Annotated in this window: 51 protein-coding genes and 2 pseudogenes (1 of these 53 running past the window's edge); 33 read left to right on the forward strand and 20 right to left on the reverse strand. The window is 71.1% G+C overall.

Translation table 11 applies throughout. From position 1 onward, the window contains the following. From ACIP98_RS22080 to ACIP98_RS22090, 3 genes are all read left to right on the forward strand, one after another. On the forward strand, positions 1-507 hold a 507-nt coding region (locus ACIP98_RS22080), incomplete at its 5' end, for an XRE family transcriptional regulator (RefSeq protein WP_401977576.1). A 54-nt stretch (positions 508-561) separates the two neighbouring features. Further along, entirely contained in the window at positions 562-972 is a 411-nt protein-coding gene (locus ACIP98_RS22085; RefSeq protein ID WP_401977578.1) for a DUF6924 domain-containing protein, read from the forward strand. Positions 973-1,055: 83 nt separating this feature from the next. Then, the gene (locus tag ACIP98_RS22090) at positions 1,056-1,526 is read left to right on the forward strand and encodes an NUDIX hydrolase (protein WP_401977579.1); all 471 of its coding nucleotides are present in this window, start codon (positions 1,056-1,058) and stop codon (positions 1,524-1,526) included. On the opposite strand, the gene ACIP98_RS22095 is transcribed toward ACIP98_RS22090, so the two are convergent. Beyond that, a complete protein-coding gene (locus ACIP98_RS22095; RefSeq protein WP_401977580.1) occupies positions 1,514-2,074 on the reverse strand; it encodes an HD domain-containing protein in 561 nt (186 codons plus the stop codon). The two genes, ACIP98_RS22090 and ACIP98_RS22095, sit on opposite strands and share 13 nt — an antisense overlap. Before the next feature lie 107 nt (positions 2,075-2,181). Here ACIP98_RS22095 and ACIP98_RS22100 point away from each other — a divergent pair, with 107 nt between their 5' ends. Next, positions 2,182-2,568 (forward strand): barstar family protein, encoded by a 387-nt coding sequence (locus ACIP98_RS22100; RefSeq protein WP_401977582.1) that lies wholly within the window; start codon positions 2,182-2,184, stop codon positions 2,566-2,568. A gap of 598 nt (positions 2,569-3,166) precedes the next feature. After that, a complete protein-coding gene (locus tag ACIP98_RS22105) occupies positions 3,167-4,393 on the forward strand; it encodes a PIN-like domain-containing protein (protein WP_401977583.1) in 1,227 nt (408 codons plus the stop codon). Between the two features lie 131 nt (positions 4,394-4,524). Here the strand turns inward: ACIP98_RS22105 and ACIP98_RS22110 are convergent, their stop codons facing one another. Beyond that, on the reverse strand, positions 4,525-6,249 hold the full coding sequence (locus ACIP98_RS22110; protein WP_401977584.1) for an AIPR family protein: 1,725 nt from the start codon (positions 6,247-6,249) through the stop codon (positions 4,525-4,527). A gap of 639 nt (positions 6,250-6,888) precedes the next feature. Here ACIP98_RS22110 and ACIP98_RS22115 point away from each other — a divergent pair. Continuing rightward, complete coding sequence (locus ACIP98_RS22115) at positions 6,889-7,377, forward strand: GIY-YIG nuclease family protein (protein ID WP_401977695.1); 489 nt, start codon at positions 6,889-6,891, stop codon at positions 7,375-7,377. A 90-nt stretch (positions 7,378-7,467) separates the two neighbouring features. Here ACIP98_RS22115 and ACIP98_RS22120 read toward each other — a convergent pair whose 3' ends face one another. Beyond that, positions 7,468-7,833: a hypothetical protein gene (locus tag ACIP98_RS22120; protein ID WP_401977585.1), complete on the reverse strand. Its 366-nt coding sequence runs from the start codon at positions 7,831-7,833 to the stop codon at positions 7,468-7,470. A gap of 677 nt (positions 7,834-8,510) precedes the next feature. Between ACIP98_RS22120 and ACIP98_RS22125 the strand changes: the two genes are divergently transcribed. The 8 genes from ACIP98_RS22125 to ACIP98_RS22160 all read left to right on the forward strand — a co-directional run bounded on the left by ACIP98_RS22125 (position 8,511) and on the right by ACIP98_RS22160 (position 16,102). Continuing rightward, positions 8,511-9,218 carry a Type 1 glutamine amidotransferase-like domain-containing protein gene (locus ACIP98_RS22125; RefSeq protein WP_319661477.1) on the forward strand — a complete coding sequence of 236 codons (708 nt, stop codon included), beginning with the start codon at positions 8,511-8,513 and terminating at the stop codon, positions 9,216-9,218. Positions 9,219-9,903: 685 nt separating this feature from the next. Next, positions 9,904-10,344, forward strand: a complete 441-nt coding sequence (locus ACIP98_RS22130; protein WP_401977586.1) for a hypothetical protein — start codon at positions 9,904-9,906, stop codon at positions 10,342-10,344. 562 nt (positions 10,345-10,906) lie between these two features. Continuing rightward, positions 10,907-11,440 carry a phytoene desaturase family protein gene (locus ACIP98_RS22135; RefSeq protein WP_401977588.1) on the forward strand — a complete coding sequence of 178 codons (534 nt, stop codon included), beginning with the start codon at positions 10,907-10,909 and terminating at the stop codon, positions 11,438-11,440. Beyond that, positions 11,440-11,754, forward strand: coding sequence for an FAD-dependent oxidoreductase (locus ACIP98_RS22140; protein WP_401977590.1), 315 nt, complete (start codon positions 11,440-11,442; stop codon positions 11,752-11,754). The genes ACIP98_RS22135 and ACIP98_RS22140 overlap by 1 nt, the downstream gene beginning before the upstream one ends. A 14-nt stretch (positions 11,755-11,768) precedes the next feature. After that, a complete protein-coding gene (locus tag ACIP98_RS22145) occupies positions 11,769-11,978 on the forward strand; it encodes a hypothetical protein (RefSeq protein ID WP_401977592.1) in 210 nt (69 codons plus the stop codon). After that, entirely contained in the window at positions 11,959-12,537 is a 579-nt protein-coding gene (locus ACIP98_RS22150; RefSeq protein ID WP_401977594.1) for a phytoene desaturase family protein, read from the forward strand. Before ACIP98_RS22145 ends, ACIP98_RS22150 begins: the two co-directional genes overlap by 20 nt. A 361-nt stretch (positions 12,538-12,898) precedes the next feature. Continuing rightward, positions 12,899-15,337, forward strand: a complete 2,439-nt coding sequence (locus tag ACIP98_RS22155) for a SpoIIE family protein phosphatase (RefSeq protein WP_401977595.1) — start codon at positions 12,899-12,901, stop codon at positions 15,335-15,337. Between the two features lie 87 nt (positions 15,338-15,424). After that, positions 15,425-16,102: a hypothetical protein gene (locus ACIP98_RS22160; protein ID WP_401977596.1), complete on the forward strand. Its 678-nt coding sequence runs from the start codon at positions 15,425-15,427 to the stop codon at positions 16,100-16,102. A 34-nt stretch (positions 16,103-16,136) separates the two neighbouring features. Here the strand turns inward: ACIP98_RS22160 and ACIP98_RS22165 are convergent, their stop codons facing one another. The 3 genes from ACIP98_RS22165 to ACIP98_RS22175 all read right to left on the reverse strand — a co-directional run bounded on the left by ACIP98_RS22165 (position 16,137) and on the right by ACIP98_RS22175 (position 18,106). Continuing rightward, entirely contained in the window at positions 16,137-16,706 is a 570-nt protein-coding gene (locus tag ACIP98_RS22165) for a flavoprotein (protein WP_401977598.1), read from the reverse strand. Positions 16,707-16,715: 9 nt separating this feature from the next. Further along, entirely contained in the window at positions 16,716-17,066 is a 351-nt protein-coding gene (locus ACIP98_RS22170; protein ID WP_401977599.1) for a hypothetical protein, read from the reverse strand. 521 nt (positions 17,067-17,587) lie between these two features. Next, positions 17,588-18,106: an FxLYD domain-containing protein gene (locus ACIP98_RS22175; protein ID WP_319661485.1), complete on the reverse strand. Its 519-nt coding sequence runs from the start codon at positions 18,104-18,106 to the stop codon at positions 17,588-17,590. Between the two features lie 197 nt (positions 18,107-18,303). On the opposite strand from ACIP98_RS22175, the gene ACIP98_RS22180 reads away from it, so the two are divergent. Continuing rightward, entirely contained in the window at positions 18,304-18,732 is a 429-nt protein-coding gene (locus tag ACIP98_RS22180; protein WP_401977600.1) for a hypothetical protein, read from the forward strand. Between the two features lie 72 nt (positions 18,733-18,804). Here ACIP98_RS22180 and ACIP98_RS22185 read toward each other — a convergent pair whose 3' ends face one another. Further along, complete coding sequence (locus tag ACIP98_RS22185) at positions 18,805-19,932, reverse strand: cation diffusion facilitator family transporter (protein ID WP_401977602.1); 1,128 nt, start codon at positions 19,930-19,932, stop codon at positions 18,805-18,807. Positions 19,933-19,941: 9 nt separating this feature from the next. Here ACIP98_RS22185 and ACIP98_RS22190 point away from each other — a divergent pair, with 9 nt between their 5' ends. Next, on the forward strand, positions 19,942-20,301 hold the full coding sequence (locus tag ACIP98_RS22190) for a metalloregulator ArsR/SmtB family transcription factor (RefSeq protein ID WP_319661487.1): 360 nt from the start codon (positions 19,942-19,944) through the stop codon (positions 20,299-20,301). A 33-nt stretch (positions 20,302-20,334) separates the two neighbouring features. Here the strand turns inward: ACIP98_RS22190 and ACIP98_RS22195 are convergent, their stop codons facing one another. Further along, on the reverse strand, positions 20,335-22,356 hold the full coding sequence (locus tag ACIP98_RS22195; protein WP_401977603.1) for a M3 family metallopeptidase: 2,022 nt from the start codon (positions 22,354-22,356) through the stop codon (positions 20,335-20,337). Between the two features lie 59 nt (positions 22,357-22,415). Here ACIP98_RS22195 and ACIP98_RS22200 point away from each other — a divergent pair, with 59 nt between their 5' ends. Beyond that, positions 22,416-23,069 carry a TetR/AcrR family transcriptional regulator gene (locus ACIP98_RS22200; protein ID WP_401977605.1) on the forward strand — a complete coding sequence of 218 codons (654 nt, stop codon included), beginning with the start codon at positions 22,416-22,418 and terminating at the stop codon, positions 23,067-23,069. Positions 23,070-23,258: 189 nt separating this feature from the next. Continuing rightward, positions 23,259-23,462 (forward strand): MarR family transcriptional regulator, encoded by a 204-nt coding sequence (locus tag ACIP98_RS22205; protein WP_319661490.1) that lies wholly within the window; start codon positions 23,259-23,261, stop codon positions 23,460-23,462. Between the two features lie 3 nt (positions 23,463-23,465). On the opposite strand, the gene ACIP98_RS22210 is transcribed toward ACIP98_RS22205, so the two are convergent. Next, positions 23,466-25,730, reverse strand: a complete 2,265-nt coding sequence (locus ACIP98_RS22210) for an MMPL family transporter (protein ID WP_401977606.1) — start codon at positions 25,728-25,730, stop codon at positions 23,466-23,468. Between the two features lie 170 nt (positions 25,731-25,900). Between ACIP98_RS22210 and ACIP98_RS22215 the strand changes: the two genes are divergently transcribed. Next, a complete protein-coding gene (locus ACIP98_RS22215) occupies positions 25,901-26,560 on the forward strand; it encodes a TetR/AcrR family transcriptional regulator (protein ID WP_319661492.1) in 660 nt (219 codons plus the stop codon). Positions 26,561-26,609: 49 nt separating this feature from the next. Here the strand turns inward: ACIP98_RS22215 and ACIP98_RS22220 are convergent, their stop codons facing one another. The 4 genes from ACIP98_RS22220 to ACIP98_RS22235 form a co-directional block, all read right to left on the reverse strand. After that, positions 26,610-27,365 carry a VTT domain-containing protein gene (locus ACIP98_RS22220; RefSeq protein ID WP_319661493.1) on the reverse strand — a complete coding sequence of 252 codons (756 nt, stop codon included), beginning with the start codon at positions 27,363-27,365 and terminating at the stop codon, positions 26,610-26,612. Between the two features lie 215 nt (positions 27,366-27,580). Beyond that, positions 27,581-28,327: an SDR family oxidoreductase gene (locus tag ACIP98_RS22225; RefSeq protein WP_319661494.1), complete on the reverse strand. Its 747-nt coding sequence runs from the start codon at positions 28,325-28,327 to the stop codon at positions 27,581-27,583. Between the two features lie 460 nt (positions 28,328-28,787). Beyond that, a complete protein-coding gene (locus ACIP98_RS22230; RefSeq protein ID WP_319661495.1) occupies positions 28,788-30,077 on the reverse strand; it encodes a citrate synthase in 1,290 nt (429 codons plus the stop codon). A 132-nt stretch (positions 30,078-30,209) separates the two neighbouring features. After that, the gene (locus ACIP98_RS22235) at positions 30,210-32,441 is read right to left on the reverse strand and encodes an ATP-dependent RecD-like DNA helicase (RefSeq protein WP_401977607.1); all 2,232 of its coding nucleotides are present in this window, start codon (positions 32,439-32,441) and stop codon (positions 30,210-30,212) included. Positions 32,442-32,739: 298 nt separating this feature from the next. Between ACIP98_RS22235 and ACIP98_RS22240 the strand changes: the two genes are divergently transcribed. The 7 genes and pseudogenes from ACIP98_RS22240 (at position 32,740) to ACIP98_RS22270 (ending at position 39,103) form a co-directional block, all read left to right on the forward strand. Continuing rightward, positions 32,740-33,753, forward strand: coding sequence for a LacI family DNA-binding transcriptional regulator (locus ACIP98_RS22240; RefSeq protein WP_319661497.1), 1,014 nt, complete (start codon positions 32,740-32,742; stop codon positions 33,751-33,753). A gap of 26 nt (positions 33,754-33,779) precedes the next feature. Beyond that, complete coding sequence (locus tag ACIP98_RS22245; protein ID WP_319661588.1) at positions 33,780-35,309, forward strand: sugar ABC transporter ATP-binding protein; 1,530 nt, start codon at positions 33,780-33,782, stop codon at positions 35,307-35,309. Beyond that, a pseudogene (locus tag ACIP98_RS22250) lies at positions 35,299-36,272 on the forward strand (ABC transporter permease); the annotation flags it as partial. The gene ACIP98_RS22245 and the pseudogene ACIP98_RS22250, both read left to right, overlap by 11 nt. A gap of 140 nt (positions 36,273-36,412) precedes the next feature. Next, a pseudogene (locus tag ACIP98_RS22255) lies at positions 36,413-37,261 on the forward strand (D-ribose ABC transporter substrate-binding protein); the annotation flags it as partial. A 43-nt stretch (positions 37,262-37,304) separates the two neighbouring features. Continuing rightward, a complete protein-coding gene (rbsK, locus tag ACIP98_RS22260) occupies positions 37,305-38,207 on the forward strand; it encodes a ribokinase (RefSeq protein ID WP_401977608.1) in 903 nt (300 codons plus the stop codon). Then, positions 38,204-38,593, forward strand: a complete 390-nt coding sequence (rbsD, locus tag ACIP98_RS22265; protein WP_401977609.1) for a D-ribose pyranase — start codon at positions 38,204-38,206, stop codon at positions 38,591-38,593. The genes rbsK and rbsD overlap by 4 nt, the downstream gene beginning before the upstream one ends. A gap of 66 nt (positions 38,594-38,659) precedes the next feature. After that, positions 38,660-39,103 carry a DUF937 domain-containing protein gene (locus tag ACIP98_RS22270; protein ID WP_319661500.1) on the forward strand — a complete coding sequence of 148 codons (444 nt, stop codon included), beginning with the start codon at positions 38,660-38,662 and terminating at the stop codon, positions 39,101-39,103. 276 nt (positions 39,104-39,379) lie between these two features. Here the strand turns inward: ACIP98_RS22270 and ACIP98_RS22275 are convergent, their stop codons facing one another. From ACIP98_RS22275 to ACIP98_RS22285, 3 genes are read right to left on the reverse strand one after another with little or no spacing between them, the layout of a single operon-like run. Then, positions 39,380-40,231: a sugar phosphate isomerase/epimerase family protein gene (locus ACIP98_RS22275; protein WP_401977610.1), complete on the reverse strand. Its 852-nt coding sequence runs from the start codon at positions 40,229-40,231 to the stop codon at positions 39,380-39,382. Between the two features lie 2 nt (positions 40,232-40,233). After that, complete coding sequence (locus tag ACIP98_RS22280) at positions 40,234-41,409, reverse strand: dihydrodipicolinate synthase family protein (RefSeq protein WP_401977612.1); 1,176 nt, start codon at positions 41,407-41,409, stop codon at positions 40,234-40,236. Further along, the gene (locus tag ACIP98_RS22285) at positions 41,406-41,573 is read right to left on the reverse strand and encodes a hypothetical protein (protein ID WP_319661597.1); all 168 of its coding nucleotides are present in this window, start codon (positions 41,571-41,573) and stop codon (positions 41,406-41,408) included. The genes ACIP98_RS22280 and ACIP98_RS22285 overlap by 4 nt, the downstream gene beginning before the upstream one ends. A gap of 158 nt (positions 41,574-41,731) precedes the next feature. On the opposite strand from ACIP98_RS22285, the gene ACIP98_RS22290 reads away from it, so the two are divergent. The 7 genes from ACIP98_RS22290 (at position 41,732) to ACIP98_RS22320 (ending at position 49,388) form a co-directional block, all read left to right on the forward strand. Continuing rightward, the gene (locus ACIP98_RS22290; protein WP_401977614.1) at positions 41,732-42,838 is read left to right on the forward strand and encodes a LacI family DNA-binding transcriptional regulator; all 1,107 of its coding nucleotides are present in this window, start codon (positions 41,732-41,734) and stop codon (positions 42,836-42,838) included. A gap of 106 nt (positions 42,839-42,944) precedes the next feature. Beyond that, positions 42,945-43,853, forward strand: coding sequence for a GNAT family N-acetyltransferase (locus tag ACIP98_RS22295; protein WP_401977615.1), 909 nt, complete (start codon positions 42,945-42,947; stop codon positions 43,851-43,853). Positions 43,854-43,863: 10 nt separating this feature from the next. Next, a complete protein-coding gene (locus ACIP98_RS22300; protein ID WP_319661505.1) occupies positions 43,864-44,664 on the forward strand; it encodes a sugar phosphate isomerase/epimerase in 801 nt (266 codons plus the stop codon). A gap of 157 nt (positions 44,665-44,821) precedes the next feature. Beyond that, a complete protein-coding gene (locus ACIP98_RS22305) occupies positions 44,822-45,733 on the forward strand; it encodes a LysR family transcriptional regulator (RefSeq protein ID WP_319661506.1) in 912 nt (303 codons plus the stop codon). Positions 45,734-45,737: 4 nt separating this feature from the next. After that, positions 45,738-46,775: a hypothetical protein gene (locus ACIP98_RS22310; RefSeq protein WP_401977617.1), complete on the forward strand. Its 1,038-nt coding sequence runs from the start codon at positions 45,738-45,740 to the stop codon at positions 46,773-46,775. Between the two features lie 92 nt (positions 46,776-46,867). Then, positions 46,868-48,664 (forward strand): glycoside hydrolase family 3 protein, encoded by a 1,797-nt coding sequence (locus ACIP98_RS22315; RefSeq protein ID WP_401977618.1) that lies wholly within the window; start codon positions 46,868-46,870, stop codon positions 48,662-48,664. Between the two features lie 97 nt (positions 48,665-48,761). Further along, the gene (locus tag ACIP98_RS22320) at positions 48,762-49,388 is read left to right on the forward strand and encodes a hypothetical protein (RefSeq protein WP_319661510.1); all 627 of its coding nucleotides are present in this window, start codon (positions 48,762-48,764) and stop codon (positions 49,386-49,388) included. A gap of 12 nt (positions 49,389-49,400) precedes the next feature. On the opposite strand, the gene ACIP98_RS22325 is transcribed toward ACIP98_RS22320, so the two are convergent. From ACIP98_RS22325 to speB, 4 genes are all read right to left on the reverse strand, one after another. Further along, on the reverse strand, positions 49,401-50,822 hold the full coding sequence (locus ACIP98_RS22325) for a S28 family serine protease (RefSeq protein ID WP_401977620.1): 1,422 nt from the start codon (positions 50,820-50,822) through the stop codon (positions 49,401-49,403). A gap of 165 nt (positions 50,823-50,987) precedes the next feature. Beyond that, entirely contained in the window at positions 50,988-54,851 is a 3,864-nt protein-coding gene (locus ACIP98_RS22330) for an ABC transporter ATP-binding protein (protein ID WP_319661589.1), read from the reverse strand. A gap of 211 nt (positions 54,852-55,062) precedes the next feature. Beyond that, positions 55,063-56,667, reverse strand: a complete 1,605-nt coding sequence (locus ACIP98_RS22335) for a thiamine pyrophosphate-binding protein (protein WP_401977622.1) — start codon at positions 56,665-56,667, stop codon at positions 55,063-55,065. Then, positions 56,664-57,206 carry the 3' portion of an agmatinase gene (gene speB, locus ACIP98_RS22340; protein ID WP_401977623.1) on the reverse strand. Its footprint extends 420 nt past the window's final position, so 543 of the gene's 963 nt are visible here — the last part of the coding sequence; its start codon lies off the right edge, out of view; it ends in the stop codon at positions 56,664-56,666. Before speB ends, ACIP98_RS22335 begins: the two co-directional genes overlap by 4 nt.

Raw genomic sequence — 57,206 nt, forward strand, 5'->3', positions numbered from 1 at the left:
TTGATCACGTACTACCCGCACCGCGGAGCGGTCCCCGCAGCGTTGTGGTCATCGCTGATCGAGCAGGCCACCAGCCACGTCGAGATCCTGGTCTATGCCGGGTTGTTCCTCTTCGACAGTCACCCCGACCTGCCCGACCTGCTCGCGCAGAAGGCTGCCGCCGGCGCACAGGTGCGGATACTCCTGGGGGACCCGGACTCAGACGCGGTCCGCCAGCGCGGAGACGAGGAGGGGATCGGCGAGGGCCTCGCGGCGCGAGCCCGGATCACGCGCCGCTACCTCGAACCGACCATGGCCACGCCGGGTGTGGAGGTCAGGTCGCACGACACGATCCTCTACAACTCTATCTACCGCTTCGATGATGACGTCCTCGTCAACCCGCACGTCCTCGGAGCTCCCGCCGGCCAGAACCCGGTCCTGCACTTCCGCTACCTGCCCGGCGCCCGCACCTTCCGGCACTACATGCGCAGCTTCGATTACGCATGGGAGCGCGGCCGGCCGGCGTAGGCAGTTCGTCCACCTGACGCAATGACGACCAATCGCAGGTGAGACCATGACCGCATGCCTCTGCCTTACCCCGACGATCTGGCATCTGTGGTCCTGCGCACTGACTTCAGCAACGACTCAGCCTGGGACGACCTGCGAGAGGCGATCGACGCCGCGGAGGAGGGAGTCGCGACATACGTCGACGACCCGCGCTTCGCTGACGTGAGCATCCAGGCCCTGGTCGATGAGGATGCCGCAGCCGAGGAAGACGACAAGATCACCTATGTCTTCCTCGCGGATGCCGTAACCATGACCGATACGACACAGCCCCTCCTGGCCGTCGACCTTTACGACGAACCAGGCCGGACTTTCCGTGTACCGGTCGAGTGGTACGCCGAAATCTCCGCCAACCTGAGCATCGCCAACATGGACTTCGCCGACTTCGCTGACTCCACGGACGCCACTGACACGTTCCGCGGCTGGTGACAGCGACACCTTGGAACAGCCCAAGCACGCTGGCGGGCGAAAGCGGTAGCAGCACGAGACGACCACCATGCGAGGCTGGAGTCATGGCTCGCATCGACTACTTCAACGACCCGAACGCCCCTAAGGCAAACAGCATCGTTCCCTCAGTCACGGCCGTCGCCCTCAACGAGGTCGGGGAGATCCTGCTCATCCACAAGACCGACAACAACCTGTGGGCACTGCCAGGCGGAGGCATCGACGTCGGGGAATCCGCGCCAGCGGCCGCGGTTCGGGAGACGCAGGAAGAGACCGGGTTCGATATCGAGGTGACCGGCCTGATCGGCATCTACACCAACCCGGCCCACGTCATGGCCTACGACGACGGCGAGGTGCGCCAGCAGTTCTCCATCTGCTTCCACGCCCGCATCACCGGCGGCGAACTTCGTACCAGCAGCGAGAGCAAGGAAGTGGCATTCATCCACCCGAGCAAGCTGGACAAGCTCAACATCCACCCGTCCATGCGGATGCGGATCGACCACGGACTGGCCAGCCGCGCCGAACCCTACATCGGCTGATCTGCGAGACGAGCCTGTGTTCTTTCGACGGCTGCCCGCAGGTACGGGCGCGCGTTGGTGATCGCGGTGTGCACTTCACTGCCCGGCAGGTACCGGACCAGGATCTCGTCCATGCGCTGTTCGAAGCCGAAGGCCTGGCCGGCGGGCCCCGTCGTCATGTCAGCGCAGATGAGTGCATCGAGCAACGGAGAGTCCTCCCGCCCATACACGGCCAGCTCCGCCGACAGTCCCCGTTGCTCCGCTTCGTAAACGGCCCCGGAGTGATGGGCGACCAGACGCACGAGCCGATCGGGTGCGCCCAGAACTTCAAGGTGCCGTGCGCCGTCGATCGGGTGGAAGCCTGTGTCCCGCAGCTGTGGGGCGTAGCCAATGTCGTGCAGCCACGCGGCAGCCACGAGGAGATCACGTTCATCCGCTGGCACAGCCGCGGAGACCTCGCGAGCCCGCGCTGCAACAGCCTGCGTGTGCAGCCATCGGTTCCCAAGCGGCGGCAACAACGACTCGGCCAGTTCGGCCGCTCCCTGGGGCGTATCCAGCGCAGAAGACATGGACCGCACGGTAGCCGAGCACCGCAGGGAGTCGACAGTCTCTCAGCCCCACAAGGATCAAGGTAATGAGTCGACGCCCCGGCGGCGCCGGACCTATCGTGCGCACCATGGCAACGATCTATGTGCTGGACGGAACCCAGATCACGACTCTGGAAGACTTCTGGCGCGTCGTGGGCGAGGCCGTCAACGGCCCCGGAGGCTACTTCGGGCGCAACCTCGATGCTCTCAACGACTGCCTCCGCGGGGGCTTCGGCACACCCGACGACGATGACTTCGAGTTCCACTGGCACGACCATGCAGCCTCGCGGGAGCGCTTGGGCTACACCGAAACGGTCCGGCAGCTCGAGTTCCGACTCGCGCGATGCCACCCCACGAACCGACCCCACGTCGCCCAGGAGCTGGCGGCTGCACGCAACGGCCAGGGCCCGACGGTGTTCGAATGGCTCGTCAAGATCTTCGAGTGCCAAGCCCCAGGCTCCCTGGAACTGCTGTAGCTGCGGCTGTAGCTTCCGCACGAGCTGGACAACCCAAGCGCGGTAAGACTTTCTCTACTTCATCAAGGCGCTCCCGCCGCGCAGAGCGCGGCGGCGCGCGGCCCGGCGCCTCGGGCCGACGCTCCAGTCTTCGCCCCGCTCCGGCCCGGCCGCCGGCCGCCCGCCAGACAGCGAAGGGCTGCTGAGGGAGAAACCCGCTGTGGCTGGGGCGGCCGACTCCACGGCTTTACCCACCTCCCCGGTCCGGGTCCCGCGCCGAGCAAGACCAGGGGGCCACTCGGACACATTGCGGGCAGGGGACAAGCCTGCCCGAGTTTGCCAACCAGCGTACGGCCCCCCGATCATGCCCGGCCCCAGCCCAGGCAGGCCACCGGCCAAAGCCGCTCCGTCAACCTAGGCGGGATCCGGCTCTCATAAGGTTTTGCACCACACGGGGAAGCCCACCCGCCTAGGCTGACACCATCTGCACTGTGATAGGGGGAGCATGACTGAGAACGCCACTGAGTCCAACGCGCCGGGGAGTCTTCGGCATTGGTTCCCGGGACACTATGCCCCCACCCCTGACGAGTTGGCCACTGCTCTACGGGAAGCGACAGTCGTGCTTGACGCAAACGTCTTGCTCGACCTTTATCGCGTCCTACCGGATATTCGATCCGAACAGCTTGACGCTTTCAGAAAGGTAGGAAATCGCCTATGGATTCCACATCGAGTGGGACAAGAATTTCACGAACGCAGATTCAACGCAATTCGGGACCAAGCAACCCTCTTCAAAAACGCACTTGACGACCTTGAGGATCTGCGCAAGCAGGGGAAGTCTTCACTAGAACGACTACGCGACGCTTGCGGAGCACCGAATGATGAATTTTCTGAGACAATAAAGGCTCTCGATCAAACCATCACCGACATCTCTACGAAAGTTCGGAGCCTGCGCGACTCCTCAGACATAAGTGTTGCGAGCGCCCTTCGCGACGACCATATTCTTCGCGCCGTCGATGACATACTAGACGGAAAGGTTGGCCCTCCCCTACACGAACATGGCATGGCGCAGCTCACAAAGGACGCCGAGGTCCGATTCACCGAAAAGATCCCTCCCGGCTACTGCGACGCCCAAAAAGACCCGTCCCGCGCAATTGGCGATCTCGTACTGTGGGAGCAAATCCTCAAGCAGGCAGAGTCGAACCCCCGAACGATAATTTTCATCTCCCGGGAAAACAAGGAAGATTGGGTTAGGCGGGATCGCGAATTCAGGCTGGGCCCCAGGCCTGAACTGGTAGCAGAGATGAGAAAACGCGCAGGAGTAGACTTCTATCTCCTCAGACCGAACGAGTTCCTTTCACTCGCCCAAGAACACCTGGGGGCAAAGGTCAGCAAAGAGACCCTAGAAGCTGTCGCTCAAAGCGCCGGCTCAACCCCTAATTCTGCGTCACATTCTCCTGGCAAGAAGGTCTCCATCGCGCGCGCCAAGTCGCTTGACGAACTACTGGCAAAGGTGCGAAGTGACGACACTGATTCGTCTCACATTTTCGCCGAGGCAAAGGATCTCATCCTGCTTCGCGAAGAGTGCAGGCGTGAAGTGGCGGCAATCGGTCACGAAATTCAGTTCATCAAGAGTAAGCAGAAACAGCTACGCGAGCTGTCGAAGAAGTCTCATCTCGCCGAACAGGCTCGTGGCGAGTTGAGCGAACTTTCGGCAAGCCTTGCTGTGGCACAGGCTAGAGCACGGGAAGAACACAATCGGCTTCATTCGGTAGATACCGATATCGAATACTTCCGCCAAGGCTTGGAAATTCATCTGAATAGTGCGGCCAATCCGTCAAGATCTTGAAGCGTATCGCCGTTAGGCGCAACTTCGAGCTCGCACGGCCAGGACAGCGCCGGCCAGCATCGACAACCAGTGAGGGTACCAACGCTGGTCAGCGGGCGATTCTTGTCCTGAGCCCCAGTTCAGCGAAGTGGTTACACAGTAGACCGGCTGAGTTTCTCTTCTTCAGATTCCTGAGGCCAGTCTTCACGGACCTTCTGGACAATCTCCCGACACTTCGTGATGTTCTTAAAAAGGCTCGTCACATAGCTGCTGGGATGCATGTCGTCGACATGTTTCACGAGAGAGGACAGCGCCTTTTCCGTTAGGGCGGGGACCCTTCTCAGCTCTCCCGACCAGTCATACTCGGAATCTTCGATCCGCTGCAAGTCGAGTTCTCGGAAAACCAAGTGGAGTACGAGGCGATTACCCTGGAGGCAGACCGACCGCGGCCGACCCTCCAGTTTCCTTTTCAGGTCCGACAAGGTGAGATCCACGGAGCGCATTACCTCAACGCATCTCCACAAGCGGTATGGCCCCACAGTCGGATTAAAAAGCGTTCGGTACGGGGTCTTTTCCGTAGACTCCCAAAGACTCCCGACCTTACTTTTCGCAAGGACTGCCAAACTAGGTTCACGATTAGCGCACGCCAGAGCTACGGTGGCATCCACCACGGTACAGCCATTCTCGGGGCTAGGCACTGGCTCCCCCCGTTTGATCGCATAGGTCTTCTTTAGCGAAAGAACCAACTCAGTGCGCAAGCGATCCTGCTGGGGATCCAGAGCCACGAAATCTCGCGTTTCTACGCTATTCTGCGTATTTGTAGCTCGCGTCACTGCCGTTGCAAAGCCATCCGGACAGGCTTCGAGATTAATGAAACGGACCCAGACCAATGCGCCGTCGAGTGAACTCCCACTCCTTTGCCACGCCTTATGAATGCTGGCTACGGTCTGCGCGCCATTGACGACACTAACTCCCGTCAGGGAAAAATCACCAGAGGTCCGCGTTGCCGCGCCACGCGGAGTCTTCTTGATGCTTTCACATAGAGCCGTCACGCCATTATTGAAGTACCAAAAATGGTGAGGCGAATCCAAAATGGTGTTCGCTAGTGCATCATTTACGCTTGTGTTGCCAAGCGCCTTTCGGATGTTCTGCGAAAACAGGCGGTCACCGAAGCGCTCGTACCACTCGGCGACATTCGAAGCCGCCACCACACCGTAATACGCTTCATAGGGCTCGCTTACCGTGCCCCAATTTTCCACCTGCGCGTTAAAGTCAATACGCGAGCCGCCTAGCCCCTCTGCGACAAAGGAGTGAAACTCAGGCAATCCCAGCATCTCTACCGAGACTAACTGCTGAGTCTCGTTCATTTCATCGAGCACGTCCTGAAAAACTGCAGCAGACGGTTTCGCCAACTCCGTTCGCCCGGTCGTGGCGACAACCAGGACGAATGTCACATCCACATCGTCCAGTGCCGCCGTAATCTGGTCTTCGCAAGCCCTTAGTCGAGGCGTAAACCGATCAAACTTTGTGTCGAGGAGATCTTTGAATCCGGCAATGAAGTTGCGCGAGTCGCCCAGGCCAAGGCTGCCATCGCCAGAGCCGTCCCATTTGGACTGCACGAGAATCACTCTATGCTGCGTAGGATCAATCGCGATGGCATCAATTCCATTGTCATGGCTTCCATCCACAACAGTGGCGGCCGCTTCCGCAGCTGAAAGCTCTGTAAACCTCTGAACGGCAAGGGCTGCCAGGGCCCTGCTCAAGAATGCCTTCTCGTGAATAGAAGGGCTAGCCTTCTCGTAATCACTCATATCGATGTGATCCGCAAAGCCCGTGTGCAACGCATCCTTGATATGCCTGACCCATAGCTTCTTCATGCGCCCCCCGCATCAAGATCAGCAGGCCGTACCTGGAAGAGCACCATACCGATCGCGCACGGTGATGCGGAAGAGCCAGGCTGTAGCGACTCCCGTTGTGGCCGTCGAAAGCCATGCGTCTTCGTCTCTCGCGATCCCCCGCATGCCGCGCGGACCTCACTGGCACTACCCCTGGCCCGGAAGCATCCCTGATCCTGGCACTCAGGCGTGGCTTCTGCAGATAGACAGGACTCACCTTGCACCCGGCCGGCTGCCCCACCTCCAAGCAGCCGTAGCCCAAGAAGAGCCGAGGATGTGAGCGTTACTTGGTCGAGCCCTGGTGTGGGCTCGCGAGGGACCGCTGCTCGCTCAAGGGGGCGTGCCACAGTCGTGCCACATCGGGCGGTCAGCCACGGTCAACGGCGGGTCGCCGCGGTCGCAATGGCTGGCTGAGCTGGGGCCTCTTCAAAGCCCTTCTGACCTGCACGCCCTCGATGACCCTGACCACCAGGCTTACAAGGCAGTGGTTCCCAAGTCCTGCTGTGAACCGATGCGCCAGCCAGTAATCTGCAGCCACCAACCGTGGTCAACCCTGGAGGCTCCGTGGACGGTGCTGCCATCATCAGGCCTGAGCGGCTGTGGTCAGCACACGAGGTGTTGATGCGGCCGAGCCCCGTACCGGCGGTGGCAGGCGTCTACGGGTGGCATTTCGAGGAGGCGCCCCACGCAGACCTGACTGCAGGACGTCTGCTCTACGTCGGCATAGCTCCGCGACACATGGCGAACCGAACCAGCACGCAGAATCTGCGCAAACGCGTGCGGTACCACTACCGAGGCAACGCGGCCGGCTCGACCTTGCGGCTTACCCTCGGATGCCTACTCGGTCTAGAACTGCGCCTCGTAGGCAGCGGAACGCGTATGACCTTCGGCAAGGCCGGCGAAACAGCCCTCAGCCAGTGGATGGCAGACAACGCACGGGTGTGCTGGATCGAGCAAAACGAACCGTGGACCATGGAGTCTGAGCTCATCTCTGAACTAGACCTGCCGCTGAACCTCGACCAGAACCGCCACAACGCCTTCCACGATCGTCTCAAGGCACTGCGAGCCCAAGCACGTCAGCGAGCAAGAGAGTTGCCCATCAGTGCATAGGCGTGAGGCTGACATCAACGGCCGCGAACAGTCCCGAACTGGAGAGGCCGCAGCCGGCGCGATCGACTCCTGTAGCTGGTGTCACCAAGGTCACCGGGGAATCCGCTGCCCTGCTTCGGTGAGGACGAGGGTGAGACGACCCAGCCACTCGCCGTCGTCTGGATACTCCCAGTTGTCAGCATCTGCCAGCAAGGCAGGAAGTTCACGTCGCGGGAGGGCAGGACCAGGCTGGAGCCCCGGACTGCCATCGGGAGCGGTCCAGGGAACGAGCCGAGAGACTTCAATCCAGCCTCTGTCGATGAGCGGCAGAAGGACTGCGGCAAGCTCGGCTGGCCCGGCGGAGGCCAACGGTTCTTCCAGGTCTCCCCGAACGCCGGGCAGGATATCGATCTCCGTCGCATTGATCATGAATGCGCGCTCTGCTGACGACAGCTCGTCCGTTGCGGGATAGCTCACCAGGAGATCATCGCAGGGCGGCAGAAGCCGTTCATCCTCTCTGTGTCGAATACATGTCGAGGGCGCTGAACGTTCGCGCTTGGCGTTCGGGGAACACCAGGTCAGAGGCGGTGCGCCGGTGATCCCACCCAGCGTCTTCTAAGCGCTTGGCCGCAGGTTCGAGTCCTGCCGGGGGCACGTCTTGCGCCCCTCCCCCAGGGAGGGGCTTTTTGCCGGCCAGGCGCCTGCCGGCCTCCCTCAGCTGATCACGAGAACGGCCCGGCGCTGTCCGGTCGTCACCGCGTTTTCGCGGGTGGCTCTGCCGCATACGTGTCGAAGTTTTCGCAGCGGTTCAGCGATCTTCGTCCGGATCGGGGAGGGTGTCCCCCGGCCTCGATCCGCCTCTGATGATCTCTGAGCTGGCCGAATACACAACGCGCGCAGGTGGCAGCGACGACGGGGACGCTGTTGCCCGCTCTTTCGGCACCCTCACCGGCGGGATCCCCGCGCTGATCCACGTTGCCGGCCCACATGCCGTGATCACGACGGCAAGTGCCTTACCGCTGGATGAGCCGAGAGCCCCGGCGACCTGAGGGGCCTGACGGACCTCCGAGGGGGTTGCCCGAACTGCGATGAGTTCCAGCGCGGTCCCGGGTCTTCAGGTACGTCCACCTTCCGCGCGCGAATTCGGAGGCACCTTGAAGCTCCTTCTCACGTCAGGCGGCGTCACGAACCCAAGCATCCACGCGGAGCTCGTCAAGCTTCTCGGCAAGCCGATCGCCGAGTGCCACGCCCTCTGCATCCCGACAGCACAATGGGGTCACCCGATGTGCGGGCCGACATCAGTGCGGGGCCTCGTAGCCGCCCAGCCCACGTGGCAACACCTGACCGGCCTGGGCTGGGCATCACTCGGCGTCCTCGAACTCACCGCGCTGCCCACCATCGGCGCGGAACGGTGGGTCCCCTGGGTCCGGGAGGCCGACGTGCTCCTGGTCGACGGCGGCGACGCGACGTACCTGTGCCACTGGATGCGGGAGTCCGGGCTGGCCGATCTGCTGTCCTCGCTGCCCGACACGGTCTGGGTGGGAGTGAGCGCCGGAAGCATGGTGATGACGCCCCGGATCGGAACGTACTTCGTCGAATGGCCGTCCGCGCCGGACGACCGCACTCTGGGAGTCGTCGACTTCTCGATCTTCCCGCACTTGAACGCTTTCCCGACGAACACCCTGGCCGACGCAGAGCGATGGGCCGCCGACATCGGCGTCCCGGCCTACGCCATCGACGAACAGACGGCCATCAAGGTCGTCGACGGGTCCGTCGAGGTCGTCTCCGAAGGGCAATGGACGGCGTTCGGGTCACAACGGCCCGACATTCGTGACGTCGCGTCGTCCCGCCAAGCCCCATGACGCCTCGCTATCTCAACCACCGTGGCGCCCCCGCGGCCACCTCCACGACCGCGTGATACCGCTGCTCGGGGGCTCGTCGCGTCATGAGGCCACGGATGACAGGTCCGGTTGACCAGATCCAGATCAGCCGGGAGCGAGCGGCATGCCGCTCGCTCCCAGAACGTTGGGCCGGGGTACCGGCGTGACCAGCGACGCTCCGGTCTTACCCGAGTGCGGTCGGCGCATAACGGACGGCGGCTTGGCGCCCCCGATCGATCCCGTAAGGCGGTGGTCGCGAGCAGGGGTGGCATCGCGTCGGCGTCGCACCGCCGTGCCGGCGCATCGAGTTCGCCGAGTGGGGTTCCATCCGATATGCGTGGCCCAGCCAGCGTTGCCCGACTGCTCTGACGATTGCCGGGGGCACCGAAACTCACGTGCCCATTTCCGCTGGTCACCGCTGTGCCCCTAAGGCAGTTGAGGCATCAAATACGTGTATTAGGTGATAAGTGGACACACCGCACGCCGCTCGCTAGGGTCAAACTAAAGGCGCCATAAGTGCAGGAGTGGTCCGCACATAGGGGAGTTGGCGTAGCGAGCCGGAACTGACCCGCCTTACGGGTGCATACCGCATCACCGCGTAGATACCGCCCCCCTGAGGCGACCTATGTCATGAGCAGGTCAAGATGTCCAAGGAAGGTCAAACCGAATGACCAGGGACAATCTCGCACGCAAGGCCGTAGTCGCGACGTTCGCAAGCGTTCTCCTCGTCGGTGGGGGCGCGGGCATGGCGTCCGCCTCCGCTCCGGTGACGTCTCAGCCTCGTGTCGCCGACACAGAGTGCTATCGGGCTCCGTGCCACAACGACGGTGACAGTTGGGGCCACGGCCACGACGGTGACGGCTGGGGCCACGGCCACGACGGTTGGGGCCACGACCATGACGGATGGGGCCATGGTCACGACGGCTGGGGTCACGGCCACGACGGATGGGGTCACGGCCACGACGGATGGGGCCACAACCATGACGGATGGGGCCACGGCCACGACGGATGGGGCGGCGACCACGGTGGACACGACGGTGACGGGTGGGGCGGCGACCACGGCGACCACGGCGACGACGACTCGGGCGGCTACGGCGGCACCAACTGAAAGTCGGCGGCAGCGACAAGCACAATGAGGTGGACCGGTTCCCGCGGCACTGACTCTCCCGTCTTCGTTCGAGAGGGGAGAAGCAGCGGAGCAGACGGCCGGTGCGAGGGGAGCCGCAAGTCCATTGCGCACACGGGTGCTTGCGCCATTGCCGTGATCACCCACCGGCCTTGCCCCGCCCGGCACTCGCCGGGCGGGGCACCCGCATGTGAGGGACAAGGTCCGTTCGCATGGCGGGAAGTGACGCCGCGTCGCCCGTCGGACGACGGTCCGCCACCCGGCAACGCCGCAGGTGATGGCATTTAGGGGAGCCCCAGGGAGGCAGGTGTCACCCCCGCTGCCCTGTGCGCCGTGCATGCGCACCACCTTCAACGCCGCCGACGCCGGACCGGCCCGTCATCTGCGAGTGCGGCCGCGACCGCGTCGCACCCGGGCCGCCGCTCGGGCACGGTGTTGCGTCCCGTGGCGACGGGAGGAGCACGGGGAGGGAGGGATCCCGGGGGCGGGGCTGGAGCGAGGCGGGAGCGGGAAGCGCCGGGGACGAGCGGCAGAGGCTCAGGACATGACCACAGCAGACTCCTACGACGCGGTCGTCATCGGCGGCGGCCACAACGGGCTCGTCGCGGCCGCGTACCTGGCGCGCGCGGTGTGGTCGGTGGCCGTGCTGGAGCGCAACGCCGCGGTGGGCGGCGCCGTCGCGAGCGGTGAGACCACGGTGCCACCCGGGTTCACGCACGACCTGTACTCCACCAACCAGAACCTCTTCCTCGGCTCCCTTGCCTACGCCGACTTCGCCCCCGTTCTGGCCCGCCACGGGCTGAGGTTCCGCACCACGGACCGGCCCTACGCCAACGCCTTCCCGGACGGGCTGAGCGTGCGGGTCTGCTCCGACTACGAGCGCACCCTCGGGCAGTTGGCGGCGCACGACGCGGGCGACGCCGAGGGCTTCGCGGGTCCCTACCGGCAGTACCAGCAGTACGCGCCGTACCTGTTCGGCGTGTACGGGAGTCCCGTGCCGTCGGGCGCGGCCGCGCGGCAGGTGCCGGAACTGCTGCGCCACCACGGGGTGCGGCGGAACTCGTCCACACGCTGTTGATGAGCACCCGGGAGCTGGGCGGGACGTGGTTCGTCACCCGGGAGGCGCGGGCCATGGCCGCCTGCTGGGGCATGCACCTGGATTTCGGGCCGGACGTGGCGGGCGGCGCGATGTTCCCGCTGCTGGAGATGTTCGCGGACATGGAGAACGGCATGTCCGTCGTCGAGGGTGGCGCGCAGCGTCTGCCGTCGGCGCTCGCCGCGGTACTGGCCGAGCAGGGTGGCGAGGTCCGCACCGGGGCCGAGGTGGACCGCGTCCTGTGCCGCGCGGCCGGGCCGTCGGTCTGCGCTGCGCCGGCGGCGGCGGCGCGCTGACAGCGCGGCGTGCCGTGGTCGCGGACGTCGGGCCCACGGCCCTGTACGAGCGGCTGCTGGAGTCCGAGCGGCTGCCCGCGCGGGTGCGGCGCGCGGCGTCCCGCTACCGGTACGGCCCCGGCACCATGATGCTGCACCTCGCACTCGACGGGCCGTTGCCCTGGGCCGCGGGTCCCGAGCTGGCCCGATTCGGGCTATGTGCACGTGGCGCCGTACGTCGATGATCTGGCGCGCGCCTACACCGAGTCACTGGCGGGGCTCCTGCCCGCCGATCCGCTGCTGATCGTGGGACAGACCTCCGCGATCGACCCGACCCGGGCCCCGGCGCGGCGCCATGTCGTGTGGATCCAGATCCGCATGGCGCCCTCGGTCATCCGCGGGGACGCGGCAGAGACGATGCCGCAGACCCGCTGGTCCGAAGCCATCCTGCCGATGACCGACCGGGTACTGGCCAAGCTGGAGGCGTACGCGCCCGGCAGCCGGTCGCGGATCGTCGGTGTCGCTGCCTACAGCCCCGACGATCTCGAAGCGGCCGATCCGAACCTCGTCGGCGGAGACAGTGCGAGCGTCAGCCACCACCTCTCCCAGAACTTCGTCTTCCGGCCGATGTGCCGACACAGCGGCTATCGCACGCGGGTCCCCGGGATGTACCTGACCGGCGCCGCGACATGGCCCGGCGCGGGCAACCACGCCACGTCAGGCCGGCTCGCGGCCCGCCAGGTGCTCAACGACGCCCGTCTGCGCGGGCGGTCGTGGGCGGCACGGAAACGACGGCATCCGTAGCGGGAGCCGCCCCCGGGGCGAGCGCCGCCGGCGCGCGGCACTCCATGCCTTCCCGCTGAACGCGCCGTACCGCAACGGTCGTTGAGGGGGGAGGGACTCGCAGCGTCCCCACGGCGGGAGCCGGCGCGGCCCACCCTGGTGCGCGGCGACTCCAGCCGCCTCGCGCCCGCGCGCAGGCGCCCGTCCTCCCGGCGCTGCCCTTAGTGGCCGAAGCCTCCAGCCGGCTCGGGAGCGTCGCGGAATCCTGCACCTGTGGCGCGCTGTCACAGATCGGGGACCTGTCCGGTCGAATCCGTAAATGACACGAAAGCGACATTTCAAACCCGCTCCAGGCACCCCACCCGCCCGAGGAAGAAGCTCGATGACCAGCTCCGACCTGCTGACTCTCAGCGACCGCACGGACACGACCGGGATATCCGACTCGGCCATCGCGATGCTCGACGAGCAGGGAACGGTGGTCGCCTGGACGCGGGCCGCCGAGCATCTGGTCGGATACTCCGCAATGGAGGCCGTGGGCCGTTCCGCCGCACTCGTCCTGCCGACCTTCGGGGAAGCGCAGACGGTGTCGGCGTTCGTCGAGGAGTGCCGGGCCCGCGACGGCTGGTCGGGCACGGCGTCGGTGCGCGACCGGCACGGCCGGAGCCTCGACATCGGGCTGCGGTTCTCGAAGGTGCGCGGGCAGGAGGGGACGACACGCTGGCTCGCCTCCGTGGGCGACGTCGGCGCGCTGTCCGGAGAGGCGACGTACGGATCGGTGAGGGGGCCGCTCCTCACCCGCGCGCCGATCGGCATCGTCGTCCGCGACCCGCAGTTGCGGTGCACCTGGGCGAACGAGGTGATGGAGGACCACGACGGCATCCCCCTGGAGCGACGGCTGGGACGCCGGTTCACCGACGCGTTGCCCGGTACCAAGTCCGAGGCGCTCGAGACGGTGATGCGGCAGGTGCTCCGGAGCGGCACGACCAAGGTTCACGAGTACCGGACGTGGCTGCCGACGACCTTGAGCCGGGAGCATCCGTTCGCGGCCTCGTTCCACTGCCTGCAGGGCGGCGACGGCGAACCGGTGGGCGTGTGCGTCATCAGCGTCGACGTCGCCGAGAGCCGGCGGGTGCGCGAACGCCTCGCCGCCCTCAGCGAGGCCGGTACGCGCCTCGGCAGCACGCTGGACGTGATGCAGACCAGTCAGGAGCTGGCCGAGCTCGCGGTGCCCCTGCTCGCCGACTACGTCGCGGTCGACCTGGAGCAGTCGGTCCCCTTCGGCGAGGGGCCCCCGGTCCGCGTCGGTCCGGTGGGCGGGCGGCTGCCGGTGTTCCGGCGGGCCGGCCTGGCCTCGATCCACCGAGGGACCCCTGAGTCCCCGTGGGTGCGCGGCGAGCCGGTCCCGGTACCGCCCGACTCGCCCTTCAGCGAGGTCCTGTCCACCGGGAAGCCCCATCTGGAGCCGATCCTGGACACCGCCCCGGGCGTCTGGATCAACAAGGTCCCGGCTCTGGCGCGCAAGGTCCACGAGAACGGCATGCACTCGCTGATGATCGTGCCCATCCGTGCGCGGCGCGCCGTGCTGGGCATGGTGCTGTTCATCCGCATGCAGGATCCGATGCCGTTCCAGGAGGCCGATCGGCTCCTGGCGGAGGAGCTCGTCGCCCGCGCGGCGGTGTCGCTGGACAACGCGCGCCAGTACGCCCGCGAGCACACGGCCGCCCTCGCTCTCCAACGCAACCTGCTCCCCCGGCGGTTGACCGGCGGCACGGCGGTCGACACCGCCTCGCGCTACCTGCCGGCCGACATGGACCACGGTGTCGGTGGCGACTGGTTCGACGTGATCCCGCTGTCAGGCGCCCGGGTGGCCCTGGTCGTCGGCGACGTGGTCGGGCACGGCCTGCATGCCGCCGCGGCCATGGGCAGGCTCCGTACCGCCGTACAGACGCTCGCCCACATGGACCTGCCGCCCGACGACCTGCTGACGCACCTCGACGACACGGTCCAGCGACTGGCCGAGGAGGACGACGACGAGACCCCCGCTCCGGTGGGCGCCACCTGCCTGTACGCGGTCTACGACCCGGCGACCCGCCGGTGCACCATGGCGCGGGCCGGGCACCCCCCGCCCGCGATCGTGGACCCGCGGGGCCGGATCACCTTCCCCGACCTGCCCTCCGGAACCCCGCTGGGCATCGGCCTGGGAGTCCCGTTCGAGTCCGTGGAGCTGCAACTGCCCGAGGGCAGCCTCCTGGCCCTGTACACCGACGGCCTGATCGAGAGCCGCTGCCATGACATCGACGAGGGGATGGACCGCCTGGGCGCGTCCCTCGCGCAACCGGGCCGGTCCCTCGAGGAGCTCTGCGACCTCGCGACGGAGTCCTTCCCGGGTCACGCGCCGACCGACGACGTCACCCTGCTCCTGGTCCGCACCCGTTCCCTCCACCCGGCCCAGGTCGCCTCCTGGACGCTGCCCAGCGACGAAGCCGCCGTGCGCAGCGCCCGGAACCTGGCGGCCCTTCAGCTGGAGGCGTGGGGCCTGGGAGGCCTCGAGGAGTCCACGAAACTGATCGTCAGCGAACTGGTCACCAACGCCGTCCGCCACAGCACCGGCACGGTCGGTCTGCGCCTGATCCACGACTCCGTCCTGACCTGCGAGGTGTTCGACACCGACGTGTGCTCCCCGCATCTGCGACGGGCGCGCTCCGTCGACGAGAACGGCCGCGGCCTCTTCCTGGTCGCCCAGATGTCCCGCCGATGGGGCACCCGCTCGGTGTCGGGCGGAAAGGTGGTCTGGGCCGAAGCGGAGCTTCACGGTCGCTGAGGCACTCCTGCCCGCCCGGGCGACCCCGGTGCGGCGGGCGTCCGTATGATCCGGGTGTCCGTTACGGCGAGGAATGCCGGGGGCCCGATGAGCTTCGATCTCGCGGTGTGGCACGAAACCGCGCGGGTGTCGTCCGCAGCGGCCGCGCAAACGTACGCGCGGCTGTGCGAAGGCGATCACACGGGTGTGGCCGGGGCGCCGGAGGTCGGCGCCTTCCATCGGGAACTGACCGCCGAGTTCCCCGAGTCGGACGGCGACGAGGCGTCGCCCTGGGCGTCCGGGATCGGCGTCTCCGACCGGCATGTGCTCCTGGCGACGAGCTGGTCGCGTGCCGGGCAGGTCGTACCGCGCGTGCGCGAACTCGCGGACCGGCACGGGCTGGTGTGCTTCGACCCGCAGGCGTCGGTGGTGCATCTGCCACGGGCCCCGCGCGGTCCCCGGCCGCTCGACCTGGAGCGGTGCGCGAGGCCGCCGGTGGCCGACCCGGACCGGGAGGTTCTCGAACGTGCCGTGCGGAGTCTGTCCGAGGACGACTGGTACCTGATCGTGGACGAGGGCGACGGACGCTACGTCCAGGTCGGCCTGGGCCGCACGGCCGGCGTGGGGGACGACGAGTTCGCCGTCGAGCACCGCGACGGCGCGCCGGACCGCCACGAGCGCTGCGTCGTACGGGACCGCGACGCGGTGGTCGCGGCGGTCCTGGGCTTCGCCGCGGGGGACGCCTCCTGGAGGGCCGGCTTGCGCTGGGAGCGGCTCGACCTGTGAACCTCGGCCGGGCGGCGGGGCCGCCGCCCGTGTCTCAGGCGCCGGTGACGCGGTCCAGGGCGTCCAGCACGGCGGCCCAGGGCAGTTCCGGGGCGGTGGTGGACGCGCGGGGCTCGGGGAGCGGGTGGGCGGCCGGGTCGTCGACCAGGTGGACGCCGGCCTCGCGGAGTGCGGCGAGGTGACGGGGCCAGGCCGGATGCCGGGCGTGGGCGGCGTTGACCGCGGGCAGGACGACGACCGGGACCCCGGGGGTGCCGAGGGCCTCGCAGGTCTGGGTGAGGGCCTGGTTGTCGCCGATGCCGAGGGCGAGTTTCGCGACGGTGTTGGCGGTCGCGGGCGCCACGACGTGGCAGTCGGCGGCCGGGTGCGGCCGCGGCTCGGTGGGCAGCCGTGGCGCGTCGCGCACCGGCAGACCCGTGGCGCGCTCCAGGCGGTCGATCTCACCGAGGGGGCGGAGCCAGCGGGCGGCGGAGGGCGTGAGGGTGACCGCCACCCGCCAGCCGCGGGCGAGGGCGGGCAGCACGAGGCCGTCGCGCAGGGACTCGACGCCGCCGGCGGCCGAGCCGACGACGGCGAGGACTCCACGGACCGGTTGAGGGGACATGGCCTTCCCCTACCCGGAGCGACCCTCCACGTAGTCCGCGGTGCGCGGGTCGTCGGGCGTGTAGAACATGGCCGGGGTCGGGCCGTGCTCCACGCCTGCGCGCTCGCGCCGGCGCTCGTAGGTGCGACCGGAGACGGCGACGTGCTCGCCGAGCGCGACCCGCCGCGTCCAGGCGCTGCCGGCATCGGCCGTGGCCGGAGCACGGCGGTCCGGCACTCCGCCAGGAAGGCGTACACGGGCGCCGCGTCCCATTTGTCGGTTGTCGGCGCCGACCAGGCGCCGGCCCACGACGGCGAGCCGGTCCTCTGACCGCTCCTGCCGGTCGGCCCGGTCGTGGCGGTCCTGACAGTCGCGGCACATGAGGGGGTTGCGTTCAAGGAGCAGGGAACGCCCAACGGATGGACGACGAACGAGACGCGCAGCTCCACGCAAGCTGATGATGGTCAAGGCTACGGTGACGCTCCGCTCCTCCAGCGGCGGTCCGACGCAGTCGACCTCGCACAGAAGCAGCACACATCGAGCGGCACTTGCCTGGGAGAGAGTCAACGCTGCTCGGCACGTGGGTCGTTGACGCAGGACGCGAAGGTGCTCACCCTTCGCGGCCGGTCGCGGAGCGCGCAAGCGGAACCTGTCCGGTGGACGTCCCTCCCCCGGTTCCCGGACCACGGTGGGGCGTTCACGCGGCGGACGGGCGCATGTCCGGAGCCGGGCGATCAGCCGTCCCGGCCGGGCCGCGGGCCCGGCCCGTCCGAAAACCATCGGCGGGCCGCTCACGAGAAATACCCGCGGCCCCCGGCCGCGGGTACGAAGGAAGAACCGGAGTCACCGGCGACGAAAAGGGCGGTACGAACGGCCCCCCGGACCGTTCCTCCCGCGCCGCGTCAGTTCGCAGCCGTGCGACCCACTTCGGTCACCTTGCAGGTGATCTCGCCCACCGCCGCATCGGTGCCCTGTGCGGTCTCCTTCACGGATGCCCCGGCGGCCAGTCCCGTGGTCGTGGCGACGCCCTGGGCGATCCGGGTCCCCGTCTCGTCGGTGAACGCCACGCGCACCTGGTAATTGGCGGCCCGGTCCCCGTGGTTGGTGATGGTCACCTCGGCACTCGGGAACCTGGTGAAGTCGGCGAGCCCGCAGGAGGCGACCTTCACATCGTTTTTGAACTGCTCCTCCACGACGGCGGCGTGCGTCGGGGCGGTGCTCACCGCCGGTGCCTTGCCACCGGGGCTCTTGCCGTCACCGGTGTGCAGGGCGAATGCGACGCTGCCGCCGATCACGACGAGGATGGCGACGACGCCGAAGCCGAGAATCTTCCCGGCGCCCGACTTCTTGGGCGGCTGAACCCAGCCGGGTCCTTGGGACGGGTGCGAACCCGGTGGTTGCGTGTGCGACGACTGTGTCACAGGAGCCCCCTGAGGCTTGGGTGTGGGGGACACCGTGACATCACCTTCACCGTCCGCGCAGACATGCGAGCGGTCCGTGATGTTGCCGTGACCGATCCGGTACAGATCATTCCCCTGGTCCACACCAACTCACCGTCAGACGTCCTACCGGGGCACACTGGGGGCCCGTGGCCATGCGAAGCCCCACCGGAGGAGCCATGTCCTCGTACGAGCAACTGGCAGCGCTGGCCGCGCTCTTGGACGAGGCGGCGGCCGCCCAGCCGGAGGCGGACCGCGTGGTGGCGGCATGCGGCGAGCCGGGCCCGGTACCCACCGAAGTGGCCCGTGCCGGCAGCCGGCAGGCGGCGGTGCTGCAGGACATCGCCCAGCGGTTGCGTGACCTGCCCGTCGGCGGCGAGGAGGCGGACGCCCGCGACGAGGCCGTCCGGCTGCTGACGTACGACCACTGGATGGTGCGCCAGGCACTCAATCTGGCCTTCACCGCCAACGCCGACACCGGCACGGAGACCGACCGGCTGCGTCTCAACGGGCTCGGCGCCCCCGCGGACCGGCTGCGGGAACTGCGCGAACGGGTCCGGGGTGCGGCCGCGCGGGCGGCGGCCGACCCCGGCGCGGACCCGAGCTGACCAGGGAAGGCCAGGGAAGACCGGGGCAGGACGGGGCTCGCCGGGGCCGAGCGCGGCCTACCGGGCGGTGCCTCACACCCCGTGATGGGCCAGGGCGGCGTGCGGATCGGGGAGTCCGGCCGCCGGGGCCGGATCGGGATGGACGAGGGCGGCACCCAGCCGGGGAACGGCGTGCAGCAGCGCGTGCTCCGCGTCCACGGCGACCTGGTGCGCCGCGCGCAGATCGAGCGAACCGTCCACGACGACGGCGACCTCCGCCCGCAACCGGTGCCCGATCCAGCGCAGCCGCAGTTCGGCGACGTCCAGCACACCGGGCCGGCCCCGCAGCGCACGCTCGGCGGCGTCGACGAGGGCCGGGTCCACGGCGTCCATGAGGCGGCCGAACACCTCGCGGGCCGCGTCGCGGAGCACGAGCAGGATGGCCGCGCCGATGAGCAGCCCGACGACCGGATCGGCCGCGCGCCAGCCGAGGGCCGCGCCGCCCGCGCCGAGCAGCACGGCGAGCGACGCGAAGCCGTCGGTGCGGGCGTGCAGCCCGTCCGCGACGAGCGCGGCGGAACCGATCCTGCGCCCGGTGCGGATGCGATAGCGGGCCACCCATTCGTTGCCCGCGAAACCGGCCAGCCCGGCGGCGGCGACGGCCGGCAGATGGGAGACGTCCCGCGGGTCCAGCAGGCGGTCGACCGCCTGGTAACCGGTGACGACGGCGGACGCCGCGATCGTGGCGACGATGACGATCCCCGCCAGGTCCTCGGCCCTGCCGTAGCCGTAGGTGAACCGCCGGGTGGCGGCGCGGCGCCCGAGCAGGAACGCCAGGCCCAGCGGCAGGGCGGTCAGCGCGTCGGCGGCGTTGTGCACGGTGTCGCCGAGCAGGGCGACCGATCCGGACAGCACGACGACGGCCGCCTGCGCGGCGGCAGTGGCGCCGAGGACCGCGAGGGAGATCCACAGGGTGCGGATGCCCTCGGCGGAGCCTTCGAGAGCGCGGTCGAGCTTGTCCGTCGCGGCGTGGGAGTGGGGGCGGGTGGGGGTGCGGGAGTGCGCACGGGCGCTGTCGTGACCGTGGCCCTGGTTGTGACCGTGGCCCTGGTCGTGGTCGTCGTCGTGGTCGTGGCGCTGGTCGTGACCGCGGCCGGGGTCGTGCGCCTGGCCGTGACCGCCGTGCGGCTGGGGGTGCCGGTGCTCGTCCATGCCTGCCATTATGTGCGTATGAGCGCACGCATGCACCTATCACCTGCACAGGATGCGCACCCGCGAGACCCGGGCGCCGAGCACTACGCCCTCGCCGCCGAGACGCTCGGGCTGCTCGCCGACCGCACCCGGCTCCGCATCCTGCACGCGCTGGGGCAGCAGGAGGCCGACGTCGGCACGCTGACCGAGCTCTGCGGCGCGGCCCGCCCGGCCGTCAGCCAGCACCTGGCGAAACTGCGCCTGGCCGGGCTGGTGACCGTGCGCAAGGAGGGCCGCCGCATGGTCTACGGGCCGGCCGACGGACATCTGCGCCGGGTGGTCGACGAGGCGCTGAACCTCGCCGACCACCGCCTCAACGGGGCCCGGCCGCACGACTGATCCGGCGGTGCCCCGCCCCTGCGTGCCCTGTGCTCAGCCGGCCAGGCCGCGGCGGGCCAGCAGAGGCGCGATCTCCGGCGCCCGTCCGCGGAAGTTCTCGAAGGCCGTGAGCGGGTCGACGCTGCCGCCGCGCGAGAGCAGTTCACGGCGGAAGGTGTCGCCGTTCTCGCGCCGCATGCCGCCGTTCTCCTTGAACCACTCGACGGTGTCGGCGTCCAGCACCTCGCTCCAGATGTAGGAGTAGTAACCGGCGCTGTAGCCGTGGGCGAAGATGTGCGCGAAGTAGGTGCTGCGGTAACGCGGCGGGATCGCCGGCAGCGCGAGCCCGGCCTCCTTCAGCGCGGCCGCCTCGAACTCCTCGGCATCGCCCGGGTCGTGGCCGGCCGGGAGGGAGTGCCAGGCCCAGTCGAGCACGGCCGCGGACAGGTACTCCACCGTCCGGTAGCCCTGCCCGAAGCGCTCGGCGGCCTCCATCCGGGCCACCAGGTCGGCGGGCATCGGCTCGCCGTTCTCGTGGTGGCGCGCGTAGTGGGCCAGCACCTGCGGCCAGGTCGCCCACATCTCGTTGACCTGCGAGGGGTATTCGACGAAGTCGCGCGGAACGGCCGTGCCGGAGAAGAAGGGGTGCTCGACGTCGGAGAGCAGCCCGTGCAGCGCGTGGCCGAACTCGTGGAAGAGGGTGTGGACCTCGTCGAAGGTGAGCAGGGCCGGCTCGCCGGGCGCGGGCTTGGCGATGTTGAGGTTGTTGACGACCACGGGCTTGCGGCCGAACAGGTGCGACTGCTTGACCAGGCTGTTCATCCAGGCGCCGCCGCGCTTGGAGGCGCGGGCGAAGAAGTCGCCGAGGTAGAGGCCGAGAGGGGTGCCGTCGGCGTCGGAGACCTCGAAGACCCGTACGTCGGGGTGGTAGCCGCCCAGGTCGGGGCGCTCGGTGAAGCCCAGCCCGTACACCTGGCCCGCGGCGTGGAAGACGCCGTCCTTCAGCACCCGGTCGAGCTCGAAGTACGGGCGCATCTCGGCGGCGTCGATGTCGTAGTCGGCCTTGCGGACCTTCTCCGCCCAGTACGACCAGTCCCACGCGGCGAAGTCCGTCAGGCCGGAGGCGGCGGTCAGCGCGGTGGCCTCGCGCTCGGCGTTGGCCACGGCGGCCGGGACCAGCCGGGACAGCAGAGTCGTGACCGCCTCGGGCGTGCCGGCGGTCTGGTCGGCGACGACGTACGCGGCGTGCGAGGGGTAGCCCAGCAGCGCGGCGCGGTCGGCCCGCAGCCGGGCGAGCTTCACCACCAGGGCGCGGTTGCTCGTGAGACCGCGGCTCACGGACGCCTCCAGGAGCCTGCGGCGCAGGGCGCGGTCCTCCAGGGAGGCCAGTTCGGTCTGGTTGGAGAAGTTCTTCAGGCTCAGCACGAAGCGCCCGTCGTGGCCGAGGGCGGTGGCGTTGGCCGCGGCCGAGGCGACGGCGTCCGCGGACAGGCCGGCGAGTTCGTCCGCGCTGTCCAGGACGATCGCGGCGCCCTTGGTGTCGGCGAAGAGGTTCTGCTCGAAGGCGGTCGAGGCTTCCGCGATCTCGGCGTTCAGCTCGCGCAGCCGCTCTCGGCCCTGCTCGGTGAGTTCCGCCCCGGCCCGGACGAAGCGGGTGTGGTAGCGCTCCAGCAGCCGCAAGGACGGTGCGTCCAGGCCGAGTTCGTGCCGGGTGTCGTGGAGTGCCTTGACGCGGGCGAAGAGGTCCGGGTCGAGGTGGATGGCGTCGGCGTGCGCGGCGAGCTCGGTGTTGACGCGCGCCTCGATCTCCTGCACGGTCGCGCTGGTGTCGGCCGCGGTGCGGTTGAAGAAGACGCTCGAGACACGGCTCAGCAGATCGCCGGAGCGCTCCAGGGCGATGATCGTGTTCTCGAAGCCCGGCGGCTCCGGGTCCGCCGCGACGGCCCGCACCTCGGCGAGCTGCTCGGCCATGCCGCGCTCGAAGGCGGGCAGGTAGTGCTCGTCCCGGATGTCGGCGAACGGCGGCAGCTCGTAAGGGAGCGTACTCGGACTGAGGAAGGGATTCGTCGAGGTCACACGCCCGACCCTACGCCCGCCGCATTCCGGGCGGACGTGGCCTTTCGTAGGATGGCCGGGTGACAGCCCCCCGTACGGACAACCGGGTCCGGCGCGGCAACGAGACGCGCCGCCTGGTCCTGAGCCGCGCCACGGCCCTGGCCTCGGTCGAGGGTCTGGAAGGGCTGTCCCTGGGCCGACTGGCGGCCGAACTGGGACTGAGCAAGAGCGGGGTGTTCGCCCTCTTCGGTTCCAAGGAGGAACTGCAGCTGGCCGCCGTGCGCGCCGCCCGGGAGCTGTACGTCGACCATGTGGTGCGGCCACCGCGCGAACTGCCCGCCGGTATCGCCCGGGTGTGGCGGCTCTGCGAGGCCTGGCTGGAGTACTCCCGGAGCCGGGTGTTCCCCGGCGGCTGCTTCTTCCTCGCCGTCGCGGCCGAGTTCGACGCGCGCACCGGTCCGGTGCACGACCTGGTCGCCGACGCCCGCCTGGAGTGGATCACCTATGTCGAGATCACCGTGGAGAAGGCCCGCCGGACGGGGCAGTTGCGGGCCGATCTCGACGTACCGCTGCTGGCCTTCGAGCTCATCGCGCTGATGGAGTCGGGCAATCTGCAGTCGGTGCTCTTCGACGACGTCTCCGCGTACACCAAGGCGGGCACCGCCATCCTCGCGCGGCTGCGCACCGCCGCCTCGGCGCAAGCGCATTCCCTGCCCTCCCGGTTCGGGGGCTGAGGCGCGCCCGTACGGCGGTTCGTGCCCGTCCGCCGGACGGCTGTCGGATCATCACCCCCTCTGCCAGGTTTGTCACCGTTACGCGGGCTTCCCGTAACAGGTGATCAACAGGCCCATTCACCTGTCATCCCATGTCGTTGACCCGGCGAGGCTGACCGCTCGAAGCCATCGCGAGGAGGTGTGTGTGAGATGACGGATCGGACCCTCTGGTCGTACGCCGAGATCGCCGCTCACATCGGGGTCCAGGTCGACACGGTGCGCTCGTACCGGAAACACGGGCACCTGCCGCCGCCCGACGTCGTGGAGGCCGGCAAGCCCTTCTGGTATGCGGACACGATCCGCCTGTGGAGCTCCCGGCGGCCGGGCAACAGGGGCCGCCGGGAGCTCGGCTGACCCTCAGCCGGCCCGGGCGGGCTCCGGGTCCCGCGCGGGCTCCTCCCGCGCCGGGGCCCCGCCCGGCCCCTCCCCCTCGCTCAGCCCGATGCGGCCGTGCAGCCGCTTGAGCGGTCCCGGGGCCCACCAGGTCGCCCGTCCCGTCAGCCGCATCACGGCGGGCACGAGCAGCGTGCGGACCACCATCGCGTCCATCAGCACGGCCAGCGCGATCCCGAGGCCCAGCATCTTGGTGTTGGCGACCCGGGAGGTGCCGATCGCCACCATCACCACCGCCAGGATCACCGCGGCCGCGGTGATGAGCCCGCCGGTGCGGCGCACCCCGAAGACCACCGACGACCGGTGGTCACCGGTGCGGTCGTACTCCTCCTTGATGCGCGACAGGAGGAAGACGCCGTAGTCCATCGAGAGCCCGAAGGCCACGCAGAACATCAGCACCGGCAGGGTGGTCTCGATGCTCCCGGTCGCGGTGAAGTCCAGCAGCCCCGACAGGTGGCCGTCCTGGAAGACCCACACCACCGCGCCGAACATCGCGGTCAGGCTCAGCGCGTTGAGCAGCACCGCCTGCAGGGGGATGACGACGGAGCCGGTGAGCAGGAAGACCAGCAGCAAGGTGACCGCGGCGATCATCCCTGCCGCCCAGGGCAGGCGATCGGCGATGACGTCCTTGGTGTCCACCAGTTGCGCGGCCGTGCCGGTCGCCGAGGTCGTGAACGGGGCCTCGACCGCCCTGATCCTGTCCACCAGGTCCTGGCTCGCCGCGTCCACCGCCTCCGTCCTGGGCAGCACCGTCAGATAGGCCGCCCCGCCGGCCGCGCGGGCCGCCTCGGCCGGGCCGGGCGGCGCGCTGCGCTCGCCGGACGCGTACTGCCCGGCGGGGCCGTCGACGACCACCACCCCGGGCAGCTCGGACAGCTCCCTGCTGTAGGCCCCGAGCTGGGCCGTCGTCGGCTTGCCCTCGGCGAGCACGGTGATCTCGTCGCCGGGGCTGCCCGGGAAGTCGTCACGTATGTGCTGCTGCACGACATGGGCCTCGGCGGTCGCCGGCAGCTGGCGGTCGTCCGCCGTGCCGAACTGCACCTGCAGGAAGGGGACTCCGAGCAGCACCAGCCCCGCGATCGTGCCCACCGCGAAGAGCGGGGCCCGGCGCATCACCAGGGTGGCCAGCCGCGCGTACCCGGCGCCGGGCTCCCGCGCGGCCCGCCGGCGCGGCAGGATCCTGCGCAGGTCGAGCGCGTTGACACGGTGGCCGAGCAGCACCAGCGCCGCCGGCAGGATCACCAGGGCGGCGCCCGCCGCCAGCAGCACCACCGCGATGCCCGCGTAGGCGAACGAGCGCAGGAAGTACTGGGGGAACAGGAACATCGCGGACAGCGCGGCGGCCACGGTGAGCGCCGAGAAGAGCACTGTGCGGCCCGCCGTGCGCAGCGTCGCGCCCACCGCGGCCCGCGGGTCGGCGCCGGCGTCCAGTTCCTCGCGGAAGCGGCGCACGAGGAACAGCGCGTAGTCGATGGCGAGTCCGAGCCCCAGGGCGGTGGTGAGGTTCTGGGCGAAGATCGAGACGTCCGTGAAGGCCGTGATGCCGCGCAGCACGGCGTTGGTGCCCAGGATCGCGACGATGCCGACGACAAGCGGCAGCATCGCGGCCACGGCGCTGCCGAAGACCATGACGAGCAGCAGCAGGGTCACGGGCAGTGCGATGACCTCGGCGCGGGCCAGGTCGTCCTGGATGGTGCTCTGCAGTTCCTGCCGGAAGGCCGCGAGACCGCCGACCGTGACCGCCACCGGGCCGTGCGCCCCCCGGAATTCGGGGGCGAGGCGCTCGACGGTGTCGGCGATCGCGTCGTCGTCACCGGCGATACGGGCGGCGATCATGGCCTCGCCGCCGTCCTCGGCGCGCAGGGCGGGCGCCGCGGTGGTCCAGTAGGAGGTGACGCCGCTGACGTCCTTGTCCGCGGCGAGCCGGCGGCCGAGTTCCCGGCCCTCGGCGGCCACGGCCGGGGAGTCCACCCCGGCCCCGCGGCTGTCGACGAGGAGGATCAGATTGGGCTGGGAGTCCGGGAAGTACTTCTGCAGCGCCGCGTTGGCGTACGACGACTCGGAACCGGGCGCTTCCCAGCCACCGCTGTGCAGCCGCTCCGCGACCCCGCTGCCCGCGACCACGGCGAGAGCGGTGAACAGCAGCGCGAGGAGCAGGGCGAGCCTCGGCCGGGCGGTGGTCACCCGTGTCCAGACCCCTGGCGGACGCCCGCGGTTGACATCGGACATGACAGAGGTGTCCCCTCCCCTGAAGAGCAGCCGTAAACTGGCCAACACGAGCGATCACTCGCGTTTCTTCAGAATGCGAGCGGCCACTCGCGTTTGTCAACAGTGATTGGGGAGTACACGTGCCCGAGGAGCAGAGAGCGCGCCGCCGTCAGGCGCGCGGGGAGCGGCGCGTGGCACAGCTGCTGGACGCCGCGGCGGACGTCTTCCGCAAAGTGGGCTACACCGCGGCGAGCACCAACGCCATCGCGCGCGAGGCGGGCGTCTCGCCCGGCACGCTCTACCAGTTCTTCCCCAACAAGGAAGCCATCGCCATCGAGCTGGGCAGCACCCTCAACCTGCGGATGCGCGAGGCCCACGGCGAGCTGTTCACGCCGGAGAACGCCTCGCTGCCGCTGCGCGAGATGCTCGACGTGATCGTCGACCCGATGATCGACTTCAACTGCGAGAACCCGGCCTTCCTCGCCCTGGTCCACGACAGCGACATCCCCGGAACGGTCACCTCGGAGCACGACGCCCTGCACAGCTCCCTGGTGGAGCGGGTCGAGACGCTGCTCGGCCTGCGCGCCCCGGACCTGTCCCCGGCGGAGCGGACCCAGGTGGCGGCCATGGCCTTCGGGCTGTTCAAGGCCGGTCTCGCCCTGGTCGTCGGGCACGAAGGAGCGGAACGGGACGCCTACACCGGTGAGCTGAAGAACGCCCTGTTCGGCTATCTCGCCCCGCGCGTCGGCACCGGACCGGTGGACGTGCCGGTGGCCGCCGCGGCGGCCGGGGTGGCCGGGGTGGCCGGCGCGCCAGGGCCCGACGGCAGCCCGGCCCCGGCGGCCGGCTGAACGTCCGAGCCGCGGCCGGGATCGCCGCGGTCACCGCAGAGCCGTCGGCTCAGGAGTTCACCGCGCCCCGGCGCCCCGCGCCCGGTCCGGTCCCGCCGCCGTCGCGCCCGCCGTCGGCGCCGAGTCGCTCCCCGTCGCCGACGCGCGGCGCGGGAGGGGCCGTCCCTCCGGACGCCACCACCCGCCCACCGGCCACGGTGCTCTCGGCGGCCGCCCGGCGCCCGGACACCACCTGCGCCAGGCCGCCGACCCCCGCCACGAACAGCGAGACGCCGAGCCCGAGCCCCACCGCGTACAGGGAGTTGGACATGGCCAGGCCGCCGAAGTAGCCGAGCCCCACGGAGTAGGTCGCCCACACCCCTTCGGCCACGCCCGCACCGATCGCGTAGCGCCGCGCCGGGTAGCGGACGATCCCCGCCGCAAGCCCGCCGATCACCCGCCCACTGGGCAGGAACCGCACGCCGATCACGAAGGGCACGCCGTGGCGCTCTATGCGGACGCTGGCCCACTCCAGCAGCGCCCGGCGCCGGGGCTTGCGGTACAGGCGCGTCAGGACGCTGCCGCTCACCGCCCGGCCGGTCCGGTGGATCACCAGGTCGCCGAGCAGCGCGCTGCCCGCGACCACCAGCAGGACCAGCCCGATGTCCAACCGCCCCTGGGCCGCCAGCACTCCGCCCGTCACCAGCAGCGCCGAGTTGGGCACCAGCGGGGGCGCGGTCGTGGCCGCGAGCACCCCGTAGGCCCACAGCACGTGGCCGTCGCGCAGGTACCCCTCGAGACCTGCGGTGAAGTCAAGGGCCGACATAAAGCGTGAAACGTCCATACGGCCGCCCCTCTTCCCGCCCGGACCCGGTGGTGACCCCGCTCACTCCCGGCTCCACGCTGGCAGCAGCGTTCGGGCGGGGGCAACCCGGTTTCACCGGGATCGGGGGCGTTCCCGGGGTTTTCCGGGGGCCGCGTCATCCTCAGGGAGGGGGTGCGGCGTCCCGGTCCCACCAGGGGAGTACACCGGCGCGGGGCTCAGCGTCCGAGCAGTTCGCCGCCGTTGCACTGGAGGATCTCGCCGGTGATGAAGCCGGCCTCCGGAGAGGCCAGGAAGACCACCGCCGCGGCGACGTCGTCGGGGCGTCCCACGCGGCCGACGAGGGTGCGTCCGGCCCGCCGGGTCAGCTCGGCGGCGTCCAGCCGCGCGCCGAAGAACTCGGTGCCCGCCACTGTGCCCGGGGCGACGATGTTGCAGGTCACACCGCGCGGGCCGAGCTGGGCGGCCAGGGAGTGGTTCCAGGCGTGCAGGGCGGCCTTGGATGCGCCGTAGGAGCCCCCGCCGCGCAGCGCGGCCACCGACGTCACGGTGATCACCCGGCCGCCCTCGGGCAGCCGGTCCCGCAGGGATTCGGTCACCAGGACCGCGGTCAGCACATTGCGCTCGAAGTCGCCGCGCCAGCGGGCCAGGACACCGTGCGGGCCGGCGCCGATCGCCAGTTCCCGGCTGCCCGCGTTGTTGACCAGCACGTCCACGCGCCGCGGCAGCCGGGCGAGGGCCGCCTCGACGTCGTCGGGGTCGGCGAGGTCGCAGGCGACCGGGGTGACGTCGAGGCCGTGCTCCGTGCGCAGTTCCTCGGCGGTGGCCCGCAGCACCTCGCGGCGCCGGCCCACGATCGTCACGTGGTCGCCCGCCTCGGCGAACCTCGTGGTCACCGACCGGCCGATGCCCGTTCCCCCGCCGGTCACCACGACGTTCCGGCCCACACTTGCCTTCTGCGACATCACGCTCCGCCCCTCAAGGTGGGACAGCACGTTACGGGACGGGGTCCGCGCGACCGACACGGGGGTCGTTCCTGATGCGGATGACGTAGAAAGACGTAGACGAGAGCTAGATCACACTGGCTGAAACGTAACCTTTTGGTTTACAGGGGGGTCTAACCGCGAGAAGACACCGGGCTCCCGGCGGACTCGGTGAGATGATGAGCGGGTTGTCTTTGGGGGACAGCCCGGTCGTCACGCCTGGACGCACTGCCCGGAGAGCTTTGAGCGGCCCTCCCGGGCGGCGCGCTCCGGTGGGGCGAGCGCACCCAAAGAACGCCCGGTACGGACCCGTGGGGGGATCCGCTCCGGGAAACGGGAGCGCCCCGTGTCGAACCCGTGGGGGGATTCGGCGCGGGGCGTTTCTCTTTGCGCTCCGGCGTGCCCCGGCGCCCCGCCGGAGCGGGACACCGGAGGCCCGGGATCAGCGGCTCTCGACCGGCACGTAGTCGCGCTCGACGACGCCCGTGTAGACCTGGCGCGGGCGGCCGATGCGGGAACCGGGCTCGGTGATCATCTCGTGCCACTGGGCGATCCAGCCGGGGAGCCGGCCGAGCGCGAAGAGCACGGTGAACATCGTGGACGGGAAGCCCATGGCCCGGTAGATCAGGCCGGTGTAGAAGTCCACGTTCGGGTAGAGGTTGCGCGAGACGAAGTAGTCGTCGCTGAGCGCGTGCTCCTCGAGCTTCAGGGCGATGTCCAGCAGCTCGTCGGACTTGCCCAGCGCGGACAGGACGTCGTGCGCCGCGGCCTTGATGATCTTCGCCCGGGGGTCGAAGCTCTTGTAGACCCGGTGGCCGAAGCCCATGAGGCGGACGCCGTCCTCCTTGTTCTTCACCTTGCGGATGAAGGCGTCCACGTCGCCGCCGTCGGCCTGGATGGCCTCCAGCATCTCCAGCACGCTCTGGTTGGCGCCGCCGTGCAGCGGGCCCCACAGGGCGTTGATGCCCGCGGAGATCGACGCGAACAGGTTGGCCTGCGAGGAGCCGACCAGACGCACGGTGGAGGTGGAGCAGTTCTGCTCGTGGTCCGCGTGCAGGATCAGCAGCTTGTCCAGGGCGTCGACGACGACCGGGTTGAGCTCGTACTCCTCGGCGGGGACCGCGAACGTCATGCGCAGGAAGTTCTCGACGTAGCCGAGATCGTTGCGCGGGTAGACGAAGGGGTGGCCGATCGACTTCTTGAACGCGTACGCGGCGATCGTCGGCAGCTTCGCGATGAGCCGGATCGTCGAGAGGTAGCGCTGCTTCTCGTCGAACGGGTTGTGGCTGTCCTGGTAGAAGGTGGACAGCGCGCTGACCACGGAGGACAGCATGGCCATCGGGTGGGCGTCGCGCGGGAAGCCCTGGAAGAACCGTTTCACGTCCTCGTGCAGCAGCGTGTGCTGCGTGATGTCGCCCCGGAAGCCGGCGAGCTCGTCAACGGTCGGGAGCTCACCGTTGATGAGGAGGTACGCGGTCTCCAGGAAGCTGCCACGCTCGGCGACCTGCTCGATGGGGTAACCGCGGTAGCGGAGAATGCCCTGTTCGCCGTCGAGGTAGGTGATCGCGGACTTGTAGGCTGCGGTGTTGCCGTAGCCGCTGTCCAGGGTGACCAGGCCGGTATTGGCGCGGAGCTTGCCGATGTCGAAGCCGTTGTCCCCAACGGTGCCCTCGATCACCGGGTAGCTGTACTCGCTGTCCCCGTACCGCAGTACTACAGAGTTGTCGCTCACGTCATTCCCTCACCGACGTCGTGCCTCTTCTTCGAGGTTTCGAGGTGCCCTGACCTACCCCTACTGTCCCCCATTTGGCGTGGCCACGTGCACTCGGGGTCGGCCATAGCCCCGAAAGGTGGCACCCAGTGCCTATTTTGCCGCCCGGGACAGCCGGTGGTCGAGTGCTGTGAAGCGCCTGCCTGCGGAGACGGTGCGGACCGCCTGCCCGATGGCCTTGCGCGAGCCCACCAGTACGACCAGGCGTTTCGCCCGGGTAACGGCCGTGTAGAGCAGGTTCCGCTGCAGCATCATCCACGCCCCGGTGGTGACCGGGATCACTACGGCGGGGTACTCGCTGCCCTGCGAACGGTGGATGGTCACCGCGTACGCGTGGGCGAGCTCGTCGAGTTCGTCGAAGTCGTAGGGGATCTCCTCGTCCTCGTCGGTCAGGACGGTGAGCCGCTGCTCCACGGCGTCCAGGGAGGTGACCACCCCCACGGTGCCGTTGAAGACGCCGTTCGCGCCCTTGTCGTAGTTGTTCCTGATCTGGGTGACCTTGTCCCCGACACGGAAGGTGCGGCCGCCGAAGCGGCGCTCGGGCAGATCGGGGCGGGCCGGGGTGACCGCCTGCTGGAGCAGTCCGTTGAGGACGCCCGCGCCGGCCGGTCCGCGGTGCATGGGGGCCAGCACCTGGACGTCACGGCGCGGGTCGAGGCCGAACCGGCGCGGAATGCGGTGGGCGGCGACGTCCACGGTGAGCCGGGCCGTCGCCTCGCCGTCGTCCTCGACGAAGAGGAAGAAGTCGTCGAGCCCCTGGGTGAGTGGCGGGACGCCGGAATTGATCCGGTGCGCGTTGGTCACCACCCCGGACTCCTGAGCCTGGCGGAAGATCCTGGTCAGCCGCACCGAGGGGACCGGGCCCCGCTCGTCGAGCAGGTCGCGCAGCACCTCTCCGGCGCCGACGCTGGGCAACTGGTCGACATCGCCGACGAAGAGCAGGTGGGCACCCGGCGGCACGGCCTTGACCAGCTTGTTGGCCAGCAGCAGGTCCAGCATGGAGGCCTCGTCGACGACCACGAGATCGGCCTCCAGCGGCCGGTCCCGGTCGTACGCGGCGTCCCCGCCGGGCTTGAGCTCCAGCAGCCGGTGCACGGTGGACGCCTCGGCCCCGGTCAGCTCGGCGAGCCGCTTGGCGGCCCGCCCGGTCGGCGCGGCGAGCACGACCTTGGCCTTCTTGGCCTGCGCCAGGGCCACCACGGAACGGACCGTGAACGACTTGCCGCAGCCCGGCCCGCCGGTCAGCACCGCCACCTTCTCCGTCAGCGCCAGGCGCACCGCCTGCTGCTGCTCGGGGGCCAGGTCGGCGCCGGTGCGCTCGGCGAGCCAGGCCAGCGCCTTGTCCCAGTCCACGTCGCGGAAGGCGGGCATCCGGTCCTCGGGGCCGCGCAGCAGCCGCAGCAGCGCGCCCGCCAGCGAGATCTCGGCCCGGTGGAAGGGCACCAGGTAGACGGCGCGCACGGGCTCCTCGCTGTCCGGGCCGGGCACGGGCTCGATCACCACGCCCTCCTCCGCGGCCAGCTCGGCCAGGCAGTCGATGACCAGCCCAATGTCCACCTGGAGCAGCTTCACGGCGTCGGAGAGCAACTGCTCCTCCGGCAGGAAGCAGTTCCCGTTGTCGGTGGCCTGGGACAGCGCGTACTGCAGCCCGGCCTTCACCCGCTCCGGGCTGTCGTGCGGGATGCCGACCGCGCGGGCGATGCGGTCCGCGGTGAGGAAGCCGATGCCCCACACATCGGCGGCGAGCCGGTACGGCTGGTTCTTCACCACGGAGATCGAGGCGTCCCCGTACTCCTTGTAGATCCGCACCGCGATGGAGGTGGAGACCTCGACGCTCTGGAGGAAGACCATGACCTCCTTGATGGCCTTCTGCTCCTCCCAGGCGGCACCGATCAGCCGGGTGCGCTTGGGGCCGAGGCCGGGGACCTCCACGAGGCGGGCCGGCTCACGCTCGATGACGTCCAGCGTGCCGGTGCCGAAGTGCTCCACGATCCGCTCGGCGATCCGCGGGCCGATGCCCTTGATGAGCCCGGAGCCGAGGTAGCGGCGGATGCCCTGGATCGTGGCGGGCAGGACGGTCGTGTAGTTCTCCACCGTGAACTGGCGGCCGTACTGCGGGTGGGAGCCCCAGCGGCCCTGCATGCGCAGTGACTCGCCGGGCTGGGCGCCCAGCAGGGAGCCGACCACGGTGAGGAGATCGCCACCACGACCGGTGTCGACGCGGGCGACCGTGTAGCCGTTCTCCTCGTTGGCGTACGTGATGCGTTCCAGGACGCCTGTCACCTCGGCGAGCGCCGGGCGTTGTGACTCTTGCGACTGTCCCACCTCAGCACCCCCCGCCGGAGCCGCGCCCGGGTCCCGCGCGGAGCGGGCCGCGGACGGGGACGCGTCCCGCGCGGAATGCCCCCGATTCCCCCATTCCACGGGCCTCCTCCCCCGTCCGGCGATGTGATCCGAAGCTGTGTTCCGAAGGTACCGTCCCGCGCCGACAGCACCGCCGGGCCTGTGGACAACTCCGCCCACGCAAGGGCCTGGAATGTAACGATCCGGTTTCGTGGTCTTGTTCTGGCGCATGTAATCGATTCCAATCCTCCTTGTAATCGATTCCACGAGGAGGTGGACGGTGGCGAGCATCAAGGACGTGGCATCCCGCGCCGGCGTATCCGTCGCGACGGTGTCCCGCGTGCTCAACGACCACCCCGCGGTCCGCCCGGACACCCGCACCCGGGTGCTCGAGGCGGTGGCCGAACTCGGCTACCGCCCCAACGGGGTGGCCCGGTCACTGCGCACCGATCAGACGCGCACGCTCGGACTGGTCATCAGCGACGTGCTGAACCCGTTCTTCACCGAGCTCGCCCGCTCCGTCGAGGACGAGGCCCGGGCGCTCGGCTACAGCGTGATCATCGGCAACGCCGACGAGCGGCCGGACCAGCAGGACCACCACATCCGTACGCTCCTCGACCGCCGGATCGACGGCCTGCTGGTCAGCCCCACGGACGGCGGGTCGCCGCTGATCATGGACGCGGTGCTCGCCGGCACCCCCATGGTCTTCGTCGACCGGTGGATCCCCGGCATCGGCAACGACGTGCCCGTGGTCCGCACCGACGGCTGCGAAGCGGTCCGCGACCTGGTCGCCCATCTGCACGCCCTCGGGCACCGGCGGCTGGCGATCATCTCGGGTCCGGCCGCCACCACCACCGGCCGCGAGCGCGTGCGCGCCTTCCGCGACGCGCTCGAGGCATTCGGCCTCGCCCTGCCCGACGACTACATCGGGCAGGGCGACTTCCAAGCGGACAGCGGCCGCCGGGCCACCGCCCGCTTCCTGGACCTCCCGGTCCCGCCGGACGCCGTCTTCGCCGCGGACAACCTCATGGCGCTCGGCGCCATGGACGAGATCCGCGCCCGCGGCCTGCGTGTGCCGGAGGACATCGCGCTCGCCGCGTTCGACGACATCCCGTGGTTCGTCCACACCGATCCGCCGATCACGGCGATAGCCCAGCCCACGGGCGAACTCGGCCGGGCGGCCGTGCGCTCGCTGATCGACCGGGTGGAAGGCAGACCGGCGCCGTCGGTCACCGTCTCCGCCCGCCTCGTAGTGCGCCGCTCCAGCGGCGCGTCCGAAGGGAGCCCCCGTTGAGCACGACCAGCCCCGAGATCCTCCGCATGGAGGGAGTCCGCAAGGTCTTCCCCGGCGTGGTCGCCCTCGACGGCGTCGATTTCGACCTGCACGGCGGTGAAGTGCACGTCCTGCTCGGCGAGAACGGCGCGGGCAAGAGCACCCTCATCAAGATGCTGTCCGGCGCCAACCGCCCGGACGGGGGGCGCCTGCTCGTGGACGGCCAAGAGGTGCGCATCCACGGCGCGCAGGACGCGGAACGGCTCGGCATCGCCACCATCTACCAGGAGTTCAACCTCGTCCCCACGTTCAGCGTGGCGGAGAACATCTTCCTGGGCCGCCAGCCGCGCCGCTTCGGTCTGCTGGACCGCAGGAAGATGAACGCCGACGCCGCCACGCTGCTGAAGCGCGTCGGAGTGGACGTCGACCCGCGCACCCCGGTGGGGGAACTGGGCATCGCGCGCCTGCAGATGGTGGAGATCGCCAAGGCGCTCAGCCTGGACGCCCGGGTGCTGATCATGGACGAGCCGACCGCGGTCCTCACCAGCGAGGAGGTCGAGAAGCTCTTCGCGATCGTCCGCCAGCTGCGCGCGGACGGCGTCGGCATCGTCTTCATCACCCACCACCTGGAGGAGATCGCCGCGCTCGGCGACCGTGTGACGGTGCTGCGCGACGGGCGCAGCGTCGCGCAGGTCCCCGCCGCCACCCCCGAGGACGAGCTGGTCCGCCTCATGGTCGGACGCAGCATCGACCAGCAGTACCCGCGCGAGCGCTCCGACGCCGGCGCGCCGCTGCTGCGGGTCGAGGGCCTCACCCGCGGCGGCGTCTTCCAGGACGTGAGCTTCGAGGTGCGGGCCGGCGAGGTGGTGGGCCTGGCCGGGCTCGTCGGCGCCGGGCGCACCGAGGTCGTGCGCGCGGTCTTCGGCGCCGACCCCTACGACTCCGGGACCGTCGAGGTGCTCGGGAAGCGGCTGCGCCGGCACGACGTCAACGCCGCCATGGACGCGGGCATCGGCCTGGTGCCCGAGGACCGCAAGGGCCAGGGCCTGGTCCTGGACGCCAGCGTCCAGGAGAACCTGGGCCTGGTCACCCTCGGCCGCGCCACCCGCGCCGGTTTCATCGACCGGGCGGGCCAGCGCAAGGACGCCGACCGCATCTCGGGGCAGCTCAAGGTGCGCATGGCCGGCCTCCAGCAGCACGTCCGCACCCTGTCCGGCGGCAACCAGCAGAAGGTCGTCATCGGCAAGTGGCTGCTGGCCGACACCAAGGTGCTGATCCTCGACGAGCCCACCCGGGGCATCGACGTCGGCGCCAAGGTGGAGATCTACCAGCTCGTCAACCGGCTCACGGCCTCCGGCCACGCCGTGCTGATGATCTCCAGCGACCTCCCCGAGGTACTGGGCATGAGCGACCGCGTCCTGGTGATGTCCCAGGGCCGGATCGCCGGCGAACTCCCCGCTGACCAGGCGACCCAGGACTCCGTCATGGCCCTCGCCGTCGGCGCGGGCACCGCGGACAACGACAACGGCAACACCACTGCGACGAAGAAGGATGTGGAGGGCTCCCGTGGCCACTGACACGCTCAAGAAGACTACGGACACGGGTGGCGTCGCCGCGGCTCGCCGCGTGCTCCTCAACAACGGCGCCCTCAGCGCCCTGGTCGTCCTGCTCGTGGCACTGTCGTTCATGTCGGGCGACTTCCTGAGCACGCAGAACCTGCTCAATGTCGGCGTCCAGGCTGCCGTCGTGGCGATCCTCGCCTTCGGCTCCACCTTTGTGATCGTCGCGGCCGGCATCGACCTGTCGGTCGGCTCCGTCGCGGCCCTGTCGGCGACGGTGCTGGCCTGGAGCGCGAGCTCCGCGGGCCTGCCGGTGTGGCTGGCGGTCGTGCTCTCCGTGGCCACCGGTGTGGCCAGCGGTCTGCTCAGCGGCCTGCTGGTCTCCTTCGGCAAGCTGCCGCCCTTCATCGCCACCCTGGCGATGCTCTCCATCGGCCGCGGCCTGACCCTGGTCATCTCCCAGGGCAGCCCGATCGCCTTCCCGGACTCCGTCTCCCACCTGGGCGACACCATCGGCGGCTGGCTGCCGGTGCCCGTGCTGGTCATGATCGTCGCGGGCGTCGCCACGGCCGTGATCCTGGGCCGCACCTACATGGGCCGCGCCATGTACGCGATCGGCGGCAACGAGGAGGCGGCCCGCCTCTCCGGCATCCGCGTCAAGCGGCAGAAGCTCATCATCTACGGCCTGTCCGGCCTCTTCGCGGCCGTCGCGGGCATCGTCCTGGCCTCACGGCTCGCCTCGGCGCAGCCTCAGGCGGCCTACGGCTACGAACTGGACGCCATCGCCGCGGTCGTCATCGGCGGCGCCAGCCTCTCCGGCGGCGTCGGCAAGGCCTCCGGAACCCTGATCGGCGCGCTGATCCTCGCCGTGCTGCGCAACGGCCTCAACCTGCTGTCGGTCTCCGCCTTCTGGCAGCAGGTCGTGATCGGCGTCGTCATTGCCCTGGCGGTCCTCCTGGACACCCTGCGCCGCCGTGGCTGACGCCGCGCGCCGCACTTCCGCTCACCTGCCTCATCACACCCGCAAGGAACCACCGATGCGTATCAAGAAGATCACGGTCACCGCTGTCGCCGTCAGCGCCCTCGCCCTCACCGCCGCCGCCTGCGACTCCGGCTCCGGCTCGTCCTCCGGCACGAAGGTGGGCCTGTCGGTCTCCACCCTCAACAACCCCTTCTTCGTCCAGCTCAAGTCGGGCGCCCAGGCCGAGGCGAAGAAGGAGGGCGTGAACCTGACCGTGACCGACGCGCAGAACGACGCGTCGCAGCAGGCGAACCAACTGCAGAACTTCACCAGCCAGAACGTGAAGGCGATCATCGTCAACCCGGTGGACTCCGACGCGGCCGGCCCCTCGGTGAAGGCCGCCAACAAGGCGAACATCCCCGTCGTCGCCGCCGACCGCGGTGTCAACAAGGCCGACCTGGCGACCACCGTCGCCTCGGACAACGTCGAGGGCGGGCGCCTGGCCGCCAAGACGCTGGCCGAGTCCCTGGGCGGCAAGGGCACCGTGGTCGTGCTCCAGGGCACCGCGGGCACCTCCGCCGCCAACGAGCGCGGCCAGGGCTTCGACGAGGGCATCAAGGCCTACCCCGGCATCAAGGTGGTGGCCGAGCAGGCCGCCGACTTCGACCGCACCAAGGGCCTGGACGTCATGACCAACCTGCTGCAGGCGCACGCCGACGTCACCGGCGTCTTCGCCCAGAACGACGAAATGGCCCTCGGCGCCATCAAGGCGCTCGGCTCCAAGGCCGGCAAGACCGTCAAGGTGGTCGGCTTCGACGGCACCCCCGACGGCCTGACCGCGGTCAAGGCGGGCACGCTCACCGCGTCCGTGGCGCAGCAGCCCAGCGAACTGGGCAAGCTGGCCGTGCAGAACGCCGTGAAGGCCGCCAAGGGCGACAAGCTCCCGACCCTGGTGAAGGTGCCGGTCAAGGTCGTCACGAAGCAGAACGTCGCGGACTTCACGTCCTGACGCGACGCACCGCTACGGCCGAATCCGCGAAGGGAACACAAAGATGCACGGCTACGACCTGCTGGTCGTAGGGTCGGCCAACGCCGACCTGGTGATCCACGTCGACCGTCGCCCGGCGGCGGGCGAGACCGTCCTCGGCTCCGACCTGGCCACCCACCCGGGTGGCAAGGGCGCCAACCAGGCCGTCGCCGCGGCCCGGCTGGGCGCGCGCACGGCACTGCTGGCGCGGGTCGGCGACGACGCGCACGGGCGCATGCTGACCGGGTCGCTGAGATCGGCCGGCGTCGACACCTCCGGCATCCTGATCGGCGACACCCCCACCGGGGTCGCGCTGATCACGGTGGACCCCTCCGGCGACAACAGCATCGTCGTCTCGCCGGGCGCCAACGGGCGCCTCGGGACGGCCGATGTGGCGGGGGCGCACGAGCTGCTGGCCGCCGCCCCCGTGGTGTCGCTGCAGCTGGAGATCCCGGCCGCGACCGTGGCCGCCGTGGTCGCGGCGGCCACGGAGGCCGGCACACGGGTGGTGCTCAACCCGTCGCCGCCGGCGGCGCTGCCGCCGAAGGTGCTGGAGGGCTGCGATCCGCTCGTGGTCAACGAGCACGAGGCGCGCTTCCTGCTGGGCCAGGACGCCGGGGCCGCCCCCGAGGACTGGGCGCGGGGGCTGCTGGCCCTCGGGCCGCGCTCGGTGGTCGTCACCCTGGGCGCCGGCGGCGCCCTGGCGGCGACCACCGACGGTGCGGTGCACGTGCCCAGCGTGCGGGTGGAGGCCGTCGACACCACGGGTGCCGGTGACGCGTTCACCGGGGCGCTGGCCTGGCGGCTGGGCGCCGGCGACGACCTGGAGACCGCAGTGCGGTTCGCGGTGCGTGTCGGGGCCGTGGCCGTCACCAAGGCGGGTGCGCAGGAGTCCTTCCCCACCCTCGACGAGACGGAACAGCTGTGAAGAAGTCCGGAATCCTCAACCGCCACCTGGCAGGCGCGCTCGCCGCGCTCGGCCACACCGATCTCGTGGTCGTCTGCGACGCGGGCCTGCCGATACCGCCCGGCCCCGTCGTCGTCGATCTCGCCTTCCGCGCCGGGACGCCCTCGTTCGCCGAGGTGCTGAGGGGGCTGCAGGACGAGCTGGTGATCGAGGGCGCCGTCGCCGCCAAGGAGGTGCGCGACCACAACCCCGAGGTCACCGCGCAGCTCGAGGAGGCCTTCCCGAACCTGGAACTCGTCTCCCACGAGGACTTCAAGACCCTCACGCACCAGGCCCGGCTCGTCGTCCGCACCGGGGAGGCGCGCCCCTACGCCAATGTCATCCTGCGCTGCGGTGTCCCCTTCTGAGAGGGGTACATCCGTCCGGATGCGGTCGGCGGGCCGAGCGGGCGTTTCACAACTAACGTCCGGAGCATGAGCGATCGACCGCTGAAGGACGAGGTGCTGGAGGAGCTGGGCGAGGATCGGCTCCGCGGGATCGCCGCGCTGCTCGGTACCGACGCCGACGAGACGCTGCAGGTCGTGGGCGGTTCCGTGGCCTCGCTCACCGGTGTGCTGACCGACGACGCCGTGACCCCCGGGGGTACGGCCGAACTGTGCCAGGCCATGGAGCAGGCGGCGAACGAGACCGAACCGCTGCCCGCCGCGGCCGCCGGCTTCGCCGGGGTGCAGGGCGGTGCGAAGGGCGGGAACGGCGGCGGGGCCCTCGTGGCGGTCCTGACGAAGGTCGCCGCGCCGGCGGCGCGGGCGGTGGCCAAGCGGACCGGGCTGCCGGAGCAGGCGGTCGCCGAGGCACTGGAGTCGATCATTCCGGTGGTCGCGGCGGTACTGGCCCGGCGCGCCCGGGAGAAGCGCTGACCCTCCCCGGACGACTCGTGGGGCGCGGGGCCGGAACGACCCGGGAACGGCGTAAGGGGTCCGGCTGAGCCGGACCCCTTAGGCGTTCCCCTCCCTCTGCGTGGCGTCCCGAACCCCCTCCGGACACCGCGCCTCCCCCTCACTCAAGACCCCTACGAGGCCCCCCTCAGGGTCTTGACGCTACATAGACCCGCGAGCCCGGGGGATGGTTGCACGCCGTCGGGAAGAAATTTCAAAGTTTTCCGATCGCCTCCGGAACGGCCCCCGGAGCCCGGTTCACCGCACATGGGCGCGGTATCTTGCGATGGTTTCATCCAGTACGTCCCCGCCGTCGCGGTCCCACAGGGCCGGGTTGAAGATCTCGACCTCGACGGGCCCGGCGAATCCGGCCGCGTCCACCCGTTCGCGGAACCCCCGAAGATCGACGCAGCCGTCGCCGAGTTGCCCGCGCCCCAGCAGCACCCCCTCGGGCAGCGGCGTGATCCAGTCGGCGACCTGGAAGCAGGCGATGCGGCCGCCCTCCCCCGCCCGCGCGATGTCCCGGCCGGCGAGGTCGTCCCACCACAGGTGGTAGGTGTCCACGACGACGCCCACCTGCTCGGCGGGGAAGCGCTCGGCGATGTCCAAGGCCTGGGCGAGGGTCGAGACGACGCAGCGGTCCGAGGCGAACATCGGGTGCAGCGGCTCGATCGCGAGCCGGACGCCGCGCCCGCCGGCGTACGGGGCGAGTTCGGCCACGGCGTCGGCGACGCGCTCGCGGGCCGCGCCGAGATCCCGCTCACCGGCCGGAAGGCCGCCGGAGACCAGCACGAGCGTTCCGGTGCCCAGGGTCGCGGCCTCGTCCACCGCCGAGCGGTTGTCGGCGAGCGCGGCAGCCCGCTCCTCCGGGTCGGACGCGGTGAAAAAGCCGCCGCGGCACAGCGAGGTGACCGTGAGCCCCGCGTCACGGAAGAGTTTCGCGGCGGCCTCCGCGCCGTACTCCGCGACCGGTCCGCGCCACAGGCCGACGCCCGGCACGCCACGCGCGGTCAGGTGCTCGGCCAGTTCGGGCAGGGCGAGTTGGCGCACGGTCTCCTGGTTGACGCTGAGCCGCGCGAGGCCGTCCGGGGGCCGGTTGTCAGTACCCACTGTCACACTCCGTACACGGAGAGGAGGTTCCGCATGCGGGATCCGGCGAGCGCCGGGTCCGGGAACAGGCCGATGCGGTCGGCCAGTTCGTACGCGCGGGCCAGATGGGGAAGGGAGCGTGCCGAGTGGAGACCGTCGAGCATCGTGAAGTGCGCCTGGTGACCGGCCAGCCAGGCGAGCAGGACGACGCCCGTCTTGTAGTGCCGGGTGGGCGGCCCGAACAGGTGCCGGGCCAGCTCGACGGTCGGGTCGAGCAGCGAGCGGAAGGCGGCCGGATCACCTGCGTCCAGCGCGCGGAGGGCGTGGGCGGCCACGGGCGCGAGCGGGTCGAGGATGCCGAGGAGGGCGTGGCTGAAGCCCTGGTCGTCACCGGCGATCAGCTCGGGGTAGTGGAAGTCGTCGCCGGTGTAGCAGCGCACGCCGTCCGGGAGCAGGCGGCGCAGCCCGATCTCGCGCTCCGCGTCGAGCAGGGAGATCTTGACGCCGTCGACCTTGCCGGGGTGCGCCGCGATCAGTTCCAGGAAGGTGTGCGTGGCGGCGTCCAGGTCGGCGCTGCCCCAGTAGCCCTCCAGCGCCGGATCGAACATCGGCCCGAGCCAGTGCAGGACGACAGGGTGCGCGGTCTGCCGCAGGACGGGGCCGTACACCTCCAGATAGTCCTCGGGTCCCTTGGCGACCGCGGCGAGGGCGCGGGAGGCCATCAGCACCGGCCGCCCGCCGGCGTCCTCGACGAGCGCGAGCTGCTCCTCGTAGGCCCGGCGGACGTCGTCCAGGCTGTAGGGGTAGCCGATCTCCGTCACCGGAAGCTGGTCGGTGCCCACACCGCACAGGATGCGGCCGCCGGCGGCCCGGGCCTCGGCGCAGGAGCGGCGGACCAGTTCGGCCGCGGCCGCCCAGTCCAGTCCCGAGCCGCGCTGCGCGGTGTCCATCGCCTCGGCCACCCCGAGCCCGTGCGACCACAGGTGGCGGCGGAAGGCGAGGGTCGCGTCCCAGTCGACGGCCGCCGGCAGGCCGGGGGCGGTACGGAAGGGGTCCGCGACGACGTGCGCCGCCGCGTAGACCGTGCGGCTGCGCGACGGGGTGGCGTCGGCCGGGGCGGAGAAGTGGGCGGCGGGCGCGGTGCGCGGCTCGTACGGCCGCAACTCCCCCGAGGCCACGGGCAGGTGAATGGTCGTCACGGCATCAGCTCCGGTACGTCGGGACGGCGGCCCTCGGCCGAGGACTTCAGGGCGAGTTCGGCGAGCTGCGCACCGCGGGCGCCGGCCCGCGGGTCCCGGGCCCAGGGCTCGTCGAGGGGGCACCGGGCGACAGCAAGCGCTTCCTCGCCCCTCACGCTAGCCATCGCCACGACAATCGACAAGAAGCACCACCTTCCGACAGATAGCGCTTTCTGGCCTTCGGACCGGGCCGGACCCGCTCCTCGCGCGGCTCCGGAATGAGAGCATGTGCCGCCACGGGCCACCGGCCCGGGAGCACGACCGACCCGGAGGAAGCAGACGCATGGCAGTGACCCTGGCCGACGTTGCGGCGCACGCCGGAGTGTCCGCCGCAACCGTGTCGCGCGTGCTGAACGGCAACTACCCGGTCGCGGGGAACACCCGTGAGCGCGTGCTGCGGGCCGTCGACGACCTGGACTACGTCGTCAACGGCCACGCCCGCGCGCTCGCCGCCGCCACCTCCGACCTGGTCGGCGTGCTCGTCAACGACGTCGCCGACCCCTTCTTCGGGCTGATCGCCAGCGCCGTGCAGGCTGAGATCAGCGGCGGGCCGGACAGCCCCGGGGCGATGCCCGCGGGCGCCGGGAAGCTCGCCGTCGTCTGCAACACCGGGGGCTCGCCCGAGGCGGAACTCAACTACCTCACCCTGCTGGAACGTCAGCGCGCGGCAGGGGTCGTACTCACCGGCGGCGCGGTGGAGGGCACCGAGCACTCCGCCGCCGTCGCCGCCCGGCTGTCCCGGCTCGCCGCCTCCGGCACGCGGATCGTCCTGTGCGGCCGGCCACCGCTGCCCGAACTCACCGACCTGCGGGGCGCCGCGGGCGGCGCCGTCGTGACCGTGGCCTTCGACAACCGCGGCGGCGCCCAGCGGCTCACCGAGCACCTGCTCGCCCTGGGCCACCGCACCATCGGCTACGTCGCGGGCCCCGCGGACCGGACCACCACGCGGCACCGACTGGAGGGCCACCGCGCGGCCCTCGCGCGGGCCGGCCTCTCCGGCCCCGCCGCTGACGTCGAACGCCTCACGGTGCACGGCTACTACGACCGCTCCTCCGGCTACGACGCCGCCCACGAACTGCTGCGCCGCGAGCCGGGCCTCACCGCGGTCCTCGCCGCCAACGACAGCGTCGCGCTGGGGGTCTGCGCCGCCCTGCGCGAACGCGGGCTGCGCATCCCGGAGGACGTCTCCGTGGCCGGCTACGACGACCTGCCCTTCAGCGCCGACGCCTCGCCCGCGCTCACCACCGTGCGGATCCCGCTCCAGGAGGCCGGGGCCCGCGCCGGACGCCTGGTGATGGGACGTCAGTCACCGCCGCCCGGGGGGCTCGCGACCATCCGCACGGAACTCATGGTGCGGGCCTCGACCGCGCCGCCGCGACGGGACGCGTAGCGGCCCGGGGCCCGCACGACGGCACGCCCCGCGCCCCTGGCGCGGTGCCCCACGGCGGAATACCTTTGACTGAGTCAAAGATTTTCCCGGGAGGGGTGCCGGCACCGTGACCGTTCAGGAGATCAGGGCGTTCAACCGCTTCTACACCAATCTCATCGGGGCGCTGGACTACAGCCGCCATCTGCACACCCCGTACACGCTCACCGAGGCCCGCGTCCTGTACGAACTCGCCCACGCCGACGGGCTCGACGCCGCCGACCTGCGGGCGGCGCTGTCCGTGGACGCCGGGCAGCTCAGCCGCATGCTCGCCGCCTTCGAGCAGCGGGGGCTGGTCACCCGGACCCCCTCGGAGCGGGACGCCCGGCGGCAGCGGGTGGACCTGACACCAAACGGCCGCGCGGCGGCCGGGCTGCTGGAGGAGCGTTCGCGGGACGCGGTCTCGGCCCTGGTCGGCGGCCTGGCCCCGCGCGACCGCGCGCGGCTGACCGGCGCCATGCGCACGGTCCGCGAGGTCCTCGGCGGCGCCTCCGCGACCGCCTCCGCACCGGAAGCGGGGCGGGTCCTGCTGCGCGGGCCGCGTCCGGGCGATCTCGGCTGGGTGGTGCAGCGCAACGCGGAGGTCTACGCCGAGGAGTTCGGCTGGAACGCCGAGTACGAGACGCTCGTCGCCCGGATCGTCGCCGACGGCCACGAGCGCGCGTGGATCGCCGAACTGGACGGCGAACGGGCCGGCTGCGTCTTCTGCGTGCGCGACGAGGACCCCGGCACGGCCCGGCTGCGCCTGCTGCTGGTGGACCCCGCGGCGCGCGGCCACGGCATCGGCCGGGCCCTGGTCGACGCCTGTGTGCTCTTCGCCCGCGAGACCGGCCGGCGCGAGCTGGTGCTGTGGACGAACGACGTGCTGACCTCGGCCCGCCGGATCTACCAGGCGGCCGGATTCGAGCTGGTCGGACAGAAGCCGCACCACAGCTTCGGCAAGGATCTCGTCGGGCAGGACTGGCGAATGGTGCTGTAACGTCCGGAAAGTGAAGCTCGCGTTCTCGACCCTCGGCGTGCCCGGGCTGCCCATGGCGGACGTGGCCCGGCTGGCGGCCGAGCACGGCTGGCACGGCGTGGAGCTGCGGGCCGGTCACGACGAGCCGGTGCACGCGGGCCTGACGGAGCGCGAGCGGGCCTCGGTGCGCGGGGAGTTCCGCTCCGCGGGGGTCGGGATCGTCGCGGTCGCCTCCTACGTGCAGGTGGCCGCGCCGGGCGAGGACGAACCCGTGCTGCGCGCACTGCGCGACCACGTGCGGCTCGCCGCCGGCCTCGGGGCACCGCACCTGCGGGTGTTCCCGGGCGCGGGGAACGGGTCGGCCCCGGACGCCGCGGACACCCGCGCGGCCGGCCGCCTGGCCGCCGTGGCGCCGGAGGCGGCGGACCTGGGCGTACGTCTGCTGCTGGAGACCCACGACTCGCACCGCACCGGCGCGGACGTGGCCCGGGTCCTCGGCCTTGTGGGCCATCACAGCACGGGCGCCCTCTGGGACGTACTGCACCCGTGGCTCGCCGGGGAGCAGCCCGAGTACACCTACCCGGTGCTGGCGCCGTACCTGGGCTACGTCCAGGTCAAGGACGTCTCCTCGGCGCAGGACACCACCCCGGTCCCGCTCGGTCACGGCACGGTGCCGCTCGCCGGGACGGTGGAGGTGCTCAGCCGGGCCGGCTGGGACGGCTGGCTGTGCTGGGAGTACGAGCGCCGCTGGTACCCGCAGGTGCGGGCGCTTCCGGAGCTGCTGTCACGGGGCCGCTCCCATCTGCTGGGGCTGCTCGGCGAATCGGCTTGACCCACCCGCCGCCGGCGGTCCGGGCGACCCGGGCGGGAGGCGCCGGTCACACCGGCCCCGCACCGGCCGCCGTATCCTTCGGCACCAGCGACTCTTCAGCGAAAGCGCCTGTCGCTGCGCGTACCGATGCGGAATCCCTGAACGACGAGGTGGACGGATGCTGGACCTGGCCCGGTTGCGGGCACTGCACGCGGTGCATGTGCACGGCTCCGTCGGCGCGGCGGCGACCGCCCTCGGCTACACCGCCTCCGCGGTCTCGCAGCAGATCACGAAGCTCGAGCGGGAGACCCGCACCACACTGCTGGAGCGGCAGGGCCGCGGGGTGGCGCTGACCGAGGCGGCACAGCTGCTGGCCGAGACGGCTCAGGAGCTGATGACCATCGTCGAGCGGGCGGAGGTCGCCCTGGAGGAGCGGCGCGGCAAGCCGACCGGGCGGCTGACGGCGGCGGCCTTCCCCACCGCTGCGCGCGGGCTGATGCCCGGCGTGCTCGCCGAACTGGCCGCCGCCCACCCGTCGCTGGAGCTGCGGATGCTGGAGGAGGGCGCGCACCGGGCCGTCGACCTGGTGGCGCGCGGCGTGGTCGACCTGGCCGTGGTGCACGACTGGGACATCGCGCCCCTGCCCGCCCCCGAGGGGCTGGAGCGGGTGGTGATCGGCGAGGACCGCTGCGACATCCTGGTGCCCGCCGGGCATCCGCTGGCGGCCCGGGGCCCGCTGGCGCGCGAGGACCTGACCGATCAGCGGTGGATCTGCCAGCCGCCGGGGCACGTCTGCCACGAATGGCTGATGCGGACCCTGCGGGAACTGGGCAGCGAGCCCGACCTCGCCTTCCAGGTCGCCGAGTACCAGACGCAGCTGGAACTGGTGGCCGCCGGAATGGGGATCGCGCTCGTGCCCCGGCTCGGGCGCGGGCCGGTGCCCGCGGGCGTGGCCGTGATGCCGCTGGAGCCGGCGCCGGTGCGGCGGCTGTACGCCTTGTGGCGCACGGGAGCGTCACGACGTCCGGCCATCAGTGAGACCGTCCGCGTGTTGCGGGCTCACTACCCGCAGGTGGGTGCCCGACCATAGGCGGATGTCCTCCACACGCAGGGAACCGTTCCGGGCCGCGTCCCGTCCAACCCACGTGCTGCTGATGAGTCTCCGCAAGGCGGTGTCGGTCACGCTGCTGGCTGCGTCGCTGACAACCCTCTCCGCCGCCTGCGGCCGGCAGCAGTCCGCCACCGGTGCGCCCCCCTCCGACAGCACCGGTGGCGGCCCCGCGTCGTCCGGCATCGTCTCGCCGACGTCCGACCCCAAGCCCCCCGCCTCCCCCTCCCCCTCTGTGTCCGTCTCGCCCTCGACGCCCCGTCAGGGCGGGATCGCCTCGCGCCGGGTGTACTTCTCCTCGGCGGTCCGGGCCCCGGCGCTGCACACGGTGCTGCACGACGAACGCGATCTGTCCCGGTTCCCGGGCTGGTTCGCCGCGTCCGATCCCGCGGTGGGCGCCGAGATCGCCAAGCGGGCCGCCGACACGGACTTCTCGCGGAATGTGCTGGTCGCCTGGAACCGCACGACCGGCTGCAGCGCCGCGACGGACGCGCTGCTCTTCCGCAGCGGCGACCGGCTGGTGCTCGGGATCGACCAGCCGCCCCCGCCGCGCGAGTGCTTCGCGGCCCATCAGGTCGTCACCGTCTTCGAGGTGCCCCGCGACCGGATGCCCGCGCATCCGCGCTTCGCCCAGGAACAGAACCCGCAGCCCGACCCGGCCGGTCCGGGCCGGACCGTGGCCTTCGCCCGGCTGGACGGCGGGGAGCCCGCGCGCGGCGCGCGGAACGCCGAGGTGACCTCGGGCCGGCAGCTCGACGCCTTCCTCGCCCGGCTGTCGCCCAAGGACGCCAGGACCGTGCGCGGTCAGCTGGCGGCGCGCCCGTCCCGGCCGGGCGAGCGGCGCTTCGCCTTTTCGCTGACCGGCTGCCGGCCCACCGACGCCTGGCTGATGATCAGCCGGCAGGGCGTGTCGGCGGCCACGACCGGGGACGAGACGATCCGCTGCATCCAGGCGCAGCACTGGACCGCGGTCCTCGCGGTGGCGTCCTCCTTGGTGCCGGAGCGTGCCCGCCTCATTGACTGACAATAACTTTCCGGCTAAGCGTGTCTGCTTGAAGGTTTCTTTCAACCCCGCCTTCGACATGTCCCGTCTCCTCCTGCCGGAAGGAGTCCGTCATGCACAGCCCTCCCCGTCCGTCCCGCCGTGCCGTCCTCGGCGCCGCCGCGGCCGCCTCCACCGCCCTCGCCGTCGGCACCCCGGGCACCGCGAGCGCGGCCGCGGCGCACGACCGCAGACGCGTCCGCGCGATCATCGACCGGATGAGCATCGAGGAGAAGATCGGCCAGCTCTTCGTGATGCGGGTGTACGGCCATTCGGCCACCGCGCCCGACCCCGCCGACGTGGCGGCCAATCAGGCCGAGATCGGTGTCTCCAACGCCGCCGAGCTCATCGCCAAGTACCACGTCGGCGGCATCATCTACTTCGCGTGGGCCCACAACACCCGTGACCCGCACCAGATCGCCGACCTGTCCAACGGGATCCAGCGCGCCTCCCGCATCCCCCTGCTGATCTCCACCGACCAGGAGCACGGCGCGGTCACCCGCGTCGGCTCGCCCGCCACGCTCTTCCCGGGCGGGATGGCGCTCGGCGCCGCCGGGAGCGTGCGCGACGCCCGCACCGCGGCCGCCGTCGCGGGAGCCGAGCTGGCGGCCATGGGCATCAACCAGGACTACGCGCCGGTCGCCGACGTCAACGTCAACCCCGCCAACCCGGTCATCGGCGTACGGTCCTTCGGCGCCGACCCCAAGGCCGTGGCCTCGCTCGTGGCCGCCCAGGTGGCGGGTTACCAGGGGGCCGGGGTCGTCGCCACCGCCAAGCATTTCCCCGGGCACGGCGACACCGGCACCGACAGCCACTTCGAACTGCCGGTCATCACGCACTCGCTGGAGGAGTGGCGGCGCCTGGACGCGCCGCCGTTCCGGGCCGCCGTCGCCGCCGGCATCGACTCGATCATGACCGCGCACATCCTGGTGCCGGCGCTCGACGACTCCGGCGACCCCGCGACACTGTCCCGGCCGATCCTCACCGGCATCCTCCGCGAGGAGATGGGTTATGACGGCGTGGTGGTCACCGACGCCCTCGGCATGGAGGGCGTGCGCCAGAAGTACGGGGACGACCGCGTCCCCGTGCTCGCCCTCAAGGCGGGTGTCGACCAACTGCTCAACCCGCCTCTGCTGGAGACCGCGTGGCAGGGCGTGCTGGCCGCGGTGCGCTCCGGCGAGCTGACCGAGGAACGCATCGATCAGTCGCTGGTGCGCATCCTGACCCTCAAGGAGCGCAGGGGCCTGCTGGACCACCCCTACGTCACCCACCGCGGCGTGGACCGGGTCGTCGGCACCCGCGCCCACCTGGCCGCCGCGGACCGGATCACCGACGGCACGGTCACGCTGCTGGCCAACAACGGCACGCTGCCGCTCCCCGCCCGGCGCCGCCTGCTGGTCGTCGGCGCCGATCCGGCGGCGCCGTCGGGCACCGGAGGGCCGCCCACCGCCGTGCTGGCGGCCGCGCTCACCGCGCTCGGGCACCGGGCCCAGGCGCTGTCCACCGGGACCGCGCCCGGCCAGGCGGCGATCGACGCGGCGGTGGCCGCGGCGCGCGGCACCGACGCGGTGGTCGTGGCCACGTACAACGTCACCGCCGCCACGGACCGGCAGATCGCCCTGGTGCGGGCGCTGGCAGCCACCGGTGTGCCGGTGGTGCAGATCGCGATCCGCAACCCGTACGACGTCGCGCGGCTGGACGGGACGGCGGCGGCACTCGCCACCTACGGGTGGACGGACGTGTCCATGCGGGCGGCGGCACGGGTGCTGGCGGGCCGCGTACGGCCGGGCGGGAAGCTGCCGGTGGCGGTGGTCCGGGCGGACGAACCGACGCGCGACCTCTATCCCGTCGGGTGGGGTCTGGGGTACTGAGATGGAGCGCGCACGGCGGCCCCTCCCGGAACCGGTCCCGACCCCCTATCCTCCCCAAAGGGGGCACGTCGCCCGGGGGAAGTGGTGGGGGGCCGCCGTGCGCATTCAGACGATCTCGGGGCAGCTGCTGGGCGCGGCATGGCTGCTCGCCGTGCTGCTGGCGTCCTGCACGCCGAGCCCCGGCGGGACCGGCAGCAGCGCCGCCGGCCCGAGCACCACGCCGACCACGCAGGACGGGGTCTTCCTCGCCCAGGACGAGTGCGCGACCAGCGACCCGGTCGGCTCCTACCGCGAGATCCCCTGTGACGACCCGGCCGCCCTGGCCCGTGTGGTCACCCGCCTGTACGGGCTGCTGCCCGCCTCGCCGTCACCCTCGTCGAAGGACGCCGCACGGCCCGGCGACCGCTGCCCCGCGACCACCGACTTCCTCCTGACCGTCAGCGCCGCCCAGCCGCAGGGCTACGCCTGCATGCGCAATCTGATGGCCCCCCACCCGGGCGACCCGGGCGAGGGCGGCGGACCGCGCACCATCGCGGGCGACTGCGTGTACACCTCACGGCACCACGAGGTGAAGGAGACCAACTGCGACGGCTCCGGGGCGCACAAGCCGCAGTACCGGGTGGTCCGGCTGGCCTCCACCCGGGCCGCCTGCCCGAAGGACACGGTGCTGTACGTCCGGGTGGGCGGCGGGCCGGCGGGCGTGGGGTGCGCCCGCCGGCTGTGACGCGCGCGCCGGTCAGGGCCGCAGCGTGCCGTTCTCTGCGCCGGTGCGCCGGTCGAGCCGCGCGTCGTACGCGGCCAGCGGCTTGGCCCTGCCGGGGTCGGCTGTGACGGCGGCGGGGGCGACCCCGGCCCACTGGAGCACCTCGGCGGTGGCCTTCGCCTTGTCGGCCGCGCCCAGTGCGCCGATCACCGCGCCGTGGTTCGCGCCGGGCGCCCACATCACGTAGGCGTCGTGCGTGCCCCTGCCCGGGCGGAAGGGCTCGGCGCCCCAGGGGTCGTTCTGCCCGTAGACGAAGAGCATGCGGTCGGCGTGGTGCCGCACCCAGCGGTCGACGTCGCGCATCGCGTCGGGGCGGAAGCGCATCGGGATGGACCGCGGCACGTACGAGCGCGGCTGGTAGATGCCCGGATAGCGCAGCAGGCCCTTCAGGTGCGGGGTGGCGAAGGTGGGCGCGCCGAGTTCGGTGCCGGCCTGGTAGTAGTACGGCGTGTAGTACTCCAGGCCCTGGTCGGTGTAGAAGTCGAAACCGGAGACGCTGTCGACGAAGGAGTAGATCGCGTCGGTGGACGCGCTCGGCGCGGGGACGTCCGCGCACTCGGACGCCAGGTGGTACTGCCAGAACGCCCACACCAGGTCGAGGACAACGTTCTCGTAGGCCTTGTCCGCGCTGCCCACGGTGGTGAAGGTCAGTCCGTTGTCGTCGGCGTACTTCTGGTAGCGGGCCACGATCTCGTCGCGGCGCACCAGCGCCTCGCGCTGCACGGCGTTCAGGCGCGCCCGGCAGTCGGCGGTGCCCACGGTCCGGAAGAAGCGGGTGTACGCCGAGTCCTCGTCGTTCACCACGTCGTTGGGGGCCACATAGGCGACCGTGCCGGCCATGTCGTGCGGGTAGAAGCGGCGGTAGTAGGTGGCCGTCATCCCGCCCTTGCTGGCACCGGTGGCGAGCCAGTGCCGGGAGTAGATGGTCCGCAGGGCGCGGTAGATGCGGTGCTGGTCACTGGCGGCCTGCCAGATGTCGAGCCTGGACCAGTCGGCGGGCTCGGGGCGGGACGGGGTGAAGAACCGGTACTCCATGGAGACCTGGTTGCCGTCGACGATCTGCGTCGGCTCACGGCGCGAGGGTGTCGTGGAGAGGCCGTAGCCGGAGGTGTAGAAGACGGTCGGCCGGTCCTCGGACTTGTGCAGCACGGTGATCCGCTGCTGGAAGGTGCCCCGGGACGGATGCCGGTGGTCGACCGGCTGGGTGTAGTTCAGGACGAGGAAGCGGTAGCCGGTGACCGGCTTCTCCTCGATGAGGCTCATCCCGGGTATCGCCAGGATGCGGTCCTTGATGTCGGGGATGCCGGGCTCGCTGGCGGTCGCGGTGGCGACCGGGCCACCGACGGTGCCGATGAGCAGCATGAGCGCGAGCAGCCATCTGAGCGCGGTGCGCATGCCCCCTCCTTCGGGGTCGACGGACGTCCCCGTGAACCTATGAGGGGGAACTCGCCTGCCGCCAGGGGGCGTTGACAGCAGAACGCGGCCCGGACCACAGGGGTCCGGGCCGCGTTCGTACGGGCGGGCGGGGTCGACGACCGGCGCGGGCCGCCCGCGCGGGGGTCAGGCCACGGCCTCGCTGCTCTCGTCCTCGCCGACGAAGGTGCGCCACAGCGCGGCGTACCGGCCGTCGGCGGCCAGGAGTTGCTCGTGCGTGCCGTCCTCGACCACCCGGCCGTGGTCCATGACGACGACCCGGTCGGCGCGGGCGGCGGTGGTCAGCCGGTGGGCCACCACCAAGGTGGTGCGGCGCACCGCGAGCCGGTCGGCGGCCTGGTTGACCAGGGCCTCGGTGGCCAGGTCCAGGGCGGCGGTCGCCTCGTCGAGCAACAGCACGTCCGGGTCGACCAGTTCGGCGCGGGCCAGGGCGATCAGCTGACGCTGTCCGGCGGAGAGGTTGCGCCCGCGCTCGGAGACGGTGTGCAGATAGCCGCCGTCGAGGGTGGCGATCATCTCGTGGGCGCCGACAGCGCGCGCGGCGGCCTCCACCTCGGCGTCGGTGGCGTCCATGCGCCCGTAGGCGATGGCGTCGCGGACCGTGCCCTCGAAGAGGTACGCCTCCTGCGGGACGACGCCGAGCCGCTGCCGGTAGCCGGTCAGGTCGAGTTCGCGGATGTCCTCGCCGTCGACGAGCACCGCGCCCGAGGTGGGGTCGTAGAACCGGGCGACCATCTTGACCAGGGTGGACTTGCCCGCGCCGGTCTCGCCGACGAAGGCGACCGTCTGCCCGGCGGGGATCCGCAGTTCGACGCCGGCCAGCGCCTCGGCGGCGTCCTCGGCGTAGCGGAAGTGCACGTCGCGGAAGGCGATCTCGCCGCGCAGCCGGCCCACCTCGCGCGGTGCCCGGGCGGGCGGGGTCGTCGTCGGGGTGCGCAGCAGCTCGCGGATGCGGCCCAGGGACACCGACGCTTGCTGGTAGCCGTCGAAGACCTGGGAGAGCTGCTGCACGGGGGAGAAGAACAGATCGATGTAGAGCAGGTACGCCACCAGGGCACCGGCGGTGAGGGTGCCCGCGCCGATCCGGTGCGCGCCCACGATCAGCACCAGGGCGGCGGCCACGCTGGACAGCAGCTGCACGAAGGGGAAGTACACGGAGATCAGCCACTGGCCGCGCACCCGCGCCTGGCGGTAGGCGTCGCTGCGGCCCGCGAACCGCTTCGCTCCGCCGCGCTCGCCGCGGAAGGCCTGCACGACCCGGAGCCCGGCGACGTGCTCCTGCAGGTCGGCGTTGACGACGCTGACCCGCTCGCGGGCCAGTTCGTACGCCTTGACCGACCTGCGGCGGAACACCCAGGTGGCCACCAGCAGCACGGGCAGCGTGGCGAAGACGATCAGGGCCAGCTCGACATCGATGGCAAGGAGCGCGACGAAGATGCCGACGAAGGTGAGCAGGCTGACCAGCGCGGTGACCAGGCCGGTCTGCAGGAACGTCGACAGGGCGTCGACGTCGGTGGTCATCCGGGTCATGATCCGGCCGCTCAGCTCGCGCTCGTAGTAGTCGAGCCCGAGCCGGTGCAGATGCGCGAAGATCTTCACGCGGAGCGTGTAGAGCACCCGCTCGCCGGTGCGGCCGGTCAGGCGGGTGGAGCCCCACTGCGCGGCCCACTGCGCGGCGACGACGGCAAGGCCGAGCAGCGAGGCCGCCCAGACCGCGCCGAGCGCGGTCTGCCGGACGCCGGAGTCGATGCCGTGCCGGATCAGGACCGGCAGCAGCAGTCCCGCGAGCGCGTCCACGGCGACCAGCAGCAGGCTGAACAGCAGCGGGCCGCGGAAGCCGCGCAGCATGCTGCGCAGGCCGAAGTCCTTGTCGACGTCCGCGGCGGCCTTCTCGTCGATGTCCGGGACGTCGTCGGCGGGCGGCAGCGCGGCGACCTGGGCGAGGAGTTCGGGCGTGGCGGGCATGCCGGCCATGGCCGAGGCCATGCCGCCGGGGCCGCCGCGGGCGGCGGCCCCGGCGGGCACCGCGCTCCTGCGGTCGGTCGTCTCGTCGCGGTGGCGGCGGTCCTCGGGCCACAGCTCGGGGGTGACGCCGCCGGCCGGCGGCACGTCGGGGACGGCAGGACGGTCAGGGTGGTCGGGGCGGTCGAGCAGGCCGGTGATCGCGCCCTCCCCCGGCCACGGGGACGCGGCGGCCGCGATCTCGCCGGCCGGGTCGTGGGTCACGACGTCGGCGCCGAGCTCGTCGGGGTCGGTCAGCAGCCGGCGGTACAGCGCGCACCGCTCCTGCAGTTCCTCGTGGGTGCCGATGTCGACCAGCCGTCCGGCCTCCAGGACGGCGATGCGGTCGGCGAGCGCGAGGGTGGACCGGCGGTGCGCGATCAGCAGCGTGGTGCGGCCCGCCATGACCTCGCGCAGGGCGTCGTGGATCTCGGCCTCGACGCGGGCGTCGACCGCCGAGGTGGCGTCGTCCAGGACGAGCAGCCGGGGGTCGGTGAGGATCGCGCGGGCGAGGGCCACGCGCTGGCGCTGGCCGCCGGACAGGGTCAGGCCCTGTTCGCCGACCACGGTGTCGTAGCCCTGGGGAAGGGCCGAGATGAACCCGTGGGCCTGCGCGTGCCGGGTCGCGGCGAGGACCTGCTCGTCGGTGGCGTCGGGGTGGCCGTAGGCGATGTTGGCGCGCACGGTGTCGGAGAACAGGAAGCTGTCCTCGGGCACGAGGCCTATGGCGTCGCGCAGCGAGTCGAAGGTCAGCTCGCGCACGTCCTCACCGCCGACGCGCACCGCGCCGCCCGTGACGTCGTAGAAGCGCGGCAGCAGCAGCGAGACGGTGGACTTGCCGCTGCCCGAGGCGCCGACGACCGCCACGGTCTCGCCGGGGGCGACGCTGAGGGAGAAGTCGTCCAGCACCGGGCGGGCCGGGTCGTAGCCGAAGCTGACGTGGTCGAACTCGACGGTGGCCGCCGCCTCGCGGGGCAGTTCCCCTGAGCCTTCCCGCAGGCTGGGCCGCGTGTCGATGAGTTCGGTGACACGCTCGACGCCGGCCCGGGCCTGCTGGCCGACGGTGAGCATCACGGTGAGCATCCGCACCGGGCCGGTGAGCTGCGCGAGATAGGTGGAGAAGGCGACGAAGGTGCCGAGCGTGATCTGGCCGCGCACCGCCATCCAGCCGCCCAGCGCGAGCATGCCGACCTGACCGAGCGAGGGGACGGCCTGCAGCGCCGGGCTGTAGCGCGCGGTGAGGCGGATCGTGCGCAGCCGGCCCGCGAACAGCCGCTCGCTGACCGCGCGCATCTTGGACATCTCCTGCTGCTCCTGGCCGAAGCCCTTGACCACGCGGACGCCCGTGACCGAGCCGTCCACGATGCCGGCGACCGCCGCCGCCTGCCCCTGGGCGTACCAGGTGGCGGGGAACAGCGTCCTGCGGCTGCGGTCGGCCAGGAACCACAGGGCGGGGGCGACGGCCAGGGCGATCACCGTCAGCAGGGGCGAGAGCACGAGCATGACGACGAGCGACATCACGAACAGCAGGACGTTGCCGATCATCATCGGGGCCATGAAGAGCAGGCCCTGGATGAGCTGGAGGTCACTGGTGGCCCGGCCGACGACCTGGCCGGTGTTGAGTTCGTCCTGGCGCACGCCGTCGAGCCGGGTGAGCGAGTGGAACATCTCCGTGCGCATGTCGTGCTGCACGTCGAGGGCGAGCCGGCCGCCGTAGAAGCGCCGCACGAAGGTCAGTACGTAGACCACGACGGCGGCGGCTATCAGCACGGCCGCCCAGGGCGCGAGCGGCTTGTCGTGCTTGACGATCACGTCATCGATGATGATCTTGGGCACGAGCGGCACCAGGGCCATCACCGCCATGCCGCCGAGCGACGAGCCGAGTGCGAGCAGGACGTTCCGCCGGTACCGCCAGGTGTAACCCGTCAGCCGGCGCAACCATCCCGGCCCGGCTCCGCCGCTCTTTCCCTCGTCGTCCTTCGCCGCCACCACGGTCCTCTCGTCGGTTCTTCTCCGCCGGAGGATCACAACGCCCCGATGTGCGGATTTCATCCTCCCGAAACAAAGCTACGTCGAAGGTCCGACAGCGGTCGGTCCCGGCGGACTCTCCGCGACCGCGACCGCGACAGCCGCCGGTGACCGGCCGACGGCGGCGGCGCGGCCGCACCCGCGGGGCGTGCGGCCGCGTGACCGGCTCCGCCTACCGGTGCGTCGGCGCGAACATCCGCAGCAGTGCCGGGAGGACCACCACCGAGGGCCCGGGGGCGGCCAGCGCGTCGGCGAGGTCGTCGCGCAGCCGCTCGGGGGTCGTACGGACGCCGGGGACGCCGAAGGACTCGGCCAGGGCGGCGAAGTCGGGCCGGGCCAGGTCGGTCGCGGTGGCCTCGCCGAAGGCGTCGGTCATGTACTCGCGCAGGATGCCGTAGCCGCCGTCGTCCACGACGAGCCAGGTGACGGGCAGGTCGTACTGCCGGGCCGTGGCGAGTTCGGCGATCGAGTACATGGCGCCGCCGTCGCCCGAGACGGCCAGCACCGGCCGGGTGCGGTCCGCGGTGGCCGCGCCCAGTGCGGAGGGGAAGCCGTAGCCGAGGCCGCCCGCGCCCTGGGCGGAGTGCATCGCGCCGGGCCACGCCGACCACGCCCAGTAGGCCAGGATCGTCATGTCCCAGAAGCTGGGCGCGTCCTCGGGGAGGGCGTCCCGCACGGCGGCCAGCACACGCTGTTCCAGGCCGAGGTCCTGACCGTCCAGGCGCGCCCTGATCCGCTCCAGCACCCCGGCCACCGCCGGGGCCGCCCGAGGGTCGCGCCGCTCGCCGGCCGCCTCGGCGAGGGCACCCAGGGCGAGGCGGGCGTCGGCGTGGATGCCGAGGGCCGGGTGGTTGGACTCCAGCTTGCCGAGATCGGCCTCGATCTGGATCACCCGGCCGCGTGGACGGAACGTGTGGTAGTTCGAGGAGAGTTCGCCGAGTCCGGAGCCGACCACCAGCAGGACGTCGGCGGCCTCCAGGAAGTCGGTGGTGTGCCGGTCCTCCAGCCAGCTGCGCAGCGACAGCGGGTGCTCCCAGGGAAAGCCGCCCTTGCCGCCGAAGGTGCAGGCCACCGGGGCGTCCAGCTTCTCGGCGAGCGCGAGGAGTTCGGCGCCCGCACCGGAGCGGACCACACCGCCGCCGGCCAGGACGACCGGCCGTTCGGCGCGCGAGAGCAGCGCGGCCGCCTCCGCGATCAGCTCCGGACGCGGGCGCGGCGGCCGGGGATCGACCGCCAGTGCCGCGACCGGCGGGACGGTGACCGGCGCGAGCAGCACGTCCTGCGGGATCTCCACCCACACCGGCCCGCAGGGCGCGGTGAGCGCCGCCTCCCAGGCCGCGGCGAGGGCCGAGGGGATCTGGGAGGCGGTGCGCACGGTGTGCACGGACTTGACGATGTCGCGGAACGACGCCTGCTGGTCGGTCAGTTCGTGCAGGTGGCCGTGGCGGCCGCCGCCGAGACCGGCGACCGGCACCTGGCTGCCGACGGCCACGACCGGCACCGACGCGGCGGCCGACTCCTGGAGCGCGGCGAGCGTCATCAGCGAGCCGGGTCCGGTGGAGACCAGCAGCGGGGCGGGTCTGCCGGTGACGCGGGCGTACGCGTCGGCCGCGAAGCCCGCGTTGTTCTCGACGCGCAGGCCGACGTACTCCAGCGTCGAGCGCCGCAGGGCGTCGAAGGCGCCGAGCGCGTGCTGCCCGGGCAGACCGAAGACGGTGGTCGCACCGAGCGCCGACAGGGACTCGGTGACCAGGTCGCCTCCGTTCCTGTGGTTCACGCGCGGTCGGCCGCGATCTGCCGGGTCATGATCGTGGTGAGCTCGTACGCGGTGTGGGAGGCGGCGACGCTGGTGATCTCGGCGTGGTCGTACGCGGGGGCGACCTCGACGACGTCGGCGGAGATCATCCGGCAGGACGCCAGACCGCGCAGGATCTCCAGCAGCTCGCGGGAGGTGATGCCGCCGGCCTCGGGGGTGCCGGTGCCGGGGGCGTGGGCGGGGTCGAGGACGTCGATGTCCACGGAGATGTACAGGGGGCGGTCGCCGATGCGCTCGCGCAGCTGCTGGGCGACCTCGTCGGCGCCGCGCCGGTAGACGTCGGCCGAGGTGACGATGCCGAAGCCCATCTTCTCGTCGTCGGTGAGGTCCTGCTTGCCGTAGAGCGGGCCGCGCGTGCCGACGTGGGAGAGCGCGGAGGTGTCGAGGATGCCCTCCTCGACGGCGCGGCGGAAGGGGGTGCCGTGGGTGTACTCGGCGCCGAAGTAGGTGTCCCAGGTGTCGAGGTGCGCGTCGAAATGCAGCAGCGCGACGGGGCCGTG

Source organism: Streptomyces sp. NPDC088354 (assembly GCF_044753585.1).
Classification (GTDB): domain Bacteria; phylum Actinomycetota; class Actinomycetes; order Streptomycetales; family Streptomycetaceae; genus Actinacidiphila.

Excerpts from the sequence above, each read along its gene's own strand:
- ACIP98_RS22160 (WP_401977596.1), top strand. The coding sequence starts at position 15,425 with ATGAGCTTCGATCTCGCGGTGTGGCACGAAACCGCGCGGGTGTCGTCC.
- ACIP98_RS22305 (WP_319661506.1), top strand. The coding sequence starts at position 44,822 with ATGCTGGACCTGGCCCGGTTGCGGGCACTGCACGCGGTGCATGTGCAC.
- ACIP98_RS22155 (WP_401977595.1), top strand. The coding sequence starts at position 12,899 with ATGACCAGCTCCGACCTGCTGACTCTCAGCGACCGCACGGACACGACC.
- ACIP98_RS22190 (WP_319661487.1), top strand. The coding sequence starts at position 19,942 with ATGAGCGCACGCATGCACCTATCACCTGCACAGGATGCGCACCCGCGA.
- ACIP98_RS22130 (WP_401977586.1), top strand. The coding sequence starts at position 9,904 with ATGACCAGGGACAATCTCGCACGCAAGGCCGTAGTCGCGACGTTCGCA.
- ACIP98_RS22270 (WP_319661500.1), top strand. The coding sequence starts at position 38,660 with ATGAGCGATCGACCGCTGAAGGACGAGGTGCTGGAGGAGCTGGGCGAG.
- ACIP98_RS22165 (WP_401977598.1), bottom strand. The coding sequence starts at position 16,706 with ATGTCCCCTCAACCGGTCCGTGGAGTCCTCGCCGTCGTCGGCTCGGCC.
- ACIP98_RS22310 (WP_401977617.1), top strand. The coding sequence starts at position 45,738 with ATGTCCTCCACACGCAGGGAACCGTTCCGGGCCGCGTCCCGTCCAACC.
- ACIP98_RS22315 (WP_401977618.1), top strand. The coding sequence starts at position 46,868 with ATGCACAGCCCTCCCCGTCCGTCCCGCCGTGCCGTCCTCGGCGCCGCC.
- ACIP98_RS22090 (WP_401977579.1), top strand. The coding sequence starts at position 1,056 with ATGGCTCGCATCGACTACTTCAACGACCCGAACGCCCCTAAGGCAAAC.
- ACIP98_RS22210 (WP_401977606.1), bottom strand. The coding sequence starts at position 25,730 with ATGTCCGATGTCAACCGCGGGCGTCCGCCAGGGGTCTGGACACGGGTG.
- ACIP98_RS22205 (WP_319661490.1), top strand. The coding sequence starts at position 23,259 with ATGACGGATCGGACCCTCTGGTCGTACGCCGAGATCGCCGCTCACATC.
- ACIP98_RS22180 (WP_401977600.1), top strand. The coding sequence starts at position 18,304 with ATGTCCTCGTACGAGCAACTGGCAGCGCTGGCCGCGCTCTTGGACGAG.
- ACIP98_RS22245 (WP_319661588.1), top strand. The coding sequence starts at position 33,780 with ATGGAGGGAGTCCGCAAGGTCTTCCCCGGCGTGGTCGCCCTCGACGGC.
- ACIP98_RS22115 (WP_401977695.1), top strand. The coding sequence starts at position 6,889 with ATGCGGCCGAGCCCCGTACCGGCGGTGGCAGGCGTCTACGGGTGGCAT.
- ACIP98_RS22220 (WP_319661493.1), bottom strand. The coding sequence starts at position 27,365 with ATGTCGGCCCTTGACTTCACCGCAGGTCTCGAGGGGTACCTGCGCGAC.
- ACIP98_RS22285 (WP_319661597.1), bottom strand. The coding sequence starts at position 41,573 with ATGGCTAGCGTGAGGGGCGAGGAAGCGCTTGCTGTCGCCCGGTGCCCC.
- ACIP98_RS22185 (WP_401977602.1), bottom strand. The coding sequence starts at position 19,932 with ATGGCAGGCATGGACGAGCACCGGCACCCCCAGCCGCACGGCGGTCAC.
- ACIP98_RS22100 (WP_401977582.1), top strand. The coding sequence starts at position 2,182 with ATGGCAACGATCTATGTGCTGGACGGAACCCAGATCACGACTCTGGAA.
- ACIP98_RS22325 (WP_401977620.1), bottom strand. The coding sequence starts at position 50,822 with ATGCGCACCGCGCTCAGATGGCTGCTCGCGCTCATGCTGCTCATCGGC.
- ACIP98_RS22110 (WP_401977584.1), bottom strand. The coding sequence starts at position 6,249 with ATGAAGAAGCTATGGGTCAGGCATATCAAGGATGCGTTGCACACGGGC.
- ACIP98_RS22290 (WP_401977614.1), top strand. The coding sequence starts at position 41,732 with ATGGCAGTGACCCTGGCCGACGTTGCGGCGCACGCCGGAGTGTCCGCC.
- ACIP98_RS22225 (WP_319661494.1), bottom strand. The coding sequence starts at position 28,327 with ATGTCGCAGAAGGCAAGTGTGGGCCGGAACGTCGTGGTGACCGGCGGG.
- ACIP98_RS22095 (WP_401977580.1), bottom strand. The coding sequence starts at position 2,074 with ATGTCTTCTGCGCTGGATACGCCCCAGGGAGCGGCCGAACTGGCCGAG.
- rbsK (WP_401977608.1), top strand. The coding sequence starts at position 37,305 with ATGCACGGCTACGACCTGCTGGTCGTAGGGTCGGCCAACGCCGACCTG.
- ACIP98_RS22135 (WP_401977588.1), top strand. The coding sequence starts at position 10,907 with ATGACCACAGCAGACTCCTACGACGCGGTCGTCATCGGCGGCGGCCAC.
- ACIP98_RS22170 (WP_401977599.1), bottom strand. The coding sequence starts at position 17,066 with ATGTGCCGCGACTGTCAGGACCGCCACGACCGGGCCGACCGGCAGGAG.
- ACIP98_RS22140 (WP_401977590.1), top strand. The coding sequence starts at position 11,440 with ATGAGCACCCGGGAGCTGGGCGGGACGTGGTTCGTCACCCGGGAGGCG.
- ACIP98_RS22085 (WP_401977578.1), top strand. The coding sequence starts at position 562 with ATGCCTCTGCCTTACCCCGACGATCTGGCATCTGTGGTCCTGCGCACT.